58 protein-coding genes and 2 tRNA genes (2 of these 60 cut by a window edge) are annotated in these 55,013 nt (G+C 69.9%); 27 read left to right on the top strand and 33 right to left on the bottom strand.

Annotated elements, in window-relative coordinates; all coding sequences use genetic code 11:
* Positions 1–755: the 5' portion of a DUF445 domain-containing protein gene (locus G3I78_RS38445; RefSeq protein ID WP_164433507.1), read on the bottom strand. 613 nt of this gene lie to the left of the window's left edge; the window shows 755 of its 1,368 coding nt (coding positions 1–755); its start codon is at positions 753–755; its stop codon lies off the left edge, out of view.
* A gap of 194 nt (positions 756–949) precedes the next feature.
* Here G3I78_RS38445 and G3I78_RS38440 point away from each other — a divergent pair, with 194 nt between their 5' ends.
* Complete coding sequence (locus tag G3I78_RS38440) at positions 950–2,284, top strand: SGNH/GDSL hydrolase family protein (protein WP_164433505.1); 1,335 nt, start codon at positions 950–952, stop codon at positions 2,282–2,284.
* A 132-nt stretch (positions 2,285–2,416) separates the two neighbouring features.
* Here the strand turns inward: G3I78_RS38440 and G3I78_RS38435 are convergent, their stop codons facing one another.
* The 4 genes from G3I78_RS38435 to G3I78_RS38420 form a co-directional block, all read right to left on the bottom strand.
* The gene (locus G3I78_RS38435) at positions 2,417–3,187 is read right to left on the bottom strand and encodes a DUF1707 domain-containing protein (protein WP_164433503.1); all 771 of its coding nucleotides are present in this window, start codon (positions 3,185–3,187) and stop codon (positions 2,417–2,419) included.
* A 32-nt stretch (positions 3,188–3,219) separates the two neighbouring features.
* A complete protein-coding gene (locus G3I78_RS38430; protein ID WP_203616073.1) occupies positions 3,220–4,236 on the bottom strand; it encodes an ABC transporter ATP-binding protein in 1,017 nt (338 codons plus the stop codon).
* Between the two features lie 2 nt (positions 4,237–4,238).
* A complete protein-coding gene (locus tag G3I78_RS38425; RefSeq protein WP_164433539.1) occupies positions 4,239–5,003 on the bottom strand; it encodes an ABC transporter permease in 765 nt (254 codons plus the stop codon).
* A gap of 61 nt (positions 5,004–5,064) precedes the next feature.
* Complete coding sequence (locus G3I78_RS38420) at positions 5,065–5,865, bottom strand: ABC-2 family transporter protein (RefSeq protein ID WP_164433537.1); 801 nt, start codon at positions 5,863–5,865, stop codon at positions 5,065–5,067.
* Between the two features lie 203 nt (positions 5,866–6,068).
* Between G3I78_RS38420 and G3I78_RS38415 the strand changes: the two genes are divergently transcribed.
* Positions 6,069–8,486 (top strand): transglycosylase domain-containing protein, encoded by a 2,418-nt coding sequence (locus G3I78_RS38415; RefSeq protein WP_164433501.1) that lies wholly within the window; start codon positions 6,069–6,071, stop codon positions 8,484–8,486.
* Between the two features lie 7 nt (positions 8,487–8,493).
* On the opposite strand, the gene G3I78_RS38410 is transcribed toward G3I78_RS38415, so the two are convergent.
* The 3 genes from G3I78_RS38410 to G3I78_RS38400 all read right to left on the bottom strand — a co-directional run bounded on the left by G3I78_RS38410 (position 8,494) and on the right by G3I78_RS38400 (position 9,707).
* On the bottom strand, positions 8,494–8,814 hold the full coding sequence (locus G3I78_RS38410) for an SMR family transporter (RefSeq protein ID WP_164433500.1): 321 nt from the start codon (positions 8,812–8,814) through the stop codon (positions 8,494–8,496).
* 167 nt (positions 8,815–8,981) lie between these two features.
* Positions 8,982–9,332 carry a co-chaperone GroES gene (locus G3I78_RS38405; protein WP_164433498.1) on the bottom strand — a complete coding sequence of 117 codons (351 nt, stop codon included), beginning with the start codon at positions 9,330–9,332 and terminating at the stop codon, positions 8,982–8,984.
* A gap of 45 nt (positions 9,333–9,377) precedes the next feature.
* Entirely contained in the window at positions 9,378–9,707 is a 330-nt protein-coding gene (locus G3I78_RS38400) for a DUF3618 domain-containing protein (protein ID WP_164433496.1), read from the bottom strand.
* Positions 9,708–9,803: 96 nt separating this feature from the next.
* On the opposite strand from G3I78_RS38400, the gene bcp reads away from it, so the two are divergent.
* Together bcp and G3I78_RS38390 are read left to right on the top strand one after the other, a co-directional pair.
* Entirely contained in the window at positions 9,804–10,271 is a 468-nt protein-coding gene (gene bcp, locus G3I78_RS38395) for a thioredoxin-dependent thiol peroxidase (RefSeq protein WP_164433493.1), read from the top strand.
* Between the two features lie 59 nt (positions 10,272–10,330).
* Positions 10,331–10,417: transfer RNA gene (locus tag G3I78_RS38390), tRNA-Leu, on the top strand.
* Positions 10,418–10,421: 4 nt separating this feature from the next.
* Here G3I78_RS38390 and rdgB read toward each other — a convergent pair.
* The 4 genes from rdgB to G3I78_RS38370 form a co-directional block, all read right to left on the bottom strand.
* Positions 10,422–11,024, bottom strand: a complete 603-nt coding sequence (rdgB, locus tag G3I78_RS38385) for an RdgB/HAM1 family non-canonical purine NTP pyrophosphatase (protein ID WP_164433491.1) — start codon at positions 11,022–11,024, stop codon at positions 10,422–10,424.
* Positions 11,025–11,035: 11 nt separating this feature from the next.
* Complete coding sequence (locus G3I78_RS38380) at positions 11,036–11,443, bottom strand: hypothetical protein (protein WP_164433489.1); 408 nt, start codon at positions 11,441–11,443, stop codon at positions 11,036–11,038.
* Positions 11,444–11,590: 147 nt separating this feature from the next.
* Complete coding sequence (gene rph / locus G3I78_RS38375; protein WP_164433487.1) at positions 11,591–12,328, bottom strand: ribonuclease PH; 738 nt, start codon at positions 12,326–12,328, stop codon at positions 11,591–11,593.
* A gap of 123 nt (positions 12,329–12,451) precedes the next feature.
* Positions 12,452–12,685 carry a PTS glucose/sucrose transporter subunit IIB gene (locus G3I78_RS38370; protein ID WP_164433485.1) on the bottom strand — a complete coding sequence of 78 codons (234 nt, stop codon included), beginning with the start codon at positions 12,683–12,685 and terminating at the stop codon, positions 12,452–12,454.
* Between the two features lie 127 nt (positions 12,686–12,812).
* Between G3I78_RS38370 and G3I78_RS38365 the strand changes: the two genes are divergently transcribed.
* A complete protein-coding gene (locus tag G3I78_RS38365) occupies positions 12,813–14,105 on the top strand; it encodes a PTS transporter subunit EIIC (protein WP_164433483.1) in 1,293 nt (430 codons plus the stop codon).
* A 103-nt stretch (positions 14,106–14,208) separates the two neighbouring features.
* Positions 14,209–15,462, top strand: coding sequence for a PTS transporter subunit EIIC (locus G3I78_RS38360; protein ID WP_164433481.1), 1,254 nt, complete (start codon positions 14,209–14,211; stop codon positions 15,460–15,462).
* Between the two features lie 75 nt (positions 15,463–15,537).
* On the opposite strand, the gene G3I78_RS38355 is transcribed toward G3I78_RS38360, so the two are convergent.
* Positions 15,538–16,290, bottom strand: coding sequence for an MBL fold metallo-hydrolase (locus G3I78_RS38355; protein WP_164433479.1), 753 nt, complete (start codon positions 16,288–16,290; stop codon positions 15,538–15,540).
* Positions 16,291–16,524: 234 nt separating this feature from the next.
* Here G3I78_RS38355 and G3I78_RS38350 point away from each other — a divergent pair, with 234 nt between their 5' ends.
* Positions 16,525–16,977 carry a type II toxin-antitoxin system PemK/MazF family toxin gene (locus G3I78_RS38350; RefSeq protein WP_164433477.1) on the top strand — a complete coding sequence of 151 codons (453 nt, stop codon included), beginning with the start codon at positions 16,525–16,527 and terminating at the stop codon, positions 16,975–16,977.
* A gap of 4 nt (positions 16,978–16,981) precedes the next feature.
* Here G3I78_RS38350 and G3I78_RS38345 read toward each other — a convergent pair whose 3' ends face one another.
* The 7 genes from G3I78_RS38345 to clpS form a co-directional block, all read right to left on the bottom strand.
* Entirely contained in the window at positions 16,982–17,932 is a 951-nt protein-coding gene (locus tag G3I78_RS38345; protein WP_164433475.1) for a cysteine synthase, read from the bottom strand.
* Between the two features lie 6 nt (positions 17,933–17,938).
* Positions 17,939–18,217, bottom strand: coding sequence for a MoaD/ThiS family protein (locus tag G3I78_RS38340; protein WP_062031359.1), 279 nt, complete (start codon positions 18,215–18,217; stop codon positions 17,939–17,941).
* Between the two features lie 88 nt (positions 18,218–18,305).
* On the bottom strand, positions 18,306–18,401 hold the full coding sequence (locus G3I78_RS53320; protein WP_343243959.1) for a putative leader peptide: 96 nt from the start codon (positions 18,399–18,401) through the stop codon (positions 18,306–18,308).
* A 79-nt stretch (positions 18,402–18,480) separates the two neighbouring features.
* A complete protein-coding gene (locus G3I78_RS38335) occupies positions 18,481–18,903 on the bottom strand; it encodes a M67 family metallopeptidase (RefSeq protein WP_164433472.1) in 423 nt (140 codons plus the stop codon).
* Positions 18,904–19,033: 130 nt separating this feature from the next.
* Complete coding sequence (locus G3I78_RS38330; RefSeq protein ID WP_164433470.1) at positions 19,034–20,473, bottom strand: amino acid permease; 1,440 nt, start codon at positions 20,471–20,473, stop codon at positions 19,034–19,036.
* Positions 20,474–20,798: 325 nt separating this feature from the next.
* Positions 20,799–21,401, bottom strand: coding sequence for a DUF2017 domain-containing protein (locus tag G3I78_RS38325; RefSeq protein ID WP_164433468.1), 603 nt, complete (start codon positions 21,399–21,401; stop codon positions 20,799–20,801).
* A gap of 12 nt (positions 21,402–21,413) precedes the next feature.
* Entirely contained in the window at positions 21,414–21,731 is a 318-nt protein-coding gene (gene clpS / locus G3I78_RS38320; protein WP_164433466.1) for an ATP-dependent Clp protease adapter ClpS, read from the bottom strand.
* Between the two features lie 58 nt (positions 21,732–21,789).
* Between clpS and G3I78_RS38315 the strand changes: the two genes are divergently transcribed.
* Both G3I78_RS38315 and G3I78_RS38310 read left to right on the top strand, forming a co-directional pair.
* On the top strand, positions 21,790–23,136 hold the full coding sequence (locus G3I78_RS38315) for a nicotinate phosphoribosyltransferase (RefSeq protein WP_164433464.1): 1,347 nt from the start codon (positions 21,790–21,792) through the stop codon (positions 23,134–23,136).
* A 75-nt stretch (positions 23,137–23,211) separates the two neighbouring features.
* Positions 23,212–23,799, top strand: a complete 588-nt coding sequence (locus G3I78_RS38310; protein ID WP_164433456.1) for an isochorismatase family protein — start codon at positions 23,212–23,214, stop codon at positions 23,797–23,799.
* 46 nt (positions 23,800–23,845) lie between these two features.
* Here the strand turns inward: G3I78_RS38310 and G3I78_RS38305 are convergent, their stop codons facing one another.
* Complete coding sequence (locus G3I78_RS38305) at positions 23,846–24,190, bottom strand: hypothetical protein (protein WP_164433454.1); 345 nt, start codon at positions 24,188–24,190, stop codon at positions 23,846–23,848.
* Between the two features lie 131 nt (positions 24,191–24,321).
* Positions 24,322–26,661, bottom strand: coding sequence for an immune inhibitor A domain-containing protein (locus tag G3I78_RS38300; protein WP_164433452.1), 2,340 nt, complete (start codon positions 26,659–26,661; stop codon positions 24,322–24,324).
* 334 nt (positions 26,662–26,995) lie between these two features.
* Between G3I78_RS38300 and G3I78_RS38295 the strand changes: the two genes are divergently transcribed.
* Positions 26,996–27,256: a hypothetical protein gene (locus G3I78_RS38295; protein ID WP_164433450.1), complete on the top strand. Its 261-nt coding sequence runs from the start codon at positions 26,996–26,998 to the stop codon at positions 27,254–27,256.
* A 79-nt stretch (positions 27,257–27,335) separates the two neighbouring features.
* On the opposite strand, the gene G3I78_RS38290 is transcribed toward G3I78_RS38295, so the two are convergent.
* Together G3I78_RS38290 and G3I78_RS38285 are read right to left on the bottom strand one after the other, a co-directional pair.
* On the bottom strand, positions 27,336–27,965 hold the full coding sequence (locus G3I78_RS38290) for an RDD family protein (RefSeq protein ID WP_164433448.1): 630 nt from the start codon (positions 27,963–27,965) through the stop codon (positions 27,336–27,338).
* Positions 27,966–28,054: 89 nt separating this feature from the next.
* Complete coding sequence (locus tag G3I78_RS38285) at positions 28,055–29,791, bottom strand: RDD family protein (protein WP_164433446.1); 1,737 nt, start codon at positions 29,789–29,791, stop codon at positions 28,055–28,057.
* 262 nt (positions 29,792–30,053) lie between these two features.
* Here G3I78_RS38285 and G3I78_RS38280 point away from each other — a divergent pair, with 262 nt between their 5' ends.
* Positions 30,054–30,530: an SsgA family sporulation/cell division regulator gene (locus G3I78_RS38280; RefSeq protein WP_164433535.1), complete on the top strand. Its 477-nt coding sequence runs from the start codon at positions 30,054–30,056 to the stop codon at positions 30,528–30,530.
* Positions 30,531–30,564: 34 nt separating this feature from the next.
* Here the strand turns inward: G3I78_RS38280 and G3I78_RS38275 are convergent, their stop codons facing one another.
* Positions 30,565–31,980, bottom strand: a complete 1,416-nt coding sequence (locus G3I78_RS38275; RefSeq protein WP_164433444.1) for an FAD-linked oxidase C-terminal domain-containing protein — start codon at positions 31,978–31,980, stop codon at positions 30,565–30,567.
* A gap of 92 nt (positions 31,981–32,072) precedes the next feature.
* Between G3I78_RS38275 and G3I78_RS38270 the strand changes: the two genes are divergently transcribed.
* On the top strand, positions 32,073–33,500 hold the full coding sequence (locus G3I78_RS38270) for a tetratricopeptide repeat protein (RefSeq protein WP_164433442.1): 1,428 nt from the start codon (positions 32,073–32,075) through the stop codon (positions 33,498–33,500).
* Between the two features lie 50 nt (positions 33,501–33,550).
* Here the strand turns inward: G3I78_RS38270 and hppD are convergent, their stop codons facing one another.
* Complete coding sequence (gene hppD / locus G3I78_RS38265; RefSeq protein ID WP_164433439.1) at positions 33,551–34,696, bottom strand: 4-hydroxyphenylpyruvate dioxygenase; 1,146 nt, start codon at positions 34,694–34,696, stop codon at positions 33,551–33,553.
* Between the two features lie 127 nt (positions 34,697–34,823).
* Here hppD and G3I78_RS38260 point away from each other — a divergent pair, with 127 nt between their 5' ends.
* The 7 genes from G3I78_RS38260 to G3I78_RS38230 all read left to right on the top strand — a co-directional run bounded on the left by G3I78_RS38260 (position 34,824) and on the right by G3I78_RS38230 (position 39,930).
* Positions 34,824–35,300 carry an Lrp/AsnC family transcriptional regulator gene (locus tag G3I78_RS38260; protein ID WP_164433437.1) on the top strand — a complete coding sequence of 159 codons (477 nt, stop codon included), beginning with the start codon at positions 34,824–34,826 and terminating at the stop codon, positions 35,298–35,300.
* A 21-nt stretch (positions 35,301–35,321) separates the two neighbouring features.
* Positions 35,322–35,969: an ABC transporter permease gene (locus G3I78_RS38255; RefSeq protein ID WP_164433436.1), complete on the top strand. Its 648-nt coding sequence runs from the start codon at positions 35,322–35,324 to the stop codon at positions 35,967–35,969.
* Complete coding sequence (locus G3I78_RS38250; RefSeq protein ID WP_164433434.1) at positions 35,962–37,206, top strand: betaine/proline/choline family ABC transporter ATP-binding protein; 1,245 nt, start codon at positions 35,962–35,964, stop codon at positions 37,204–37,206. Before G3I78_RS38255 ends, G3I78_RS38250 begins: the two co-directional genes overlap by 8 nt.
* Entirely contained in the window at positions 37,203–38,006 is an 804-nt protein-coding gene (locus G3I78_RS38245; RefSeq protein ID WP_164433432.1) for an ABC transporter permease, read from the top strand. The genes G3I78_RS38250 and G3I78_RS38245 overlap by 4 nt, the downstream gene beginning before the upstream one ends.
* 209 nt (positions 38,007–38,215) lie before the next feature.
* Positions 38,216–39,097, top strand: coding sequence for a glycine betaine ABC transporter substrate-binding protein (locus tag G3I78_RS38240; protein ID WP_239158313.1), 882 nt, complete (start codon positions 38,216–38,218; stop codon positions 39,095–39,097).
* Between the two features lie 60 nt (positions 39,098–39,157).
* A complete protein-coding gene (locus G3I78_RS38235; RefSeq protein ID WP_164433428.1) occupies positions 39,158–39,730 on the top strand; it encodes a helix-turn-helix domain-containing protein in 573 nt (190 codons plus the stop codon).
* 11 nt (positions 39,731–39,741) lie between these two features.
* Positions 39,742–39,930: a hypothetical protein gene (locus G3I78_RS38230; protein ID WP_164433426.1), complete on the top strand. Its 189-nt coding sequence runs from the start codon at positions 39,742–39,744 to the stop codon at positions 39,928–39,930.
* Here the strand turns inward: G3I78_RS38230 and G3I78_RS38225 are convergent.
* The 3 genes from G3I78_RS38225 to G3I78_RS38215 are packed head-to-tail and all read right to left on the bottom strand — an operon-like array spanning position 39,927 to position 42,628.
* A complete protein-coding gene (locus G3I78_RS38225; protein WP_164433424.1) occupies positions 39,927–40,718 on the bottom strand; it encodes a S16 family serine protease in 792 nt (263 codons plus the stop codon). The two genes, G3I78_RS38230 and G3I78_RS38225, sit on opposite strands and share 4 nt — an antisense overlap.
* 42 nt (positions 40,719–40,760) lie before the next feature.
* Positions 40,761–41,870, bottom strand: a complete 1,110-nt coding sequence (menC, locus tag G3I78_RS38220) for an o-succinylbenzoate synthase (protein ID WP_164433422.1) — start codon at positions 41,868–41,870, stop codon at positions 40,761–40,763.
* A complete protein-coding gene (locus G3I78_RS38215) occupies positions 41,867–42,628 on the bottom strand; it encodes a chorismate synthase (protein WP_164433420.1) in 762 nt (253 codons plus the stop codon). The genes menC and G3I78_RS38215 overlap by 4 nt, the downstream gene beginning before the upstream one ends.
* Positions 42,629–42,731: 103 nt before the next feature.
* Between G3I78_RS38215 and G3I78_RS38210 the strand changes: the two genes are divergently transcribed.
* A complete protein-coding gene (locus tag G3I78_RS38210; protein WP_164433418.1) occupies positions 42,732–44,279 on the top strand; it encodes a helix-turn-helix domain-containing protein in 1,548 nt (515 codons plus the stop codon).
* Here G3I78_RS38210 and G3I78_RS38205 read toward each other — a convergent pair.
* The gene (locus tag G3I78_RS38205; protein WP_164433416.1) at positions 44,260–45,705 is read right to left on the bottom strand and encodes an amino acid permease; all 1,446 of its coding nucleotides are present in this window, start codon (positions 45,703–45,705) and stop codon (positions 44,260–44,262) included. The two genes, G3I78_RS38210 and G3I78_RS38205, sit on opposite strands and share 20 nt — an antisense overlap.
* Before the next feature lie 206 nt (positions 45,706–45,911).
* On the opposite strand from G3I78_RS38205, the gene G3I78_RS38200 reads away from it, so the two are divergent.
* The 6 genes from G3I78_RS38200 (at position 45,912) to G3I78_RS38175 (ending at position 51,740) form a co-directional block, all read left to right on the top strand.
* Positions 45,912–47,360, top strand: a complete 1,449-nt coding sequence (locus G3I78_RS38200) for an MFS transporter (protein WP_164433414.1) — start codon at positions 45,912–45,914, stop codon at positions 47,358–47,360.
* A gap of 18 nt (positions 47,361–47,378) precedes the next feature.
* Positions 47,379–47,579, top strand: coding sequence for a hypothetical protein (locus G3I78_RS52395; protein ID WP_239158312.1), 201 nt, complete (start codon positions 47,379–47,381; stop codon positions 47,577–47,579).
* 131 nt (positions 47,580–47,710) lie between these two features.
* Entirely contained in the window at positions 47,711–49,501 is a 1,791-nt protein-coding gene (locus G3I78_RS38190; RefSeq protein WP_164433412.1) for a DEAD/DEAH box helicase, read from the top strand.
* 478 nt (positions 49,502–49,979) lie between these two features.
* A complete protein-coding gene (locus tag G3I78_RS38185; RefSeq protein WP_164433410.1) occupies positions 49,980–50,621 on the top strand; it encodes a helix-turn-helix domain-containing protein in 642 nt (213 codons plus the stop codon).
* Positions 50,622–50,814: 193 nt separating this feature from the next.
* Positions 50,815–50,886, top strand: a tRNA-Cys gene (locus tag G3I78_RS38180).
* A 146-nt stretch (positions 50,887–51,032) separates the two neighbouring features.
* A complete protein-coding gene (locus G3I78_RS38175) occupies positions 51,033–51,740 on the top strand; it encodes a TIGR02391 family protein (protein WP_343243958.1) in 708 nt (235 codons plus the stop codon).
* An 8-nt stretch (positions 51,741–51,748) separates the two neighbouring features.
* Here the strand turns inward: G3I78_RS38175 and G3I78_RS38170 are convergent.
* From G3I78_RS38170 to G3I78_RS38160, 3 genes are all read right to left on the bottom strand, one after another.
* Positions 51,749–52,557 (bottom strand): IS5 family transposase gene (locus G3I78_RS38170; protein WP_164433408.1). Its coding sequence is split into 2 segments (ribosomal slippage): positions 51,749–52,207 and positions 52,210–52,557, totalling 807 coding nucleotides; the frame shifts between segments, so codons are not numbered across the junction.
* A 763-nt stretch (positions 52,558–53,320) separates the two neighbouring features.
* Positions 53,321–53,707: a hypothetical protein gene (locus G3I78_RS38165; protein ID WP_164433406.1), complete on the bottom strand. Its 387-nt coding sequence runs from the start codon at positions 53,705–53,707 to the stop codon at positions 53,321–53,323.
* Positions 53,704–54,189 carry a hypothetical protein gene (locus G3I78_RS38160; protein ID WP_164433404.1) on the bottom strand — a complete coding sequence of 162 codons (486 nt, stop codon included), beginning with the start codon at positions 54,187–54,189 and terminating at the stop codon, positions 53,704–53,706. Before G3I78_RS38160 ends, G3I78_RS38165 begins: the two co-directional genes overlap by 4 nt.
* Before the next feature lie 728 nt (positions 54,190–54,917).
* On the opposite strand from G3I78_RS38160, the gene G3I78_RS38155 reads away from it, so the two are divergent.
* A protein-coding gene (locus G3I78_RS38155; protein ID WP_203616068.1) for a LysE family translocator crosses the window boundary here: on the top strand, positions 54,918–55,013 show its start. Its footprint extends 552 nt past the window's final position; the window shows 96 of its 648 coding nt (coding positions 1–96); it begins with the start codon at positions 54,918–54,920; its stop codon lies beyond the right edge, outside the window.

Genomic DNA, 55,013 nt, shown 5'->3' with positions numbered 1-55,013 from the left:
GCGTCCATGACCTGCGCGTCGTGGAGCACCAGCCAGTCGTGGGCCCGCGCGACCACCAGGTCCACGACCCTGCGGTGGCCGCCGTCGCCGACGACCTTCTCCAGCATCTTCCCGATGCCGGGCGCGATCTCCTGGGCGTCGGCCCGCCGGGTGATCGCCTCGCCGACCACGGCCTGGACGTCGGAGTCCCGCAGCACGGTCAGGGCGCCCCGGAGCGCGGCCGACAGCTCGGCGGTCACCCGGTCGGCGTGCTCGGGCTCGGCCAGCCAGGCCCCGAGCCGGCTCCCGATCCCCACGGCACGCAGCCGCTGCCGTACGACGTCCTCGGAGAGGAAGTTCTCGCCGACGAACTCTCCCAGGGACACCCCCAGCTGGTCCTTCTTGGTGGGGATGATCGCGGTGTGCGGGATGGGCAGGCCGAGCGGGTGCCGGAAGAGGGCGGTGACCGCGAACCAGTCGGCCATGGCACCGACCATGCCGGCCTCGGCGGCCGCCGCCACATAGCCGGCCCAGGCCCCCGCACCCTCGTGGGAGGCCCACTTCGCCAGCACGTACACCAGCGCCACGAAGAGCAGCAGCCCGGTCGCGGTGAGTTTCATACGGCGGACACCGCGCTGTTTCTCCAGGTCCGCCTCGCTGAAGGTCGTCATCGCGCGTACGGCCGAAGCGGGGACGGCACGGTTCGCCGCCCCGGTCGTACGGGCATGCTGCTCTACGTCAGAAGGTCCCGTTTCCTCTGGTTTCGTGCGTTCCATCCGCTCCACCCGTTCGGTGATCCCTCACACATTGTCCCTTCCTGACCGACTCCCGGAACGGAACAAGAGTTCCCGGCGTCTGACCGGACGGGGGAACCGGAGGGGGTCTGGTCACTTGTCCGGGTCCGATGCCTCATGATGAGTTCATCAGATCGGAGCCCCGGGCTCCCATCTCCTGAGGAGAACAGCACCACATGACACGGCGTCATGGTTACGCCCTGCTCGCCGCGATCGTCGCCGTGATCGTGGCCATGTCCACCGCCATCTATGTCGGAGTGGCGGCCGACGCAGGCACCAAGGACCGGACCTCGCTGTCCGGCTCACGGCCCTCGCGCCCCTCCGCCGCACCCGCCTCCGCCGGGCTCTGGGTGGGCGCCTGGTCCGCCTCCCCGGTCGGCGCCGAGCCCGGCACCCAGACCGAGGGCATGGCGGGCCGCTCCGTCCGCAACGTCGTCCACACCAGTGTCGGCGGTACGAGTGCCCGTATCACGCTGTCCAATCTCTACGGCCGGAGCGCGCTGACCATCACCCACGCCTCCATCGCGCTGGCCGCCGGCAGGGAGACCGCCGCGGCCACCACGGGCACCATGCGGCGGCTCACCTTCGCCGGCAACACCACGGTGATCATCGCGGCCGGGGCGCAGGTGCTCAGCGACGCCGTCGCGCTGGCCGTCCCGGCGGGCGGTGACGTCCTGGTCACCACCTACTCCCCGACCCTGTCCGGTCCGGTCACCTACCACCCGACGGCCCGGCAGACGTCGTACGCCGCCGAGGGCGACCTCACCGAGGACCTGACCGGCACCGGGTACACCGAGCAGGTGGACAGCTGGCGGTATCTGACCGCGCTGGACGTGCTCGGTGACGAGGCGTACGGCACGGTGGTCGCGTTCGGCGACTCGCTCACGGACGGGAAGAACTCGACGGCCAACGCGAACAACCGCTGGCCGGACTATCTGAACCGGCGTCTGCGCACGGCTCTCGCCGACGGGCAGCACCTGCCCCGCTACAGCGTCGTCAATGCGGGCATCGGCGGCAACCAGGTCCTCGCGGACGCCCGCGGGCGCCCCCTGGAGAACCAGGCCGGCATCCGCCGCTTCACCCGTGACGTGCTCGAACGCCCCAACGTCAAGGTCGTCGTGATCGACCTCGGCGTCAACGACATCCTCCGCAACCCGGGCCTCGCCGACCCGCACAAGATCGTCGCCGGGCTCCGTGACCTGGTCCGCCAGGCGCACGCCCACGGCATCAAGGTCGTCGGCGCGACCCTCATGCCCTTCGGCGACCGCCCGACCTGGACCGCGGCCCGCGAGAACGTCCGCGAGACCATCAACGCGGAGATCAGGTCGGGCAAGGTCTACGACGCGGTGGTCGACTTCGACAAGGCGGTACGGGATCCGTACGACCCGCGGCGGCTGCGGTCGCTGTACGACTCGGGGGACCGGCTGCATCCGAACGACCGGGGTTATGAGCGGATGGCCGACACGTTCGCCCTTCGGGATCTGACGGGGTCGGTGGCGGCCCGGCTGTAGGTGCCGGCCGGTGAGGGCTGGTCGCGCAGCTCCCCGCGCCCCCAAAAGCAGTGGGTGCGGCTCGGGATGACCGTGCGACCAGCCACCACGCACCCGCACCATCACCCGCACCCGCACCCGCCGACGAACCCCTCAGTCCTCCCCCCGTCGGCGACGCTCCCGGTGCCCCTCCAGCATCCTGCGATGCGCCTCGTACGCATCGTCCCGGATCGACTCCTTCAGCTCCCGAACGGCCTCGCGCCGCTCCAGCCGCTGCTGCCGCCGCTCCTCCCGGAGCCGCTGCCGGGCCGCCTTGGTCAGCTTGCGCTCGACCCCCACGCCACCCCAGAACGCGAATCCGGTGACGACGACCCGGGGCGCCCCGGGATCCCCCTGCACACCCTCCTCGCGGTGGTCGAAGCCGCCCATGATCCCGATGCCGCGGACCACGACCTCGACGCCCGGCGGAACGATCACCTGCACCCCGCCCATGATCGCGACGCAGTTGATCTCGACCTCGCCGTCGGCGAAGTTCGCGTCGCGCAGGTCGATCTCCCCGCCGCCCCAGAAGGCGAAGCAGTTGAACCGCCTGGGCACGGTCCACCGCCCCCGGCGCTGGAACCCGGACATGATGGCGACGGCCCAGGTCGAGGAGCCCTCGCCGCCGACGATCCGGGACGGCCAACTCCCGTCCTGCTCGGGCCTCTTCACCATGTCGACCTTGGGCGCGACCACCTGTCCGACCGGCAGGTCCCGGGTGATCGGCGTGAGCTCGCCGTACGTCCGGGCCCGGTACGTCGCCTCCAGCCGCTCCTCGAACTCCTCCATGTCGAGCCGCCCCTCGGCGAGGGCGTCCCGCAAAACCTCGGCGACTCGCTCGCGATCGGCGTCGGAAGCCCTGAGTTCTGGAAGCTCGTCGGTCATGCCGTCAGCCTACGAGTTCCCTCACCGCACGGCTACGAGACCGATCGCTCGGGCGGAGGTGTGGGGGTGCCCCCCATGGAATACAGCATCTTCGCGATCACCGCCTCGATGTCCGGCTCCCGCACCGAGAGGTCCACCAGCGGGTACTCCGCCGCCACCCGGGCCACCAGCGCCGCCGCCGACTCGGAGGCCGGGAAGGAGAGCCACTGCCGGGGTCCCTCCACCTTCACCACCCGCGCCGGCGCCGCCTCGATCGGCGGCAGCTCCCGCTCCAGGTCCACGACGAGCGTGCGCTCGCTCTCGCCCACCTCGTGCAGGCCGGTGAGGGGACCGTCGTACATCAGGCGCCCGTGGTCGATGACCATCACACGGGAGCAGAGCTGCTCGATGTCCTGGAGGTCGTGGGTGGTGAGCAGGACCGTGGTGCCGCGCTCGGTGTTCAACTCCCGCAGGAATCCCCGCACCTTGGCCTTGGAGATGACGTCGAGCCCGATCGTCGGCTCGTCCAGGTACAGCACCTCGGGGTCGTGCAGCAGGGCCGCCGCGATGTCGCCGCGCATCCGCTGGCCGAGCGAGAGCTGGCGTACCGGGACGTCCAACAGGGCGTTCAGTTCGAGGAGTTCGACACAGCGGTCGAGGTTCTCGCGGTAACGGGCGTCCGGGATGCGGTACATGCGGTGCATCAGCTTGTAGGAGTCGATCAGCGGGAGGTCCCACCACAGGGTGGTCCGCTGGCCGAAGACGACCCCGATCCGGTGCGCCAGCCGGGTGCGTTCGCGGGACGGGTCGATGCCGGCCACCCGCAGCCGGCCGCCGGACGGGGTCAGGATGCCGGTCAGCATCTTGATGGTGGTCGACTTGCCGGCGCCGTTCGGGCCGATGTACCCGACCATCTCGCCGCGCGCCACGGTGAAGGAGATCGAGTCGACCGCCCGCACCTGGCGCCGCTCGCGTTTCAGGAAGCCGGTCTTCTTGCGCACGTCGAAGACCTTCTCGACGTGGTCGAGTTCAATGAAGGCGTCCGCCGCCGAGCCCATGGCCACGTCCATCGCTAACTCCCCGTACTCCGATATGAACCGAGACCCGCCCGCCAGGCCAGCCCGGCCAGCACACTGCACGCCAGCGCCACCAGCGGCGGCGCGAAGGCCGCCCAGTCGGGCAGCGCCAGCGGGTACGGCCGCCCCAGCACATAGGAGGCGGGCACCCAGTTGACGAAGGCGAGCGGGAGCATGAAGGTCACGCCCCGCACGAAGTCCTTCCCGAACACCGTCGGCGGGTACTGGAGCAGGGTCGTACCGCCGTAGGTGAACGCGTTCTGGACCTCGCTCGCGTCCTGCGCGTAGATCTGGAAGGCCGCGCCCGCCACGAACAGCGCGCTGAAGATCACCGCGCCGCTGACCACCATGACCGGCACCAGCAGCACCTTCGCCGCGCTCCACTCCACGTGGACCGCCGTCAGCGCCCAGCCCAGCACCACCGCGCCCTGGAGGATCCGGCCGAGGCGGCGCAGCGCGAAGCGGTCCGCGCCGATCTGCGCGAGCACCGGCGCGGGCCGCACCAGCAGGATGTCGAAGGAGCCGTCGCGGATCCGGGCGCCCAGCACGTCCATCGAGCCGAGCACCAGGTCGGCGAGGCCGAAGGCGGTCACCGAGAGGCCGTAGAGGAAGGCGATCTCGGGCAGTGTCCAGCCGCCCAGCGAGTCGACCTGCGCGAACATCAGCAGGATCGAGGCGAAGTCCATGGCGGTCACCACCAAGTTGCCGACCGCCGTGAAGACGAAGGAGGTGCGGTAGGCCATGGAGGACCGGATCCACATCCCGGCGATCAGCAGATAGGCCCGCAGGCCCTCCCGCGCCCTGGACGTGCCGGCGAAGGTCTCAGCCACCCTGCACCACCACCCGCCGGGTCGCCGCCCGCTGAAGCAGCCGCCCGGCCGCCAGCAGCGCCACCGCCCACACCGCCTGGAAGGCGAACGCCCCGAGCGGGTCGGTCTCCCCCATCAGCACGTCCGCCGGCATCTGGATCAGCGCCGCCCACGGCAGCACCCGCACGATCTCGCCGAACTCACCGGGGAAGGCGTTCAGCGGCAGGACCATGCCCGAGAAGAAGACCCCCGTGATCATCAGGGTCTGGGCGACGCCCTGGCTGTCCATGAGCCAGAACGCGCTCAGCGCGCCCAGGTAGCGGATCCCGAAGCTGACCGTCATCGCGAGGAACAGCGCGACCAGCAGGGCCGCCCAGGAGGTGACGTCCGTGGGCAGCGCCATCGGGAAGAAGAGCGCGCCGAACACGAAGGGGATCACCCCGCGTCCCAGCATCTGGAACATCGAGCGCCCCAAGTCGTGGGAAAGCCACCACAGTTGAAGGTCGACCGGCCGGTACAGGTCGACCGCGATCTCGCCCGTGCGGATCCGGTCCATCAGGTCCTTCTCGGCGCCGCCGCCCTGGATCGCCAGCGTCGCGTAGAGGCACTGCCCCAGCCACACGTAAGTCACCGCCTGCGCCTGGTCGTAGCCCCCGAGATGGGGCTTCTCGTCCCACAGCGCCAGATACGTGTAGACGAGGATCACACCGAAAGCGGTGTTGGTGAACACCCCTGCGAGCGTCGCCGCCCGGTAGGTCGCGTACCGTCTGAATCCCCCCGCCGCGACGGCCGCGTACAACCGCCCGGAACCCACATCCACAGCCCTCCTCGGCCCGCCGACACCGAAGCGCAGGAGCCTAGTGCGCAGGTGACGAGGCGGGCCACCCATTTTCCTGGGCGAGACGCGCGCCATATCCGGGAACGGAACGCATGGTGCGAGAGTCTTCAACAGGGGGCGCAGAAGGCGTACGAGGTCGTACGGGAACGTACGACGCGAAACAGGAGTCCGTGCACGAGATGAGCGACCAGCCGCAACAGCCGACCGAGGGCTGGGCACCGAGAGACCCGCAGGCGGCTGAAGAGCCCGGCGGTGAGAAGGCCAAGAAGCCCAAGCGGCCGAAGCGCACGGGCTGGCGACGGCTGATCCCGACCTGGCGCATGGTGCTGGGCACCTTCGTCCTCGGCGTGCTCCTCCTGGCCGGCCTGTTCTACCTCGGCTACTCCATGGTCAAGATCCCGCCGGCCAACGCCCTCGCCACCAAGCAGTCCAACGTCTACCTCTACGCCGACGGCAGCCAGCTCGCCCGCGACGGCGAGGTCAACCGCGAGAACACCACCCTCGCGCAGATCTCCAAGGACGCGCAGCACGCCATCCTGGCCGCCGAGGACCGCGACTTCTACACCGAGTCCGCGGTCGACCCCAAGGCCATGCTCCGCGCCGCCTGGAACACCGCCACCGGCAAGGGCAAGCAGTCCGGCTCCACCATCACCCAGCAGTACGTGAAGAACTACTACCTGGCCCAGGAGCAGACGGTCACCCGCAAGGCCAAGGAGTTCTTCATCTCGATCAAGCTGGACCGCGAGAAGTCCAAGGACGAGATCCTGGAGGGCTACCTCAACACCAGCTACTTCGGCCGCAACGCCTACGGCATCCAGGCCGCCGCCCAGGCCTACTACGGCAAGGACGCCATCGACCTCGACCCGGCCCGCGCCGCCTATCTCGCCGCACTGGTCAACGCGCCGAGCGAGTACGACGTCGTCGCGCACCCCGAGAACAAGGCGGCCGCCGAGGCCCGCTGGAACTACGTCCTGGACGGCATGGTCAAGAAGGGCTGGCTGGCCGAGTCGGCGCGCACCGGCCTGAAGTTCCCGATGCCGAAGGAACAGACCGTCTCCACCGGCCTGTCCGGGCAGCGCGGCTACATCGTGCAGGCGATCAAGGACTACCTGACCACCAACAAGATCGTCACCACGGACGAGTTGGAGGCCGGCGGCTACCGGATCACCACCACCCTGGACAAGAGCAAGCAGGACGCCTTCGTGAAGGCCGTCGACGACCAGGTGATGAAGAAGCTCGACAAGAAGAACAACAAGGCCGACAACTACGTCCGCGCGGGCGGCGCTTCGGTCGACCCGAAGACCGGCAAGGTCGTCGCGATGTACGGCGGCATCGACTACGTCAAGCAGTACACGAACGGCGCGACCCGCGGCGACTTCCAGGTCGGCTCCATCTTCAAGTCCCTCGTCTTCGCCGCCGCCGTCCAGAACCACTCCGAGACCCAGGACGGCCAGCTCATCACCCCGAACACCTACTACGACGGCACCAACAAGCGCCCGGTCGTGGGGTGGAGCGGCGGCACCTACGCCCCGGAGAACGAGGACCAGGGCTCCTACGGCGAGATCACCGTCCGCGAGGCCACCGACAAGTCCGTCAACTCGGTGTACGCGCAGATGGCCGTCGACGTCGGCTCCGACAAGGTCAAGCAGACCGCGATCGACATGGGCATCCCGGCCGACACCCCCGACCTCACGGCGTCCCCCTCGATCGCGCTCGGCGTGAACACCGCGAGCGTGCTCGACATGGCGGAGGCCTACGCCACGCTCGCGAACCACGGCAAGCACGGCACGTACACGATGATCGACAAGATCACCAAGGACGGCACGGAGAACGTCGAGCTGCCCGCGCAGAAGACCACCCAGGCCATCAGCCGCGAGGCCGCCGACACCACCACCTCGATCCTGCAGAGCGTCGTCGACAACGGCACCGCCACCGCGGCCCAGGGCGCCGACCGGCCCGCCGCGGGCAAGACCGGCACCGCCGAGGAGGACACCGCGGCCTGGTTCGCGGGCTACACCCCCGAACTCGCCACGGTCGTCTCCGTGATGGGCCAGGACCCGGTGACCGCCGCGCACAAGTCGCTGTACGGCGCGTTGGGCCTGGAGCGCGTCAACGGCGGTGGCCCGCCGGCCGAGATCTGGGCGCAGTACACCAAGGCCGCGCTCAAGGGGAAGCCGGTCTCCGACTTCGACCTCGAACTCCAGGCGGGCGCCGAGAACCAGGCCCCGAGCAGCCAGGCCCCCACCGACCCGACCACGGGCGGCCAGGACGACGGCGGCACCACGGGCGACACCACCGGCGGCCAGGACACCCAGGGCCAGACGCAGGGCCAGACCCAGGGCCAGAACAACGGCGGCACGACGGGTGACGCCACCGGCGGCACCACCACGACGGGCGGCACCACCGGCGGCACCACGACGACCGGCGGCACCACCGACGGCGGCACCACGACCGGCGGCACCACCGGGGACACCTCGACCGGCGGCACCACCGACGGCGGTACGACGGGTGACGCCACCGGCGGCGGTACGACGGACGGCTCGACCGGAGGAACGACAGCGGGCGGCGGCCCGGTGACGACGTCCCGGCGGGAATGACCCGCGCTCAGTGACCCGAGGTCGCCTTCAGCCCCACCACGGCGACCAGCAGCAGGCACACGAAGAAGATCCGGGCGGCGGTGACGGGCTCACCCAGCACCACCATGCCGAGCACCGCCGCCCCGGCCGCACCGATCCCGACCCAGACGCCGTAGGCGGTCCCGATGGGGAGGTCCTTGGCGGCGTACGACAGCAGGAGCATGCTGGCGACGATGCCCGCGCCGGTGAACAGGCTGGGCACGAGGCGGGTGAAACCGTCGGTGTACTTCATCCCGATCGACCAGCCGACCTCCAGCAGACCGGCGACGACGAGCAGAACCCAGGCCATGACAGGCACCTCCGAGACACGATCTCTGACAGGGGTGCGTCGTCTTTCCTGTACCTCTACGTCGATCCCGGTACGGCGCGTCTCGTCGGGCGGACACCTTCAAAGCTAGCAAAGGAACGACAAAAGGGGCTGGTGACCATGGTCACCAGCCCCTTTGTACCGCCGTTTCAGAGGTACAGGCCGGTCGAGTCCTCGGAGCCCTCGAACCGGTCCGCCGCCACGGCATGCAGATCACGCTCGCGCATGAGCACGTACCCGACACCCCGCACCTCGACCTCGGCGCGGTCCTCGGGGTCGTACAGCACCCGGTCGCCCGGCTCCACGGTCCGTACGTTCTGACCCACCGCGACGACCGCGGCCCAGGCCAGCCGACGCCCGACCGCCGCGGTGGCCGGGATCAGGATGCCCCCGCCCGACCGCCGCTCGCCCTCACCGTTCTCCTGCCGCACGAGTACGCGGTCGTGCAGCATCCGGATGGGCAGCTTGTCGTGCTGGGTGTCGTTTCTGTTGGCGCTCACGGCACTGAACCTACCTGCCTCCGGGGCGCGTGTGCGCCGCCGGGGTCAGCCCTTCCGGCGCCGGGTGCCCAGGGCGAGCAGCCCCACGAGCCCCACGGCGACGAGGGCGACGGGCACGATGCGCTCCAGGCGGGGAGCGCCCTCCTCGTCCACGAAGCGGCCCTTCACATCGGTGACGGCCCGGTTGACGCCGACGTACGCCCGGCCGAGCGTGTGGTCGATGTTGGAGACGACCTTCGCCTTGGCGTCGCCGACGATCGTCTTCGGGTGCACCCGCACCCCGATCTCGTCGAGCGTCTCGGCCAGCACCTCGCGGCGGCGCTTGATGTCCGCCTCGATCTGCGCCGGGGTTCTGATGTCCGACGTGTCCGCCACGGCAGGCCTCCGAAGTCGCTTTCTCGTTGTCGTCCTGGACAGTCTGTCAGTTCCGCCCGCGACCGCACTGTCAGGACCCCCGGTTACGCTGGCCCAATGAGCGAGCGACTCCAGCCCGGGGACGTGGCCCCCGCCTTCACCCTGCCCGACGCCGACGGCCACGACGTCTCCCTGTCGGACCACAAAGGCCGCAAGGTCATCGTCTACTTCTACCCGGCCGCCCTGACCCCCGGCTGCACGAAGCAGGCCTGCGACTTCACCGACAACCTGGAGGTCCTGGCCGGCGCGGGCTACGACGTCATCGGCATCTCCCCCGACGCCCCGGAGAAACTGGCCAAGTTCCGCGACAAGGAATCCCTGAGGATCACCCTGCTGGCCGACCCGGAAAAGACGGTCACCGAGTCCTACGCGGCCTACGGCGAGAAGAAGAACTACGGCAAGACCTACCTGGGCGTCATCCGCTCCACGATCATCGTGGACGAGGAGGGCAAGGTGGAACGGGCGCTGTACAACGTGCGGGCCACGGGGCACGTGGCGAAGCTCCTGAAGGACCTGTCGATCTGACGGACATATCGGGGACCGTAGGAGTGGCACTGCCCGGTAACATGACCGGGCAGTGCCAGGCGGCCGTGGTGGAATTGGCAGTCACGCTGGGTTTAGGTCCCAGTGGGGTAACTCCCGTGAGGGTTCGAGTCCCTCCGGCCGCACCAGAGATCAGCCCAACAGCTCCCGCACCACCGGCACCAACCCCCGGAACGCCTTCCCCCGGTGGCTGATCGCGTTCTTCTCGGCTGCCGACAGCTCCGCGCAGGTCCGGCTCTCGCCGTCCGGTTGGAGGATCGGGTCGTAGCCGAAGCCGTTCGTGCCGGACGGGGTGTGGCGGAGGGTGCCTCGGAGTTGGCCCTCGACGACTCGTTCCGTGCCGTCCGGGAGGGCCAGGGCCGCCGCGCAGGCGAAGTGGGCGGCGCGGTGCTCGTCCGCGATGTCGGATAGCTGGGCCAGGAGGAGGTTCAGGTTGGCCTTGTCGTCTCCGTGCCGTCCCGACCAGCGGGCCGAGAAGATGCCCGGGGCGCCGTTCAGGACGTCGACGCAGAGGCCGGAGTCGTCGGCGACCGCGGGCAGGCCCGTTGCCTGGGCCAGGGCGTGGGCCTTGAGCAGGGCGTTCTCGGCGAAGGTGATGCCGGTTTCCTTGACGTCCGGGATCTCCGGGTACGCGTCCGCGCCGACGAGGTCGAAGGGGAGACCTGCGTCGGCGAGGATCGCGTGGAGTTCGGTGATTTTGCCGGCGTTGCGGGTGGCGAGGATCAGGCGGGTCATGCCCACCAGTATTACGGCGTGCAGACCTTGGTGAGTTCGCCGGCCGCGTCGGTGACGGGGCTGAGGTCCGGGGTCTCGTCGCCGTTCTTCACGGACGTACGGACGTTGGCCACCGCCGCGTTCAGGTCGTCGACCGCCTTGTTGACGTCGGTGTTGTCGGTCTTGTCACCGATCTCGTCGAGGTTCTGGTCGATCGAGGCGAGGGCGTCGTCGATCTGCGTCGGGTCGTTGGACGCGTTCTCCACGGCCTGCTGGAGGTCGGTGACGCTGTCGGCGACGGCCTCGGCGGTCTGGACGCAGTCCAGCGCCTTGCTGACGGCGTCGCAGCCGGTGGTGAGGCCGACCGTCAGTCCTACGGCGGCCACCGCGGCGGCGATGGTGGCGATACGGCGACTACGGCGGCGTCGGCTCGCGGCCATGGATGTGTTCCCTCCCTTGGGCAGGCCTCGGGAGGCCCCCGTTTGCTTGGCCGGGCGCCCGTTGTGCACAGCGGGCGCCCGTATCCCTGAAGACGCCGGGGCGGTCGGTCGGGTTGCCCCCACCGGCCACCGTTCTTGGCGTTCCCTTTACCTTTCGAGGACCGTATCAAGCGCCTTGCTCTGGAGGACAGCGAGTTCGGAGCAGCCCAGGACGGCCAGGTCGAGGAGGGAGTTGAGCTCGTCGCGGGCGAACGGCTCGGCCTCGGCGGTGCCCTGGACCTCGACGAAGCGGCCGTCGCCGGTGCAGACGACGTTCATGTCGGTGTCGGCGCGCACGTCCTCCTCGTAGCAGAGGTCGAGCAGCGGGACTCCGCCGACGATGCCGACGGAGACCGCGCTCACGGTTCCCGTCAGCGGCTGGCGGCCGGCCCTGATCAGCTTCTTGCTCTGGGCCCAGGAGACGGCGTCGGCGAGGGCGACGTACGCGCCGGTGATGGCGGCCGTGCGGGTGCCGCCGTCGGCCTGGAGCACGTCGCAGTCGAGGACGATGGTGTTCTCGCCGAGTGCCTTGTAGTCGATGACCGCGCGCAGGGAGCGGCCGATGAGCCGGCTGATCTCGTGCGTGCGGCCGCCGATCTTGCCCCGGACGGACTCGCGGTCGCCGCGGGTGTTGGTGGCGCGGGGCAGCATCGAGTACTCGGCGGTGACCCAGCCCTCGCCGCTGCCCTTGCGCCAGCGGGGGACGCCTTCGGTGACCGAGGCGGTGCAGAAGACCTTCGTGTCGCCGAAGGAGACGAGGACGGAGCCCTCGGCGTGCTTGCTCCAGCCGCGTTCGATGGTGACCGGGCGGAGTTGTTCGGGGGTGCGGCCGTCGATTCGAGACATGGCGCTGAGCCTATCGGCCTCCCGGGTGACGGCTCGGCCCGCTCGGCTCACCTCACGCCTCGACGCTCACCTCACGTCTCGACGCCCACCTCACGCCCCGCCGCCCGGATCACACCCCGCCGCTCACATCATGTCCTCGATCTCCGCGGCGATCGGGTCGGCGTCGGTGCCGATGACGACCTGGATCGCGGTGCCCATCTTGACGACGCCGTGGGCGCCGGCGGCCTTGAGGGCGGCCTCGTCGACCTTGCTCGCGTCGAGGACCTCGGTGCGCAGGCGGGTGATGCAGCCCTCGACCTCTTCGATGTTCTCGATGCCGCCGAGTCCCGCGACGATCTTCTCTGCCTTGCTGGCCATTTCGGTCTCCTCACGCACAGTTGGCCCAACTTCGCGAGCGATTGCGGCGTTCGTACCGAAAGATGACGTCACAGCAACCACATCGTCCGTGACTGGTCTACACCACCTGACAGGCGGTCGCCAACTGATGAGTTCGGAAACCGAGATCTCACCCGCACGCCGGCGCCGGCAGGCCGCGTTCCAGGGGCTTCAGAAGATGGGCCGCAGTCTTCAGCTGCCCATCGCCGTACTGCCCGCCGCGGGCATCCTCAACCGGCTCGGCCAGCCGGACGTGTTCGGGGACGACGGTCTGGGGTGGACGAACGTCTCCAAGGTGATGATGGGCGCGGGCGGGGCGCTGCTGGACGGTTCGCTGGGGTTGCCGCTGCTGTTCTGCGTGGGTGTGGCCATCGGGATGGCGAAGAAGTCCGACGGTTCCACGGCGCTGGCGGCGGTGGCCGGATTCCTCGTCTACTTCTCGGTGTTGAAGCAGTTCCCTGAGGACTGTCCGAGCGGGGCGAAGGCCGTGCAGGGGATCGGGTGCCAGGCGACGGTCGACCACACGGTGGTGGCGTTCACGTACCAGAATCCCGGGGTGTTCGGCGGGATCGTGATGGGCCTGCTGACGGCGTTCTTCTGGCAGCGGTACCACCGCACCAAGCTGGTGGACTGGCTCGGTTTCTTCAACGGCCGCCGGCTCGTGCCGATCATCATGGCGTTCGTGGCCATCGCGTTCGCGGCGCTGTGCCTGTGGGTGTGGCCGCCGATCGGTGACGGTCTGGAGAACTTCAGCGACTGGCTGAAGGACGCGGGGGCGTGGGGCGCGGGGCTGTTCGGTGTCGCGAACCGGGCGCTGCTCGTGATCGGGCTGCACCAGTTCCTGAACGTGCCCATCTGGTTCCAGTTCGGGACGTACACCAAGCCGGACGGTTCGCAGGTGCACGGTGACATCAACATGTTCCTGGCCGGTGACCCCAGCGCCGGGCAGTTCACGTCCGGGTTCTTCCCGATCATGATGTTCGCGCTCCCTGCGGCGGCGCTGGCGATCACGCACTGCGCGAAGCCGGAGCGGCGCAAAGAGGTCGGGGGCCTGATGCTCTCGGTCGCGCTGACCTCGTTCGTGACGGGGATCACCGAGCCGATCGAGTACTCGTTCCTGTTCATCGCGCCGCTGCTGTACGCGGTGCACGCGGTGCTGACGGGCGTGTCGATGGCGGTCACGTGGGGGCTCGGGGTACACGACGGCTTCAGCTTCTCGGCCGGGCTGATCGACTACATCATCAACTGGAACCTGGCGACGAAGCCGTGGGCGATCATCCCGATCGGGCTGTGTTTCGCGGCCGTCTACTACGTGATCTTCCGTTTCGCGATCACCAGATTCGACCTGAAGACCCCCGGGCGGGAGCCCGAGGAGGAGGTCGAGGACGTCACCAAGGTGTAGTCCTCCGGTTGCGGAACTGACGGGTTCCTTATAACGGCTCCATCGTGTACAACAGGTCTACACCACTGAGTGGTGTAGACCACCACCCGATGGAGGAAGCGTCATGAGCACCGCCACCGCGCCCTCGGCGGCGCCCACGAAGAAGTGGGGATCAGGCCTTTTGCAGGGCCTGCAGAAGGTAGGCCGCAGCCTGCAGCTCCCGATCGCCGTACTGCCGGCGGCGGGCATCCTGCTGCGTCTCGGTCAGGACGACGTGTTCGGGAAGGACGGCCTCGGCTGGAACAAGGTCGCGGCCGTGTTCATGACCGCCGGTGACGCTGTCTTCTCCAACCTGCCACTGCTGTTCTGCGTCGGTATCGCGATCGGTTTCGCCAAGAAGTCCGACGGGTCGACGGCGCTGGCGGCGCTGGTGGGTTTCCTGGTCTACAAGAACGTGCTGACCGCGTTCCCGATCACCGACGCAAAGATCACCAAGGGTGCTGACGTCGCCGCCACCTACAACGACCCCAAGGTGCTCGGCGGCATCATCATGGGCCTCATAGCCGCCGTCACCTGGCAGCGCTTCCACCGCACCAAGCTCCCCGACTGGCTGGGGTTCTTCAACGGCCGCCGCCTGGTGCCGATCCTGATGGCCTTCATCGGCACCGCCGTCGGTGTCTTCTTCGGCCTGGTCTGGGAGCCCATCGGTGACGTGATCACCAGCTTCGGCGAGTGGATGACCGGCCTCGGCGCCGTCGGCGCGGCGATCTTCGGTGCCATCAACCGCGCCCTGCTCCCGGTCGGCATGCACCAGTTCGTCAACACGGTGGCCTGGCAGGAGATCGGCACCTTCAAGGACTCCTCCGGAACCGTCTGGCACGGCGACCTGCCCCGCTTCTTCCACGGTGACCCGACCGCGGGTCAGTTCATGACCGGCTTCTTCCCGATCATGATGTTCGCGCTCCCGGCGGCCGCCCTGGCCATCACGCACACCGCCCGTCCCGAGCGCCGCAAGGCCGTCGGCGGCATGATGATGTCGCTCGCCCTGACCTCGTTCGTCACGGGGATCACCGAGCCGATCGAGTTCTCCTTCATGTTCATCGCCCCCGTGCTGTACGTCATCCACGCGGTCCTGACCGCCGTGTCCATGGCCGTCACCTGGGCACTGGGCGTCCACCACGGCTTCAGCTTCTCGGCCGGTGCGATCGACTACTTCCTCAACTGGGGCCTGGCCACCAAGCCCTGGCTGATCATCCCCATCGGCCTGGTGTTCGCGGCGATCTACTACTCCGTCTTCCGCTTCGCCATCATCAAGTGGAACCTCCCCACCCCCGGCCGCGAACCCGAGGAAGAGGTCGAGGACCTCACCAAGGCGTAGTCACGGCCGTACCACGCACGCGAAGGCCCCCGGAGTCCTGAACCTCTCCGGGGGCCTTCGCGTATGCGGGGGGGGCTAGATGTCGTACGACAGTCTCGGTGCCGCCAATGACACCGGGCCGTCGAACACCGCGCGCGCGTCGGCGAGGTTGACCTGGGGGTCGGTCCACGGGGGGATGTGGGTGAGGACCAAGCGGCGGGCGCCTGCCCTGGTCGCCGTCTCACCCGCCTCGCGGCCGTTGAGGTGCAGGTCGGGGATGTTCTCCTTGCCGTGCGTGAAGGCCGCCTCGCACAAGAACAGGTCGGTGTCGCGGGCGAGTTCGGTCAGCGCCCCGCTCACTCCGGTGTCGCCGGAGTACGTCAGCGACTTCCCGCCGTGCTCGACGCGGATGCCGTACGCCTCCACCGGGTGCGCCACGCGTTCGGTGTGGACCGTGAACGGGCCGACGTCGAAGGTGGACGGCTTGACCGTGTGGAAGTCGAAGACCTCGCTCATCGAGGAGGCGGTGGGGGTGTCGGCGTAGGCCGTGGTGAGGCGGTGTTCGGTGCCTTCGGGGCCGTAGACCGGGATGGGGTCGCAGCGGCCGCCGTCGTGGCGGTAGTAGCGCGCGACGAAATACGCGCACATGTCGATGCAGTGGTCGGCGTGCAGATGGCTGAGGAAGATCGCGTCGAGGTCGTAGAGACCGCAGTGGCGCTGCAACTCGCCCAGGGCACCGTTGCCCATGTCGAGTAGCAGCCGGAAGCCGTCGGCCTCTACGAGGTAGCTCGAGCAGGCCGATTCCGCGGACGGGAACGACCCCGAGCAGCCGACGACGGTGAGCTTCATGAAGCAGAAACCTCCGCTGGCGGGAATTGACAATTGAGTGCGTCGGGGGTCGTGCGGTTTGTCGAGCGTAAGGCGCAAAACCTCCGGTCGCTCCTCCGCCAAGGGCTGTTGTGGGCGAACTCACCTGTGGTGTCACCGGTTCGGCTGGACCGGGGGCGTGTGGGGCAAGAGAGGGGTCGCGCGGGTTTTACAGAGGGCGCGCGGGGCTGATCGCGCGCCGGTAACGTCGTCCTCATGGACACGTCCTGGTGGCTCGCGCTCGCGGCGGTGGTGCTGCTCGCGCTGGTCGCCACGCTCGTGGACGGGTGGGGACGGGGGCACCGGCCCAGGGGGCGCGCGGACCGGACGACCCGGCCGGCGGGGCGGACCACGGGGCTGCGGCCGCGGCCCGCCGAGATCTGGTGGGCGACCGTGCCGTACGAGGACGGGCCGGGCGGCAAGGACCGGCCCTGTCTGGTGCTCGCGGTGCGCGGCCGGAGGGCCACCGTCGCGAAGATCACCAGCAAGTACCACGACGAGCGGGCCGGGGTGATCCCGCTGCCGCCGGGCTCGGTGGGCGACGCGCAGGGGCGCGCGAGCTTCCTGGAGACGGACGAGCTGCGCGAGGTGCCGGTGGGGGACTTCCGCCGCAAGGCGGGCGTGGTGGACCCGGTCCTGTGGGACCAGGTCCGTCACCTGGCGAGGTAGAACCTCAGGCCCAGAGCTGGCCCTGAAGGGTCTCGATGGCTTCCTCCGTGGTCGCCGCCGTGTAGACGCCGGTCGAGAGGTACTTCCAGCCGCCGTCCGCCACCACGAAGACGATGTCGGCGGACTCCCCCGCCTTGACCGCCTTGTTGCCGACGCCGATCGCCGCGTGCAGGGCCGCGCCGGTGGAGACGCCCGCGAAGATGCCCTCCTGCTGGAGGAGCTCACGGGTGCGGGTGACCGCGTCGGCCGAGCCGACCGAGAAGCGGGTGGTGAGGACGGAGGCGTCGTACAGCTCCGGTACGAAGCCCTCGTCGAGGTTGCGCAGGCCGTAGACGAGGTCGTCGTAGCGCGGTTCCGCGGCGACGATCTTCACGTCCGGCTTCTGCTCGCGCAGGTAGCGGCCGACGCCCATCAGGGTGCCGGTGGTGCCGAGGCCCGCGACGAAGTGGGTGACCGAGGGGAGGTCGGCGAGGATCTCCGGGCCGGTCGTGGCGTAGTGGGCGCCCGCGTTGTCCGGGTTGCCGTACTGGTAGAGCATCACCCAGTCGGGGTGCTCGGCGGACAGCTCCTTGGCGACCCGTACGGCGGTGTTGGAGCCGCCCGCGGCCGGGGACGGGATGATCTCGGCGCCCCACATGCCGAGCAGGTCCCGGCGCTCCTGCGAGGTGTTCTCGGGCATCACGCAGACCATGCGGTAGCCCTTGAGCTTCGCGGCCATGGCGAGCGAGATGCCGGTGTTGCCGGAGGTCGGCTCCAGGATGGTGCAGCCCGGGGTGAGACGGCCGTCCTTCTCCGCCTGCTCGATCATGTGCAGGGCGGGGCGGTCCTTGACCGAGCCGGTGGGGTTGCGGTCCTCCAGCTTGGCCCAGATGCGGACGTCGGCGGACGGCGACAGCCGCGGCAGGCGCACCAAGGGGGTGTTGCCCACCGCGGCCAGCGGGGAGTCGTAGCGCATCGACGATCAGGCCATGCCGCCGGCCACGGCCGGCAGGATCGTGACGTTGTCGCCGTCGGTGAGCTTGGTGTTGATGCCGTCGAGGAAGCGGACGTCCTCGTCGTTCAGGTACACGTTGACGAACCGGCGCAGCTCACCGCCGTCCACGATGCGGGCCTGGACGCCCGCGTGCCGGGTCTCGAGGTCGGCGAAGAGCTCGGCGAGCGTGGTCCCGTTGCCCTCCACCGCCTTCTGGCCGTCGGTGTAGGTGCGGAGGATGGTCGGGATGCGGACCTCGATGGCCATGGTTGCGGGCTCCTGTCGGGAAGTGTTCTGGTCGGTGGGCGCACGACGACGCGCGCCGCGGCTCACGGCCGTACGGCGGCAGGGAACGTCAACAGATGGCGCTGTTCAGCCTGCACAGGTCGACGTGCAGCCGCGCCACGAGCAGCACGCTCGGCGCCTCGATGCTCACGTCGTTCAGAACCATGGGCTCATCGTATCGATTCCCGGTCAGGGTCCCGGAGTGTGATCTCGCATGCTGGATGAATTCTGACCGAATTGCGAGATCAGTACGCCTCTACGACCGTGACCTCCTCCTCCGTGACCTCGCCTTCCACGATCCGGTACGAGCGGAACTGGAAGTCGCCGAGGCCGTCGGTGTCCGCGGTGGAGACGAGGACGTAGTGGGCGCCGGGCTCGTTGGCGTAGGAGATGTCCGTGCGGGAGGGGTAGGCCTCGGTCGCGGTGTGGGAGTGGTAGATCACCACCGGCTCCTCGTCGCGGTCGTCCATCTCGCGGTAGAGCTTGAGCAGGTCACCGGAGTCGAACTCGTAGAAGGTCGGGGACATCGCCGCGTTGAGCATCGGGATGAGGCGCTCCGGGAGGTCCGAGCCGGCCGGGCCCGCGACGACTCCGCACGCCTCGTCGGGATGGTCCTTGCGCGCGTGCGCGACGATCTGGTCGACGAGGGCCTGGGTGATGGTCAGCATGCGGAAAAGGATAAGCAGAGGGCTGCCCCGTACCGAGGAACGGTACGAAGCAGCCCACATGCCGGACGACTCCTCAGGGGCGCGGGGAGCTGCGCGATCAGCCCCCACCGGCCCGCGGCCGGACGACGACCTATCCGACCTTCTCGAACTCCGGCTCCGGCCGGTCCGTGATCCCCGGGTTCCGGGACTTCAGGACGGCCCAGCCCACCCCGAGAGCCGCCGCCCAGCCCGCCATCACGTACAGACAGACACGGGAGTCGGCGTCGTACGCGATGAGGCCCGTCACGAAGAGCAGGAACACGATCGCGATGTACGAGCAGACCGAGCCGCCCGGCGCCGGGAAGGAGGAGGCGGGCAGGCGGCCCGCGACCACCGCGCGGCGGTAGAGGACGTGGCTGATCAGGATCATCAGCCAGGTCCAGATGCCCGCCGCGGTGGCGACCGAGGTGACGTATCCGAAGGCCTTCTCGGGGACGACGTAGTTCAGGATCACGCCGATACCCATGAACACGACCGAGACGGTGATGCCGAACGCGGGCGCCTTGGTGGCGGACAGCCGCTTGAACACGGCCGGGGCCTCGCCGCTGTCGGCCAGGTTCCGCAGCATGCGGCCGGTGGAGTACATGCCGGAGTTGCAGGAGGACAGGGCCGCGGTGAGGACGACGAAGTTGACGATGCCGGCGCCGGCCGGGATGCCGATCTTCGCGAAGGCCTCGACGAACGGCGAGACGCCCGGGGCGAACTCGGTCCACTTCACGACGCAGAGGATGACGGTGAGCGCACCGACGTAGAAGAGGGCGATCCGCCACGGCAGGGTGTTGATGGCCTTGGGGAGGGTCTTCTCCGGGTCCTCCGACTCGCCCGCGGTGACGCCGACCAGCTCGACGGCGAGGTAGGCGAACATGACGCCCTGGAGGGTCATCAGGGACGAGCCGACGCCCTTGGGGAAGAAGCCGTCGAAGGCCCACAGGTTGGAAACCGCGGCGGTGTCGCCGGCCGAGCTGAAGCCGAAGGTGAGCACGCCGAGGCCGATGACGATCATGCCGATCAGGGCGGTGACCTTGACCATCGAGAACCAGAACTCGAGCTCGCCGAAGACCTTCACCGAGATCAGGTTGACCCCGAAGAGGATCACCAGGAAGACCAGGGCGGTAACCCATTGCGGCACGGCCGGGAACCAGTAGTTGACGTAGATCGCGGCGGCCGTGAGTTCGGCCATGCCGGTGACGACCCACATCAGCCAGTACGTCCAGCCGGTGAAGTAGCCGAAGAACGGGCCGAGGAACTCGCGGGAGTACTCGGCGAAGGAGCCCGAGACCGGGCGGTAGAGCAGGAGCTCGCCGAGCGCCCGCATGATGAAGAAGATGATCACGCCCGCGAGGGCGTACATGAAGATGAGGCTGGGGCCGGCCTTGGCGATGTTCGCCCCGGCTCCCAGGAAGAGGCCGACGCCGATGGCGCCGCCGATCGCGATCATCTGGACCTGGCGGCTGCCGAGCCCGCGCTCGTATCCCTCTTCCGACTGGTTCGGGGCGGTCCCCGAGCCTTCTTCGACCTGAGCGGAGGTCATATCCGTGATGCGCCTTTCTCCATACCGAACCGGGCCTCTCGTCGGCCTCGGACCGGATCTCGATCCCCCCGGACTGAATGGAGCGAAGTGCCTGGCCGGCGATGACCGGCTCGGTGGCGCACCCGGGCGAACATGCGGGTGGTGTTCGCCGGGCGGTCGTGAAGATCTATCACGGCCGTAATGATGATCACCCGGGCGGCATGTGGCGCAGACCACAGGAAGAAGCGGACAAAGGGGCTCCGGGGCGAGCGAATGCCGTCAGCGCGGTGACGTGATCGTTATCCGGATTTGAGCGTCCTCTGAGCGAACACAGAACCGTCACATCTCACGGCATAAGCGTCGAGACGAGGGTCTCCTGGAGGCCGCCGAGCCAGAGATACGCCATCACCATCGGCTTGCGCGGGTCCTCGTCCGGGAGCCGGTAGAGGAGGTCGGTGTCCTCCTCGTCGGCGATGTCGAGCCGGGAGCCGATGGCGAGCCGCAGGTCGTTGAGCGCGCCCAGCCACTGCCGGGACTCCTCGGTCGACAGCTTGAGCACCGCCCCGCCCTCACCGGCGGAGTTCAGCGCGTCCAGGGTGCGGATCACCGCGAGGGCGGTCTCCCGCTTGCCGGCCCGCAGGTCGTTCTCGGTGTAGCGGCGGAACTCCGAGGAGTACGCCCGCTGCTCCTCGGCCTCCTTGGCCTGCGGGGTGCCCTCGGGGTCGCTGTAGGCGTCCGGGAACAGCCTCTTCAGCACCGGATCGGACGGCGGCTCGCTCGGCCCCTCCGCGAAGAGCTCGGCGAGCGGGTCGTCCGGCGCGTCCTCGGCGGGCCCGGGCCCGATGAGCTCCAGCAGCTGGACGGCCAGCGACCGGATGATGGAGATCTCGACATCGTCGAGCGCGACGGCCGCGCCGCCGCCGGGGATCGGTTCGAAGATTCCTGGCATGGAGGGGATTCGCTACTTCCGGTCCTGTTGGAGGGTGGCCCACAGGCCGTAGCCGTGCATGGCCTGGACGTCGCGTTCCATCTCCTCGCGGCTGCCGCTGGAGACGACCGCCCGGCCCTTGTGGTGGACGTCCATCATCAGCTTGGTGGCCTTGTCCTTCGGGTAGCCGAAGTACGTCTGGAAGACGTAGGTCACGTAGCTCATGAGGTTGACCGGGTCGTTGTGGACGATGGTGACCCAGGGGACGTCCGGCTCGGGGACGGCGAAGACCTCTTCCGCCGACTCGGTGCGTTCGATCTCTACGGGAGCGGGTGACGTCACACGGCCCATGCTGCCACGCACCCCACAAATCGTCACACTGACGCGAACTGGGGTAGCATCCGTTGTTATGAACACAGCGGACCTTGGGCTGCCGGTGGACGTTCCCTCGACGGCGCTCTTCACGGACCAGTACGAGCTCACGATGCTGCAGGCCGCCCTGAAGGCGGGTACCGCCGAGCGGCGCAGCGTGTTCGAGGTCTTCACCCGGCGGCTGCCGGAGGGGCGGCGCTACGGCGTCGTCGCGGGCACCGGCCGGGTGCTGGACGCGGTGGAGAACTTCCGCTTCGACGCGGACGTCCTCGGCTTCCTGCGGGAGCGGAACATCGTGGACGAGGAGACCCTCGACTGGCTCGCGACCTATCGCTTCAGCGGTGACATCTGGGGCTACCCCGAGGGCGAGGTGTACTTCCCGGGCTCGCCGGTCATGCGCGTGGAGGGCTCCTTCGCCGAGTGCGTGCTGCTGGAGACCGTGATCCTCTCGATCCTCAACCACGACTCCGCGATAGCCGCGGCCGCCTCCCGGATGTCCTCGGCCGCCGGGGACCGGCCCCTGATCGAGATGGGCGCCCGCCGCACCCACGAGCTGTCCGCCGTGGCCGCCGCCCGCGCCGCCTACGTCGGCGGTTTCGCCACCACCTCCGACCTCGCCGCCGGCTTCCGCTACGGCATCCCCACGGTCGGCACCTCCGCCCACGCCTTCACCCTCCTCCACGACCACGAGCGCGACGCCTTCCAGGCCCAGGTCGACTCGCTGGGCCGGAACACCACCCTGCTGGTCGACACGTACGACGTCGCCGAGGCCGTCCGTACGGCCGTGGAGGTGGCCGGGCCCGAGCTGGGCGCGGTGCGCATCGACTCCGGTGACCTGCTGCTGGTCGCCCACCGGGTCCGCCAGCAGCTGGACGAGCTGGGCGCGAAGCGGACCCGGATCATCGTCACCTCCGACCTCGACGAGTACGCCATCGCCTCGCTGGCCGCGGCCCCGGTGGACGCGTACGGCGTCGGCACCCAGCTGGTGACCGGGTCCGGGCATCCCACCTGCTCGATGGTCTACAAGCTGGTCGCGCGCGCCGAGTCCGCCGACCCGAAGGCCCCGCTGGTGCCGGTGGCGAAGAAGTCGTCCGGCGGCAAGAGCTCGGTCGGTGGCCGCAAGTGGGCCGCGCGGCGGCTGGACGCCGAGGGGATCGCGGAGGCCGAGGTGGTCGGCACCGGCGTGGTGCCGCCCGCGCTCGCGGACCGGCAGCTCCTCGTCGAGCTGGTCAAGGGCGGCGAGGTCGTCGCACGCGAGCCGCTGGACGTCGTACGCGACCGGCATACGGCCGCGCGGGCCAACCTGCCGTTGTCGGCGACGCAGTTGTCGCGCGGGGAGCCGGTCCTTCCGACGGAGTATGTGCAGGGGCGCTCGGGTAGCTAATGCGGGTGCGCCCTCCCGCAGTGCCGCCGAAGTCTCTAGGCTCGTAAGTTCACCTCATAGTCGAAGGACACCCACATGCGCCGCGCCTTGATCGTCGTTGACGTGCAGAACGACTTCTGCGAAGGGGGCAGCCTCGCGGTGGCGGGGGGTGCCGATGTGGCCGCCGCCGTCACCGAGCTGATCGGGCAGGCGGCGGGCTCCGGCTACCAGCATGTGGTGGCCACCCGGGACCACCACATCGCGCCCGGCGGGCACTTCGCCGACAACCCCGACTTCGTGCACTCCTGGCCCGCGCACTGCGTCGCCGGGACCGAGGGCGTGGGGTTCCATCCGAACTTCGCGCCGGCCGTGGCGTCGGGGGCCATCGACGCGGTCTTCGACAAGGGGGCGTACGCGGCCGCCTACAGCGGGTTCGAGGGGGCCGACGAGAACGGCGTCACGCTGGCCGACTGGCTGCGCACGCGGGACGTCTCCGAGGTGGACGTGGTCGGGATCGCCACGGACCACTGCGTACGGGCCACCGCGCTGGACGCGGCCCGCGAGGGCTTCCGCACCCAGGTCCTCCTCGACCTCACCGCGGGCGTCGCCGAGGAGACGACCGAGCGGGCGATCGAGGAGATGCGGGACGCGGGCGTGGAACTCTCGGGCAAGCCGGTCGTCTAGGGGCCGTGACGGCGGAAGAATCCTCCGCCGCGGAGAGATCCGAGATCTACGCCGGTGCCGCCGGCCTCCTCAGCAGTGACCTGATCGGGTGCCACAGCTCCGTGGCCGGCTCCGGGCCGGGCGCGACAGCGTTGTCAGGTGCCGTACGCCATATCAGCCCGTCCGGATGGTGGAGTACGGCCGTGATCTCGTCCGGCGTCGGGGGCTCGGCGTTGCCCCGCAGGTAGACCGCGCGCAGACCGAGGTTGCGCAGCCTGGTCAGGGCGCGCGCCCGGTTCTGGGCGTGGACGAGAACCCGCACGCTGCCGCAGCCCGCGGCGGGCGGCCGGGGCAGGTGCAGCGCCACCACGACCGTGCCGTTCGGCAGCTTGCAGAAACCTCCTGCGGCCATGCGGTCACACCCCCGTGTGCGTCGGTGTCGATGTCGGTGTCAATAACGAAGCCACAGCACGCACCTAAACACGATCGGCGGCAACCCGCCAGGGGTTGCCGCCGATACGCTTCTGACCTGCTCTTTTACTTTTACTTGACCGAAGGTCCGACCTTGAGCGTGATCGTCGAGCCGCTCAGGGGCTCGTTGACGATCGCGATCCGCGTGTTGGTGTCAGTGATCTTGACACCCGCGAGCGGGTTGCTCGGGTCGTAGTACGCCGACCGTCCGTCGTCGAAGACCGGGACGCCCGGCTTGCCCTTGATCCGCGTCGCCACGTCGTTCTTGTGGAGCGTGATCGAGTCCGTCGGGTACCAGCTGAACGTGGAGTCGTAGGCCTGGATGCGGTTGCGCATCAGCGTGCCGTCGGACCACTTGAGGGCGGTCGGGTGCGAGTCGACCGGCAGGATCAGGCCCTCGCCGGGGTGTTCGCTGGTGTTGTCGTCCAGCTGGGAGGCATCCCACTTCCAGATCAACAGGCCGTTCTGGTAGGCGTAGTGCTCCACCCAGCCCGGACGGGTCGTGGAGAAGCCGTAGTTGTAGGGACCGACCTTCAACACCTTGTCGTACGACACGTATTGGCGGTTCTCGGCGAGGTAGTACTGCGGGTAGTCGCCGGTGAAGGAGGCGCCGATGCGGCGGAAGCCCTTGGTGGCCCAAGCGGCGTCCAGGGACTCGGCGTTGTCGGAGAAGAGGGGCGCGCCGTCGGCGGTCACCGTGATCTCGTCGGCGGTGAAGCCCTTGAGGACCGTGCCGCCGTCGGTCTGGTAGCGGAAGCGCAGGCTGATCTTCTGGCCCGCGTAGGCGTCGAGCGAGTAGGTCAGCTTCTGCGGGGCGTCGACCGAGCCGGTGAGCGCGGGCTTGCCGCTGCCGTCGCGCGCAATGGCGGTGCCGTCGGCCGAAACGCCGTCGACGGGTGTCCAGTTGGCGCCGTCGGTGGAGACCTCCGTGTAGAGGTAGTCGTAGTTCCTCTCTATGTCCCACCAGGCGTCGAGAGTCAGTGAGGCCGCAGACCTGCCGGTCAGGTCGACCGGGCGGGTCAGCGTGTTGCGGAGGTCGTTGCCGCGTCCGCTCCACCACTGGGTGGCACCCTGCGCCGGAGCCACCACATCGAGGGTGGCCGTCTTGTCGGGCAGCTGCACGACGAGCGCCTGCGGGTTCTTGGTGTTGTACTCCGCGACACCCAGCTTGTGGGTGGAGCGCTTGCCCGCCTTGGCCACGTCGTAGTCGAGCCAGCCCAGTTGGAGCTTGTCCCACGCGTTCATGTCGCCGGGCAGGTCGCCGATGGAGTCCTTGCCGGTGCCGAGCCAGGAGCCGGAGGACATCAGCGTCCAGAAGCCGGTGGAGTTCTCGCCGCCGCCGGAGGTGTCGTACTCGTCGGGCAGGCCGAGGTCGTGGCCGTACTCGTGGGCGAAGACGCCGAGTCCGCCGTTCTCCGGCTGGATGGTGTAGTCGCCGACCCAGACGCCGGTGTCGCCGATCTGGGTGCCGCCGAGCTTGTTCCCGGAGGGGCCGGTGGCGCCGACGTCGGTGCCGAACGCGTACCAGCGGTGCGCCCAGATGGCGTCCGCGCCCTGGGCGCCGCCGCCCGCGGACTCGTCCTCGCCGGCGTGCACGATCTGGAAGTGGTCGATGTAGCCGTCGGGCTCGTTGAAGTCGCCGTCGCCGTCGAAGTCGTAGCGGTCCCACTGGTCGAACTCGGCCAGTTCCGCGGCGATCTCGGCGGCGGTGTCCCCGGCGGCCTCGCGCTCGGCGACCCAGGCGTCGACGCCGTCCTGGACCGCGTACCAGGCGCCGGTCGCGGCGTCGTTGGAGCCGTAACGGGCCTCGTTGTAGGGGACCTTGACCCAGTCGGTGACCTCGCCCTCGACCGAGTAGCGGCCCGAGGACTGCTTCTCGTAGTAGGACTTGACCGAGGCGTTGCCGTCGCCGAAGTACAGGTCCTGGAAGTGGGCCTGGTTGTAGTCGGCCTGCCAGGCGGTGCTGTTGTTCACCTTGCGGTCCGGCTTGGCGATCTGGTTGTGCAGCGGGCCGGCCGTGCCGCCGTAGCGCGGGTCGACCTGGTCGCCGAACTCCACCAGGATCGTGAAGATCCGGTCGGTCTTCTCCCGGCCGAGTTCGACGTACTTGCTGTCACCCTTGCGGCTCTTGAGCTCGACCACCTTGGAGCCGTCACGGTTCCGCACCGTGGCGGCGCCGGATATGACCTGGTCGAGCGCCTCCTGGCGCTGCGCCTGAAGGGTCTTGGTCAGCGGGCCGTCGAAGTCGTGCTCCCGGGCCTTCGCCGGCTGCGGGTCCTGCCGGTCCACCGCGGGGGTCTCCGCGGACCTGTCGGCGGCCTGCGCCACGGCGAACGTCGAGAACGTGGCCGAGGCCGCGGCGAGGGCCACGATGGTCGCCGCCGTTCTGAACGTCCAGGGTCTGTCTGTCACTCGAGCCACTCCCCTTTAGTCAAGTGCCGGTATTTGACTAAAGGTTGAGGAGAAAAGACAGACCTTGACTTGGACCCGACAAGTGCATTATTGGGAGCCGGTGTTCGCATTGCGGACACCTGACCGCAACGGAACGGGCGCGCACAGCAGTCCACTTGCTGGACCCCATGACTCCGTGCGCCCCCCGTGCTCCGGCACTGTTCGTTAGGTCACGCTTACTGTTCGTTCCACTCGGGCACACAGGCGATTAGAGTCGATTGGCGGAACGCCCGGATGTCGGCGGAATGCCAGGCCGACACCCCCCGTGGACCCCAATTTCCGAGGACCGATTGCCATGCCTCGTCCGACCGCCGCACAGCTCGCCTACGGTTCGATCACCGTCATCTTCTCGACGCTCGCCATGCTGCTGCTGTCACAGACGAGTTCGACCGTGGGGACCGCGGTCATCGCCGTCTCGGCGCTCGCGCTCGGCCTGTTGGTCGCCATGACGGTGCCGCAGCCCAAGCCCCGCGTGGTGGCCCTGCGCAAGCCCACCCAGCGGACAGCGGAGGAGCCCGTGCCGGCCGTGGCCACGGGCTCCAAGACTGCTGCCTGAACAGTGCGTTCGTGAGCCGTGTGCTCCGGGCCGGCCCGATTGACCTCGGGCCGGCCCGGAGCACACGGCTCGTGGTGTGTCAGCCGGTGCTCACCACCACCGTCTTCGCCGCCTTGTCGTGCAGGCCCTGCTTGTAGGGCTTGTCGAAGAAGCTCCAGCCGCCCGAGATGGCGGTCCAGATGCAGGCGCAGCAGAAGGCGAACGGAATCCACAGGACGGCCGCACGGATCAGGTTGGTCTGCGCGGAGGGCGTGGAGCCGTTGTCGAGGTTCGCCACCCGCATGCCGAGCCACTTCTTGCCGAGCGTCTGCCCGGACCGGGTGATCAGGACGGTGTCGTAGGCCATGTAGAGCACCGCGGCGAGCGCGGACTGGGCGAGCGACTTGCCGTACTGCACGTTGTCGCCGTCGACGTTGTACTCGCTCACCCCGAAGCCCCAGGTGATGAGCCAGACGACGATCCCGACCAGGATCAGGTCGATGATCCTGGCCAGCGTGCGCTTGCCGCTGGAGGCCAGCGGCGGCATGCCGGCCAGCGGGTCGGCGGGGCCGCCGCCGTACGGGTCGCCGCCGCCGTAGGGACTTCCGCCGTACGACGGCGGCGGCGTGCTGTACGGCGATCCCGAGCCCTCGCCAGGCGGGGGCTGCTTCCTGAACGGGTCGTCATCCGGCGGCTGCTGGCCGGAGCCGGGAGGCGGTTCGCTGGTCATGGCCCGAGTCGACCGCGAACCCCCCGGCTCCGCATCCGGCGAGCGGCCGTCCGGAGTACCGATTCGTGTACGCCGTTCGTGGTAGCCGGTCAGCCCGCGACGAACGTATGGGCCGCCTTGTCGTGCCAGCACTGGTGCCACGGCTTGTCGAACAGGCACCACGCGACGCCCACGAGGCCGATCCCGAGCAGGCCCGGGACGCTGTAGACGAGCCAGCGGCGCAGGGCCGCGCCGAACGCCGGGGGCTCGTGGCCCTCGATGTCCCGCACCTCCAGGCCGAGCAGCTTCTTGCCGAGGGTGCGGCCCCACTTGGCGGTGGGCAGCGCCTCGTAGAGGGTGCCGGCGACGAGGAGCACGGCGACCACGATCGCGAGGTACACCGAGGTGGTGCCGTCCAGCAGCCAGACCGTGACGGTCTCGCCGGAGAGCTTGGCCTCGTCGATCTTGGCGCTGATGTGGTCGGCGGCCTCGGCACCGAGCGGGACGGCCGCGACGGCGGTCACCGCGCCGACGACCAGGGTGTCCAGCAGCCGGGCGGCCAGCCGCTTGCCGAGGCTCGCGGGCCTCGCGGCGGCCTGTCGCCGGGCGGCCGCCTGGAAGATGTCCTCGACCGGCGGCTTCCAGGGAGCGGGCTGCTCCTCGTCGGGACCGGCGAGCCGGTGCACCTGCTGCGCCCAGGAGGGCTGACCGCCGCCGTGCCCGGTGCTCATGGGGGTGGAGGAGAGCTGCGGGCCGCTCTGCTGCGGGAGGCCCTGCGCTACCACGCCCGGCTGCCCGGCGCCCTGCGGCTGCCCTTGCTGGGGCACGCCCGGAGGGGCCGTCTGCGGGCCCGCGGCGGGGGCGGACTGCTGGGAGCCGGAGAGGGCGGTGGCGGCGCCGGAGGCGGGACCCTGGGGGCCCGCGGCACCGGTGGCCGCGGCCCGCTCGGCGGCGGCCTTCCCGGCACCGAAGCCGGGGCCCTGCGGACCGGCGGGGGCCACGGCGGACTGGGCACCGGCACCACCAGGAGCACCGGGACCACCCGGAACACCGGCACCACCGTGCCCACCGGCACCGCCCGCGACCGCTCCCGGCAGCGGCGCGCCGCCGCCCTGACCGCCGCCCTGTGCGGTCGGACCGGAATACGCCGGTCCGGGCGTGCTTCCGCTCTGCGCCCCGGGACCCTCGTTCTGCTGCGCCGTGCGCGGGGAGAGCGCGCGGAACTTCATGGTGCCGTCGTCGCCCGGCTGCTGCGCGGCGCCCGCGGTGGGCCTGCGGAAGACCCGCGTGCCGCCGTCCTCGTCCGGCTCGACGGGCGGGATCGTCGCCGAGCCGTCGGTGCGGGCGGCCTGGCCGGCCGGCTGGGCCGGGGCGGCACCGGCGACCCTCGGGTCGGCGCCCTGCGGAGCGCCCTGCTGCGGTACGCCGTGCCCGGCGCCCTGCGCCGGTCCGTTCCCCTCCGGCGCCCCCCACGAGACGCGCCGGTCCTGGTCGCCCCCGAAGCCCGACTGCCGGGCCCGGTCCGCGGTCCAGGCGGCCGCCGGTTCGGGACGGTTGCCGTGCTGGGCCTCGGGGTGACCGGGACCCGCGACCGGGTCCTCGTCGAAGAAGTGCGGGCCGGTCTCCTCGACCGGGGACGCGGCCGGGCCCTGGGCCTGGGCCTGCGACTGGGCGGAGCCGGGCCCCGGCGGTGGTACGAGCGGCTCGCCGTCCGCGGGGGCGGGACGGCTGGTGCCCGGTACCCACGAGGCACCGTTCCAGTAACGGACATATCCAGGAATGGACGGGTCCGGGTAATACCCTTCGCGGGGCCTGTCGTCACCGGGTGCCGGGGTTGGGGCGCTCATGTCCGTCGTCCCGTATCTGCTCGGGGGTCAATAGAGGGGGCTCCACATCTATCAGACCGGCGCAAGACCCACCGCCAGTCCCACCGGACCCACCCCTTTTGCGCACGACCCGACCCCGGCCGTGGTAGCGGCCGGGCCCGCCCGGGACACCGGCGGAAAAAAGTTCGCCGAACCCGCGTAATGCTTCGGCCCCCTCCCCGCTCTCCACTCGTACGGGCCCACCGCGGGCCCGTACGAGAACCGAGGAGAGGACATGAACGCCATGCATCACACCGTGGTGGAGCGCGAACTGGAGCTGAAACTCATCCTGTCGCCGGAGCGCAGCATCCCGGTGCCGGCCCGGCTCGGCTACCGCAGCGACGACCCCTTCGCCGTCCACGTCACCTTCCACATCGGCTCCGACCACCCCGTGCACTGGACCTTCGCCCGCGAACTCCTCGTGGAGGGGGTGTTCCGGCCGTGCGGGCACGGGGACGTGCGGGTGTGGCCGACGAAGGTCGCGGGCCGCAGCGTCGTGCTGATGGCGCTGAGCTCGCCCGACGGGGACGCCCTCCTGGAGGCCCCGGCCGCGCAGGTGTCGGCCTGGCTGGAGCGGACCCTGAGGGCGGTCCCCCCGGGCTCTGAGGCGGAGCAGCTCGGTATCGACGACGGCCTCGCCGAGCTGCTGGCGCCCACCCCGGCCGACGACCTCTGGCTGCGCGACCCGTGGCCGGGCGACGAGTCGACGGACGGGGAGTGAGCCCTCGCGGGGACCGGGGTCTCGGGGACCGGGGTCAGAACAGCTTGCCCGGGTTCAGGATGCCCAGCGGGTCGAAGACGCCCTTCACGGCCCGCTGCATCTCCACCCCCACCGGCCCGATCTCGCGGGCCAGCCACTCCTTCTTCAGTACGCCCACCCCGTGCTCCCCGGTGATGGTGCCGCCGAGCTCCAGGCCGAGCGCCATGATCTCGTCGAAGGACTCGCGGGCGCGCCGGGACTCGTCGGGGTCCTGGGCGTCGAAGCAGACCGTGGGGTGGGTGTTGCCGTCACCCGCGTGGGCGACGACACCGATGGTCAGTCCGTGTTTGCCGGCGATCCGCTCGGTCCCTTCGAGGAGTTCGGCGAGCCGGGAGCGGGGCACGCACACGTCGTCGATCATCGTGGTGCCCTTGACGGCCTCCAGCGCGGTGAGCGACAACCGGCGGGCCTGGAGCAGGAGTTCGGACTCGGCGAAGTCGTCGGCCGGGACCACCTGGGTGGCGCCCGCCGCCTCGCACAGCGCGCCGACGGCGGCGAGGTCGGCGGCCGGGTCCGCGGTGTCGAAGGCGGCGAGCAGCAGCGCCTCGGTGGTCTCGGGGAGTCCCATGTGCGCCAGGTCGTTGACGGCCTTGACGGTCGTACGGTCCATCAGTTCGAGGAGGGACGGCACGTGCCCGCCCTCCATGATCCGGCACACCGCGTCGCAGGCGTCGGCCCCGGACGCGAACTCGGCGGCCAGCACCAGCTGTTCGGGCGGCTGCGGCCGCAGCGCCAGGGTCGCCCGTACGACGATCCCGAGCGAGCCCTCGGAGCCGACGAAGAGGCGGGTCAGGTCGTATCCGGCGACCCCCTTGGCGGTACGGCGGCCCGTGGACATCAGCCTTCCGTCGGCGAGGACGACGTCCAGGCCGAGGACGTACTCCGCCGTCACCCCGTACTTCACACAGCACAGCCCGCCGGACGCGGTGCCGATGTTGCCGCCGATCGTGCACATCTCCCAGCTGGAGGGGTCCGGCGGGTAGTAGAGGCCGAGTTCGTTGACCGCGCGGGACAGGGTCGCGTTGACGACGCCCGGTTCGACGACGGCGACGCGGTCGACCGGGTTGATCTCCAGGATGCGGTCCATCTTGGTCAGGGACAGCACGATGCAGCCGTCGGAGGCGTTGGCCGCGCCCGACAGGCCCGTGCGGGCGCCCTGCGGGACGACCGGGACGCGCAGTCCGGTGGCGACGCGCATGACGTGCTGGACCTGCTCGACCGTGCGGGGCAGGACGACCACGGCGGGGTCGCCGGCCGGGCAGAAGCTGGCCATGTCGTTGGCGTAGGAGGCCGTGACGTCCGGGTCGACGAGGACGGTCTCGGCGGGCAGGCCGCTCAGCAGACGGTCGACGAGGTTGCCGGTGACTGCTGTGTCTTCATCGCGACGCGCTTCGATACGGCTCATGATCACAGCGTCGCACCGGGGGCCATCGGTGTGAACCCCACCTGCGGCAGCTGCCGCGTGCCGGGGTGTGGTCGTCGTATGGACGCACAGTGAGCGCCATGGAGAACCCACAGGAGGAGCGGCCCTCCCGGCTGTCCGGGCGTCTGGTGATCGCCGCGGTCGCGGGCTGCGCGGTGCTCGGTACGGTGCTGATGCTGCTGCCCCAGGAGCGGGCGGCGACCCGTGCTCCGGCGCCGGCTCCCGGGGCCCAGGCGCTGACGGCGGTGACCGCCGGGGTGCCGGCCGCGCTGCCCGATCTGGCGGTGCTGATCGGTGAGCGCGAGGGCCGGGTGCGCCGGCATCCCGGGGACGCGGTGTCGTGGGCGGTGCTGGGGACGGCGTACGTCGAGCAGGGGCGGCGGACGGCCGACGCGGCGTTCTATCCGAGGGCCGACCACGCGCTGCGGACCTCCCTGAAGGTACGGCGGACCGCGGAGGCCCTCGGCGGTCTGGCCGCCCTCGCCAACGCGCGGCGGGACTTCCGGGCGGCGCGGACCTGGGGCGAGGCCGCGCGGAAGCTGGAGCCGAAGCGGTGGACGACGTATCCGCAGCTGATCGACGCGTACACCGGCCTCGGCGACTACAAGGCGGCCCGTACGGCGCTGGAGCGGCTGACGGAGCTGCGCTCGGGGCCCGCGGTGATGGCGCGGGCGGCCGGTGTCTACCGGGACCGGGGCTGGCGCGAGGACGCGGCGGCCCAGCTCTCCGACGCGGCGGCCAGGACGGAGGCGCCGGCCGAGCGGGCCGCGTATCTGGAGCGGGCCGGGCAGCTCGCCTGGGAGCGCGGGGACCGCGAGGACGCGCTGCGGCACTTCCAGGAGGCGGTCCGTCTCGACCCCGACCAGCGGGCCGCGCAGGCCGGTCAGGGCCGGGTGCTGGCCTCGCTGGGCCGGACGACGGAGGCCCTGAACGCGTACCGGATGGCGCTCGCCAAGCAGCCGCTGCCCCAATACGCCCTGGAGCTGGGCGAGTTGTACCAGTCGCTCGGCCTCGGTCAGGCGGCCCGGGTGCAGTACGACCTGCTGCGGGCGCGGGTGAGCGGCGCGGCTGCGGGCGGGGCCGACGAGGAGCTGGTGCTCGGGCAGTTCGAGGCGGACCACGGTGAACCCGCCTCCGCCGTACGGCGGTTGCGGGCCGAGTGGCGGCGCCAGCCGGGGATCGCCGTCGCGGACGCGCTGGGCTGGGCGCTGCACCGGGCGGGCCGGGACGAGGAGGCCCTGCGGTACGCCCGGATCGCGACGGACAAGGTGCACGGCGGCGGGGTGCGCAGCGCGCTGTACACCTACCACCTGGCCATGACCGAACGGGACTTGGGGCACTTCGCCCCCGCGCGCCGCCACCTCCAGGAGGCGTTCGCCGTCAACCCGTACTTCTCCCCCCTGGGCGCGCCCGCGGCCCGGGAGGCCCTGACCGCGCTGGGCGACGTGCCGGACGAGGAGCTGCCGGCGATGGACGCGAAGGCGGTGGCGCCGAGGACGTACCGGTGACGTCCTGCACACCCGGCTGACGCCGTGGAGTCGGCCTCCGGACGAGCGGGCTAGAGGTTGCCCCTCTTCTCCTGCTCCCTCTCGATGGCCTCGAACAGTGCCTTGAAGTTGCCCTTGCCGAAGCCCATCGAGCCGTGGCGTTCGATGATCTCGAAGAAGACGGTCGGCTTGTCCTGGACCGGCTTGGTGAAGATCTGGAGCAGGTAGCCGTCCTCGTCGCGGTCGGCGAGGATCTTCAGCTCCCGGAGGGTGTCGACCGGTACGCGGGTGTCGCCGACCCACTCGCCGAGCGTGTCGTAGTAGGAGTCGGGGGTGTTGAGGAACTCGACCCCGGCCGCGCGCATGGTCCGTACGGTCTGCACGATGTCGTTGGTGTTGAGCGCGATGTGCTGGACGCCGGCGCCGCCGTAGAACTCCAGGTACTCGTCGATCTGGGACTTCTTCTTGGCGATGGCCGGCTCGTTGATCGGGAACTTGACCTTCAGCGTCCCGTCGGCGACGACCTTCGACATCAGCGCGCTGTACTCGGTGGCGATGTCGTCGCCCACGAACTCCTTCATGTTCGTGAAGCCCATGACCTCGTTGTAGAAGCCGACCCACTCGTTCATCCGGCCGAGCTCGACGTTGCCGACGCAGTGGTCGACGGCCTGGAAGGTGCGGTGGGCGGGCGGCTCGACCATCGGGGCGGCCTCGGCGAAGCCCGGGAGGTAGGGGCCGTCGTAGCCGGTGCGCTCGACCAGGGTGTGGCGGGTCTCGCCGTAGGTGGCGATCGCGGCGAGGACGACCGTGCCGTGCCCGTCCTTCAGCTCGTACGGCTCGGCGACCGAGCGGGCCCCGTGTTCGAGGGCGTAGGCGTGGGCGCGGCGGGCGTCCGGGACCTCGATGGCGAGGTCGATCACACCGTCGCCGTGCTCGGCCACGTGCTGGGCGAGGAAGTGGCCCCAGGGGGTGACGGGCTTGATGACGGAGGTGAACACGAACCGGGCGGAGCCGTTGGTGAGCACGTAGGACGCGGTCTCGCGGCTGCCGTTCTCCGGTCCGGAGTACGCCGTGAGCCGCATGCCGAAGGCCGTCGAGTAGTAGTGGGCCGCCTGCTTGGCGTTGCCGACGGCGAAGACGACCGCGTCCATTCCCTTGACCGGGAAGGGATCGGCCTGCCGGGCGGTGTCGGGAGTGTGGTGAGTGGTCTGCGTCATGCGGGAAGCGTGGTCCCGGTATGGCAAGGTGCGCAATAGTTCCCGTTATCGCTGGACAATGTGTTCAGCCGTACGGCCGTCTCGGCGGCCTATCTGTACAGGATGACCACCTCTCCGGGAGGCTGCCGTGGGGATCGACGAGCTGGACGGGCGGATCATCGTGCTCCTCGCGCGGGAGCCGCGGATCGGGGTGCTTGAGATGTCCCGGCGGCTGGGGGTGGCCCGCGGGACCGCGCAGGCGCGGCTGGACCGGCTTCAGTCGAACGGAGTCATCCGGGGATTCGGTCCGCAGGTCGATCCGGCGGCGCTCGGCTACCCGGTGACCGCGTTCGCCACGCTCCAGATCCGGCAGGGGCAAGGCCCCGACGTACGGGCGCACTTGGCGACCGTGCCCGAGGTCCTGGAGCTGCACACCACCACCGGCAGCGGGGACATGCTGTGCAGGCTGGTGGCGCGCTCCAACGCCGATCTCCAACGTGTGATCGACCGGGTTGTCGGTTTCGATGGGATCGTCCGGGCCTCCACCGCGATCGTCATGGAGAACCCCGTTCCGCTGCGGATCATCCCGCTGGTGGAGCAGGCGGCGGAGGACTCGGCGCACTGACCGCGACCTGAGGTGAGCCGTGTGAACTTCTGGGAGTACCTCGGCAACCGCCATCAGCAGCTGCTCTCGGACGCCTACCAGCACGCGAGCGCCGTCTTCCAGTGCATGGTCGTGGCGACGGCGATCGGGGTGCTGATCGGGGTCGCGACCTACCGGAGCGAATGGGCGGGCAACCTCGCCACGACGGCCACCTCGACCATCCTGACCATCCCGTCGCTGGCCATGATCGGCCTGCTCATCCCGGTCGTGGGGCTCGGCGTGCCGCCCACGGTGATCGCCCTGACGCTGTACGGCCTGCTGCCGATCGTGCGCAACGCGATCGTGGGGCTGCGCGGGGTCGACCCGTCGCTGGTGGACGCGGCCAAGGGGATCGGGATGTCCCGGGTGATGCGCCTGGTGCGGGTCGAGCTGCCGCTCGCGTGGCCGCCGATCCTGACCGGCATCCGGGTCTCGACGCAGATGCTGATGGGCATCGCGGCGATCGCCGCCTATGCCTCCGGGCCCGGGCTCGGCAACGAGATCTTCCGCGGTATCGCCTCCCTGGGCAGCAAGAACGCGCTCAACCAGGTGCTCGCGGGCACGCTCGGGATCATCGTCCTCGCCCTGCTCTTCGACGCCGCCTACGTCCTGATCGGACGGCTGACCATTCCGAGGGGGATCCGTGTCTGAGGCCACTGGCACCTCAGGTGCATCCATTGAGCTGGAGAACCTGACCAAGCGGTACCCGGGCAATCCTCAACCCTCCGTCGACAACGTCACCATGGAGATCAAGGCGGGCGAGATCGTCATCTTCGTCGGGCCGTCCGGGTGCGGTAAGTCGACGACGCTCAAGATGATCAACAGGTTGATCGAGCCGTCGGGTGGTCGCATCCGGATCAACGGTGAGGACGTGACCGACATTGATCCGGTCAAGCTGCGCCGCAAGGTGGGCTATGCGATCCAGTCGGCCGGGCTCTTCCCGCACATGACGGTCGCGCAGAACATCGCGCTGGTGCCGAAGATGATCGGCTGGGGCAAGGCCCGCATCCGGGACCGGGTGGAGGAGCTGCTCGACCTGGTCGGCCTCGACCCGGGCGAGTTCCACGGCCGCTATCCGCGTCAGCTGTCGGGCGGCCAGCAGCAACGCGTCGGGGTGGCCCGGGCGTTGGCCGCCGATCCCCCCGTCCTCCTGATGGACGAGCCGTTCGGCGCGGTCGACCCGATCACCCGGGACCATCTCCAGGACGAGCTGATCCGGCTCCAGCACGAGCTGCACAAGACGATCGTCTTCGTCACCCACGACTTCGACGAGGCGATCAAGCTGGGCGACCGGATCGCGGTACTGCGGGAGCGCTCGCACATCGCCCAGTTCGACACCCCCGAGGCGATCCTGACCAACCCGGCCGACGACTTCGTGTCCGGGTTCGTCGGCGCCGGGGCGGCGCTGAAGCGGCTGAACCTCACCCGGGTGCGGGACGTGGAGATCACCGACTATCCGACGGTGACCGTCGACGACCCCCTCCAGGAGATCTTCAACCGGCTCCGGGCGAGCGGGACCAACGAGATCCTGCTGCTCGACAAGCGGGGACGGCCGTACAAGTGGCTCCGGCGCGGCGACATGATGCGCGCCAAGGGGTCGCTGGCCCGGGCCGGGACGCTGGTCCACGACACGGTGACCAGGGACGCGACGCTGCGGGACGCGCTGGAGGCGGTGCTCACCGACAACGCCGGGCGGGTCGCGGTGACCGGGCGGCGCGGGGAGTACACGGGTGTCGTCGACATGGAGACGCTCATGAACTCCGTGCACGAGCTGCTGGAGGCCGACCGTCTCGACGCGATGGAGCACCAGCACGAGCTCCAGGAGACGCGGACCGCCCAGACGCACGCCGAGCAGGAGGGCGGCGACGGAGGGGAGCGGAAGGCGTGACGACCACCGAGACCCCGGAGCTGGAGGAGACCGCGGCCCCTCGCCCACCGGGCCCGCCCAAGCAACGCCTGACCTGGCAGAAGCTGACCTTCCTTCCGGCGTTCCTGGTGGCGGTGCTGCTGGCGACCTGGCTGTGGTTCCAGCAGGCCGACCTGGACTCGATCTCGGAGAACGCGCTGTCGAACGGGCAGGTGTCGAAGGCGCTGTGGCAACACGTGAAGCTGACCGTCATCTCGACGTTCTTCGTGCTGATCATCGCCATCCCGCTGGGGATCGTGCTGACCCGCCGGGCCTTCCGCAGGGCGAGCCCGGTGGCGATGGCGGTCGCCAACATGGGCCAGGCGACCCCGGCGATCGGCCTGCTGGCCCTGCTCGTGATCTGGCTGGGCACGGGCACGAAGGCGGCGCTGATCGGCATCATCGTCTACGCCGTCCTGCCGGTCCTCTCCAACACGATCGCCGGGCTCAAGGCCAACGACCCGACCCTGCTGGAGGCGGCCCGCGGTATCGGCATGTCCGCCCTGGGCGTCCTCTCCCGGGTCGAACTCCCGCTGGCCGTACCGCTGATCCTCGCGGGGGTGCGTACGGCCCTGGTCCTCAACGTCGGTACGGCGACCCTGGCGACCTTCGGCGGGGGCGGCGGGCTCGGCGTCCTGATCACGACCGGCATCACCAACCAGCGGATGCCGGTGCTGATGCTGGGCTCGATCCTCACGGTGTCGCTGGCGCTGCTGGTCGACTGGCTGGCCTCGCTCGCCGAACTGCTGCTCAGGCCGCGGGGGTTGGAGGTGGGGACGTGAGGCGACGCTGTCCTGCGCCGGCCGGTTCGCCGGTCCGACCCCCCTCCTGCGGGCCCGCCGCCGGCTCCCCCACGCCCGACGACCTGGGGCGCGAGCCCGTATCGGGCAGCCGCCCGGCCGTTGGAGGCGACAAGGTGAGACGGACATGTCCGGCACTCGCCCTCACTCTGGTTCTCCTGTCAGGCTGCGGGCTGACCAGCGGCTCCCCGATGGTGGACGACGTGAGGCCGGGTTCGATCGGGCGGGGTGAACCCCTGAAGGGCGCCGATCTCACGGTCACGTCCAAGGAGTTCACCGAGCAGCTGATCCTCGGGGCGATCATGGGGATCGCGTTCGAGGCGGCCGGGGCGGACGTCCTCGACCGCACCGGGATCCAGGGGTCGATCGGGGCGCGGGAGGCGGTCAAGTCCGGGGACGCGGACGGGATGTACGAGTACACGGGCACGGCGTGGATCACCTACCAGGGCAACAGCGAGCCCGTCACCGATCCGCAGCGGCAGTGGGAGGCGGTGCGGAAGGCCGACCTGGCGAACGGGCTGACCTGGCTGCCGAAGGCCCCGCTGAACAACACCTACGCCCTGGCGATGAACCAGGCCGGGTTCCGCAAGTACGGCACGCGGACGCTGTCGGAGGTGGCCGCGCTGGCCGCGAAGGACTCCGGTGCGGTGACGCTGTGCGTGGAGAGCGAGTTCGCCAACCGCGCGGACGGACTGCCGGGCCTGGAGAAGGCGTACGGCATGGACGTCCCGGCGAAGAACATCACCCAGATGGACACCGGGATCATCTACACCCAGGTGGCGAAGGGCAGTTGCCGCTACGGGGAGGTCTTCACGACCGACGGCCGCATCAAGTCCATGAACCTGGCGGTGATGCGGGACGACCGCAAGTTCTTCCCCAACTACAACGCGGCCCCGGAGATCAACTCCAAGTCCCTGAAGAAGTGGCCGGCCATCGCGGAGGTCCTGGACCCGGTGACGAAGCGGCTGAACAACACGGTGGCTCAGGAGCTGAACGCGAAGGTGGACGTCGCCGGGGAGGATCCGCATCAGGTGGCGCTGGACTGGATGAAGGCGGAGGGGTTCGTGAAGTAGGGGCGGGGACTTCCAAAGAACCTGTTGCAAAGAAATCTTTGCATAGATACCTTTGTACGCATGCCGGAAGAACGCAAGGTCAGGAAACTCGACGCGCGATCCCTGCGCGGACTCGCCCACCCCCTGCGGATGCAGCTGCTGGACGCACTGCGGCGGCACGGCCCGGCCACGGCGTCGATGCTCGCCGAGCGGCTCAATGAGTCCAGTGGCGCGACCAGTTACCACCTCCGCCAGCTCGCCTCGCACGGCTTCGTCGAGGACGCGCCGGAGCGGGGCAAGGGACGGGAGCGCTGGTGGCAGGCCGCCGACCAGGGAGTGTCCTTCGACAGCACCGAGTTCGACAGCGCGGGACCGGAAGTGCGCGGGATGGCCGACTTCTTCCTCCAGGAGGTCGCCACAAGCCACGCCCGCGAGCTGTCCGGCTGGCTCAGCACCCGGGACCACTGGTCCGCCGAGTGGACCCGCGGCTCCGACATGAGCGACATGACGCTCCGGCTCACCCCTGAACAGGCCACCGAACTGGTCCACGAGATGCACGCCCTGATCGACGACTACCGAAGCCGCGAGACGGACGCACCGGACACCGAGCAAGTACGCATCCACACGCACCTGTTCCCCCTCGCCAAGGACTGAGAGGCCCCGCCATGCACCCCGAGACCCACCTCGCCCTGCACCACGCCCGCGCCGCCGACCTCCGGGCCGAAGCGGACGCGTACCGGCTCGCCGCCGAGGCCAGGCAGCCGTACGACATCCGGGCGCGGCTCGGCTGGACCCTGATAGAGATGGGGCTGCGGCTGACCACCCCGAGGGCGGTCCTCGCGCACCAGCACTAGCAGGCGGGTACTGACCCCTTGCCGTTCTCCAGGGACCTCAAGGAAGCCACCGCCCCCTTCAGGGACGTCACCGGGATCAGCCGCAGGCCCTTCGGCAGTTCCGCCTTCGCGTCGGCGCACTCGTCCTTGGGGACCAGGAACACCGTCGCCCCGTCCCGCTTCGCGGCCTGCGTCTTGAGGGCCACGCCGCCCACCGCCCCGACGGTCCCGTCGGAGTCGATCGTCCCGGTGCCGGCGATCGTGCGGCCCCCGGTCAGATCGCCCCCGGCACCGTCGCCGTCGAGCTTGTCGATGACGCCCAGGGAGAAGAGCAGCCCCGCGCTCGGCCCGCCGACGTCCGCGAGCTTCAGCGTGACCTTGATGTTCTTGTCGCTCAGCTTCAGATAGCCGAGCGCGGCCTCGGTCGCCGCGTCCTGGGACTCGGTCATCTGCTCGGTGTTGTGCCGCTCGATCTCCTTGACGCTCTGCCCGCTCGGGTAGACGGCGTCCCGGGGCATCACGGCACGGTCCGTGCGGAACCAGCTGTCGAAGACGTCACCGAGGGAGACGTGCGCGTCCGGCCCGGTCGCCTCGATGGTCGTCATCCGCAGCTGCCCGCTGGTCCTGCGCACCTCCGCGCCGGAGACCGTGATCACCGGTGTGCCCTTGTTGTCGCCGAGGACGTTCGCCGTCATCCCGGGCTGCGCCAGCGAGAACGGCAGCGGCGCGAAGAGGGCCGTGGCGACCAGCGCCACGACGGGCAGGGCACAGACGGCGACGGCCTGGGGGCGCGTGAGGCGAGAGAGCACGGGATCAATCTAACGCGGCGGTCACTTCCGGCCACGAGCCGGTCAGCCCCGGTACAGATCCCGTCGCGCGCGCGTGAAGCGCCGCAGGACGTCCGGCAGCGGTACGACACCGATCCCCGGCGTCCGCGGAACCGGCAGGTGACCGTCGTCCAGGACGAACGGCTCGGTGATGTCCTCGGCGAAGTAGCGGGAGGACGCCGAGGTGTCCCCCGGCAGCGTGAAGCCGGGCAGCGCGGCGAGGGCGAGGTTCGGGGCGCGGCCGATTCCGGTCTCCAGCATGCCGCCGCACCACACCGGCACGCCGTGCGCGTGGGCCACGTCGTGGATGCGGCGGGCCTCCAGATAGCCGCCCACGCGCGCGGGCTTCACGTTCACGACCCGGCACGCGTCCATGGCGATCGCGGAGGCGGTGTCCCGGGCGCTGTGCAGGGACTCGTCGAGGCAGACCCGGGTGGCGATACGGCTCTGGAGGCGGGCGTGGCCGTACAGGTCGTCCTCCTCCAGCGGCTCCTCGATCAGCAGCAGCCCGAACTCGTCGAGCCGCCGCAGGTGTTCGGCGTCCGCGAGCGTGTACGCCGTGTTCGCGTCGACCTGGAGGGGCAGTTCGGCGCCGAAGCGCTCGCGCACGGCCCGGACCGGCTCGACGTCCCAGCCCGGCTCGATCTTCAGCTTGATCCGCACGTACCCCTCGTCGAGGTAGCGCGCGACATCGTCCAGCAGCTCCGCGACCGACCCCTTGATGCCGACCGACACCCCGGCCGGCACCCGGTCGCGCACCGCGCCCAGGTACACCGCCAGCGGCATGCCGTACGACCGCAGCTCGGCGTCGAGGACCGCCGTCTCCAGGGCCGCCTTCGCCAGCTCGTGCCCCTTGATCCCGGCGACCGCGGGTCCCACCAGGGCCGCTTCCGAGGACGGCAGCGCGGCCACCCTCGGCACCAGGAAGTCCCGCAGCACGATCTCCGCGCCCGCCACGAACTCCGAGCAGTACAGCGGCTGCGGATCGGCGGCGAACTCCGACCAGCCCTCGCCGGTGTCGGTGACGACGCGCAGCAGGAAGGTGTCCTTCGTCGTCATCGTCCCGAAGGACGTCCGGAACGGGCTGACCAGCGGGATCTCCACATGGACGACCTCCACGCACTCCAGTTTCATACCGCGGCCTCCCTCGTGAGCGTGTACCAGCCGTCCCGGGACATCCCGGTCGCCCTGAACCCCTGCCCGAACGCCTCCGTGAACACCTCGCGCACCGCCCGCCGCCAGCGCAGCGCCAGCACCGGATCGGCCGCCCGCAGCTTGACGACGTCGTCCGGGACCCGGCACCAGACCCGCAGACCGGCCAGGTCACGGCGGGCCAGCGGCTCCCCGTCGGGCGCGCGGTGCGTGGCGGGCGCGCCCTCCCGGTCACCGAGGTCGTACGACTGTCCCGGCGCCGCGAGATCCCAGGTCACCGTCAGCCGGTCGCTCTCGTCGCCGTCGTTCACGCCGTCCGCCATGGGGCCGTAGAAGTCGACGAGGTACTCGGTGCCGGCCGCGCCCAGTTTGGCCAGGTTGAAGCGGGCGTTGCGGCCGATCAGCGGGTCGAAGGTCCAGCGCATGGTGCGGGCGCCGAGCCCGAGCGCCCACGCCCGCTGGGCCTGCTTGACCACCTGGCCGAGCCCGCGGTCCGCGGCGGCGACCAGCGAGTACGTCTCCTGGGCCGCGGGCGCCCCGAACACCGCGACGGCGGCCCCGGCCAGCCGCTCCCCCTCATAGGCGGCGTGCACCGCGCCGCCCGCGTGGACCAGGCTGTGCAGCACCTCGGCCGGATACGGCGGGGCCGTGCGCGGGGTCCGCCACACCTCGCTGAAGTACGCGCTGACGGCGTCCAGGCCGGCGACGTCGTGGACGGTACGGATGCTCACTCCGGTCATGTGCCGAGTCTCGGAGCCGGCCGGCCGCCCCGGGTTGTGCGGCCGTACAACTCCTGCGTACGTTCCTTTGGAGATCGGCCAAAACTCCTGAGGGGGGGCACCCATGGACGCCTGCACCCTCGGCGACCTCCTCGACGTCGTCGGCGGCACCTCCGTACGGCTGCACACCGCCCCCGCCGGGCTCGGCGCCCAGGTCACCGAGGCGCTGCTGTACGACGCCCACGCCCCGCTCCCCCGGGTGCCGGGCGCGCTGCTGCTGGCGGTGGGGGTGCGGGCGGCGGCGGCCGGGCCGCTGGTGGGGGCCGTCGCGGAGGCGGGGATGACCGGGGTCGTGGTGCGCGGTCCTGACGGGCCGGTGGCCGAGGCGGAGGCGTACGGGGTGGCGCTGCTGTCCGTCGCCGAGGACACCGCCTGGCACCAGGCGCATCTGCTGCTGGCCTCGGCGATCGGCGCCCGCCCGGTGCCGTCGGCGGGCGGCCACGGCGACCTCTTCGCGCTCGCCGACGCGATCGCCGCGGCGACCGGCGGGGCCACCGCGGTGGAGGACCCGCGCCAGCGCATCCTCGCCTACTCGACCGTCCCCGGCCAGCCGGTCGACGAGGACCGCCGGCAGGGCATCCTGGGCCTGCGGGTACCGGTCAGCGCCGCCAACTCCGAGCAGTACCGGGCCCTGTTCGCGGCCGGCGGCCCGCTGCGGCTGCCCGCGCTGCGGGACGGCGACCTGGCACGCCTCGCGGTGGCCGTCCGGGCCGGCGGCGAGACCCTCGGCTCGGTGTGGGTCGTGGACGACGGCACGCTCGCGGCGGACGCCGAACAGACCCTCGTCCAGGGGGCGTCGACGGCGGCGCTGCTGCTCCTGCGGGCGCGCGCGGCACAGGAGTTGGCCCGGCACCAGAACAGCGATCTGCTGCGGCGGCTGCTGGACGGGACGGCGGACACCGCGACCGCCGCCGCCCGGCTGGGGGTCGAGGGACCGGTGCGGGTGGCCGCCTTCGTCCTCGACTCAGCGAGCCTCCCGGACGCCGAACAGACGGGGCTGCGGCTGCTGGACGTCGTACGGCTGCAGTGCGAGGCGCGTTACGGGCGGCACGCGTGTGTGCTGGTCGACGGGGTGGTGTACGCGCTGCTGGCGGGATCGGGGGCCCGGCACCGGCAGTTGGCGCAGGACATCGTGGCGCGGGCCGGGCAGGCGCTCCGGGTGCCGGTGCGGGCGGGCCTCGGCGAACTGGTCGCGGGTCCCGGGGAGGTCGCCGGGTCGCGGGCGGACGCCGATCTGGTGCTGCGGGTGCTGGGCCCCGCGCTGCCCGTGGCCACGGTCGACGAGGTCCGGCCGCGGGTCACGCTGTTGCGCCTCGCCGAAGTGCTGGGCGAGCGGCGGGAGTTGAGCGCGGGCGGCTGGCGGCGGGTGCTGGCGTACGACGGTGAGCACGGCACCGACTACGCGCGCACGCTGGTGAGTTGGCTCGACTCGGGGTGCGACATGGCGGAGGCGGCGAAGCGGCTCGCGGTGCATCCGAACACCTGCCGCTACCGGCTGAAGCAGGTGCGGCGGCACGCCGGGATCGACCTGGACGATCCCGACGAACGGCTGGTGCTGTGGCTCCAGTTGAGGGTGCTGGCGGGGATCGGGCCTACGGCAGCCGCTGGTTGAGCTTCGAGTGCCGGACGCCGTAGAGGCCGTAGACGACGAGCCCGACCGCCATCCAGGTACCGAACGCGATCCAGGTGTCGGCGCCGAGGCTGGACAGCATGTAGGCGCAGAAGCCGACGCCGAGCAGCGGGAACCACGGGGAGAAGGGGACGCGGAAGGAGCGGGGGGCGTCCGGGTCGCGCCGCCGCAGCAGGATCACGGCCAGGTTGACCAGCATGAACGCGAACAGGGTGCCGATGCTGGTGGCGTCCGCGAGGCTGCCCAGCGGGACGAGGGCGGCGAGGACCGCGATGAAGCCGGACACGATGACGGTGTTGGCGCGCGGCACTCCGGTGCGCGGGTGCACCTTGGCGAACAGCGGCGGGACCAGGCCGTCCCTGGCCATCGCGAAGAGGATGCGGATCTGGCCGTACTGCACGGTGAGCACGACGCTGGTGGTGGCGACGACCGCCCCCACGGACAGCAGGATCGGCCACAGGCTGCCGCCGCCGACGCTCTGCACCAGCACCTCGCTCAGCGTGGCCTCCGTCCCCTCGAACCTCCGCCACGGCATCGCGCCGAGCGCGGCGACCGCGACGAGCACGTACAGCGCGGTGACCAGGAGCAGCGAGATCACGATCGCCCGGGGCAGGTCCCGCTGCGGATCACGGGCCTCCTCCCCCGCGGTCGAGGCGGCGTCGAACCCGATGTAGGAGAAGAACAGCGAGGCCGCGCCCGCGCTCATGCCCGCGGCGCCGAGCGGGAACAGCGGCTGGAAGTTCCCGGCGTGGAAGGCAGTGAAGGCGACCGCGCAGAACAGCACGAGCGCGGCGATCTTCACGGAGACCATGACGGCGTTGGCGACCGCGCTCTCCTTCGCGCCGCGCAGCAGCACGACCATCGCCAGGACGACGATGAGGGCGGCCGGGATGTTGAGGGTGCCGCCGAGGCCGGGCGGTGCGCTGAGGGACTCGGGAAGGGTGACGCCGACGGTCAGTTCGAGCAGTTCGTTGACGTACTGCCCCCAGCCGACGGCGACGGCGGCGACCGAGACGCCGTACTCGAGGATCAGACACCATCCGCAGACCCAGGCCACCAACTCCCCGAGCGTGGCGTACGCGTAGCTGTACGACGACCCCGATCCCGGGATCATCCCGGCGAGTTCGGCGTACGACAGCGCGGAGAACAGGGCGGTGACCCCGGCCAGCACGAACGACACGACGATCGCCGGCCCGGCCTCGGGAACGGCCTCCCCGAGCACGACGAAGATCCCGGTACCGAGGGTGGCGCCGACGCTGAGCAGCGTGAGCTGTGTGACGCCCATGGTCCGCTTCAGCGGGCTGGCGGAGGCTTCGTCGACCAGCGTGCGGACGCCTTGCCGACGGGTCAACTTGCGGGTGACGCCTGGTTGTTGCCCACGGGGGCGTCGGGTACCGACGGTGTCCACGCTGCGGCTCCCCTCCGGGGTTTCGGTGGTTGGCCCTGATGATGCGGAGCGGCGGGGGCGGGCGGGTGAGGGGATCGGCCAGGGGGCGGCGGGCCGGTTTGGCGGAACGGCCAAAGCGCACGGTGGCGGTCGTACGACCAAGGTCGCAGGGGATGCGGTCCTCCCGACAGGGGTCAAACCGGGCTGCGGCCCTTACTGTGGCGGGCATGACCGTGCTGAAGCCGGGTGATGCCGGTGTCGTCGACGAGAGCGAGGGCCCTTCCGAGGGGTCCGGGGAAGGAGTGCTGGGGCGCTCCTACCGGGCGTTGAGCATCGGGATCGTGTCCGTGGTCGTGCTCATCGCCTTCGAGGCGACGGCGGTCGGAACCGCGATGCCGGTGGCGGCACGGGAGTTGGACGGGATCGCGCTCTACGGCTTCGCGTTCTCCGGGTACTTCACCACCAGTCTGTTCGGGATGGTGCTGAGCGGGCAGTGGTCGGACCGGCGGGGTCCGGTCGGGGCGCTGAGCGCGGGGATCGCCGGGTTCGGGGCCGGGCTGCTGCTGTCCGGGACCGCCGGGGCGATGTGGCTGTTCATCCTGGGGCGGGCCGTGCAGGGGTTCGGGGGCGGGCTGGTCATCGTCGCCCTGTACGTCGTCGTCGGGCGGGCCTATCCCGAGCGGCTCCGGCCCGCGATCATGGCGGCGTTCGCGGCCGGGTGGGTCGTGCCGTCGATCGTGGGGCCGCTCGCCGCCGGGGCGGTGACCGAGCATCTCGGGTGGCGGTGGGTGTTCGTCGGGATTCCGGTGCTGGTCGTCTTCCCGCTGGCGCTCGCGCTGCCTCAGATACGGCGGCGGGCCTCCGGGCCGGTCGACGGCACCGACACGCCGGCCGCCTTCGACCGGCGGCGCATCCGGCTCGCCCTCGGCATCTCCCTCGGCGCCGGCCTCCTCCAGTACGCCGCCCAGGACCTGCGCCCCCTCTCCCTCCTCCCCGGTGTCGCGGGCGTCGCGCTCCTCGTGCCCGCCGTGCTCGGACTGCTGCCGCGCGGGACGTACCGGGCCGCACGCGGACTGCCGTCCGTCGTGCTGCTGCGCGGGGTCGCCGCGGGGTCCTTCGTCGCCGCCGAGTCCTTCGTGCCGTTGATGCTGGTCACCCAGCGGGGGCTGTCGCCGACGCTGGCCGGGTTCTCGCTCGCGGCGGGCGGCGGCACGTGGGCGCTGGGGTCGTGGGTGCAGGCCAGGGCGCGGGTGGAGCCCTACCGGGAACGGCTGATGACCCTCGGCATGGTGCTGGTCGCCGCCGCCATCGCCACCGCGCCGAGTGTGCTGATCCACTCCGTGCCGGTCTGGACCGTCGCCGTCGCCTGGGGGTTCGGGTGCTTCGGCATGGGCCTGGTGATCTCCTCCACCAGCGTGCTGCTGCTCCACCTCTCCGCCCCCGAGGAGGCCGGCACCAACTCCGCCGCCCTCCAGATCTCCGACGGCCTCTCGAACGCCGTCCTCCTGGCGGCGGGCGGAGCGGCCTTCGCGGCGCTGGGCGGGGGCGCGGTGAGCCATACGGCCACCCAGGCGTCCGGTGCACAGCATCCGGCGGCCTTCGCGGTCGTGTTCCTGCCGATGGCCGGGGTGGCTCTGGCGGGGGCTTGGGTGACTACTCGGTTGCGGGTGCGGTGAGTGGTGGGGGGGTGGGCAGTGGGGGGTGGCCGTGGGGGGTGGCCGTGGGGGGAGTCGGGCGTCTCCGGTGCGCTGCGCGAGCCGTTCGGCATACGGCGATGCCGGCCCTGGCCTCTCGCCGGTGTCGACCAGGACACGGCGTACGCGCTGGTCATCGATGTGGCGGCCGGGGCGCAGACGGACGTACGACGGATCGCGGGGCGGCTGCGACGGCTGTGACCTCGGTCCCACCCGTGGGCGACCCGGCCCCGTCCGCGCGTTGACATCGGCGGGCCGCCGGTAAGGTGACCCGGTCGTCATACACAGCCGAAGACACCACCGCCGAGCCGCTCGACCCCCTTACGGAGACCGTGACTACCACCGCCGCCTCCAGCCATCACCTTTCTCCCGCCTTCCCCGGCCGCGCCCCCTGGGGCACCGCCAACAAGCTGCGTGCCTGGCAGGAAGGGGCGATGGAGAAGTACGTCCAGGAGCAGCCGCGAGACTTCCTGGCCGTCGCGACACCCGGCGCGGGGAAGACGACCTTCGCCCTCACCCTCGCCTCCTGGCTGCTGCACCACCATGTCGTGCAGCAGGTGACAGTCGTCGCGCCGACCGAGCATCTGAAGAAGCAGTGGGCCGAGGCGGCGGCGCGGATAGGGATCAAGCTGGACCCGGAGTACAGCGCGGGGCCGCTCGGCAAGGACTACCAGGGCGTCGCGGTCACCTACGCGGGGGTCGGCGTACGGCCCATGCTGCACCGCAACCGCGTCGAGCAGCGCAAGACCCTGGTGATCCTCGACGAGATCCACCACGCCGGTGACTCGAAGTCGTGGGGCGAGGCGTGTCTGGAGGCGTTCGAGCCCGCCACGCGCAGGCTCGCGCTCACCGGTACGCCCTTCCGGTCCGACACCAACCCCATCCCGTTCGTGACGTACGAGGAGGGCAACGACGGCATCCGCCGCTCGGCCGCCGACTACACCTACGGCTACGGCAACGCGCTCGCCGACCACGTCGTCCGGCCCGTCATCTTCCTGTCGTACAGCGGGCAGATGCGGTGGCGGACCAAGGCCGGGGACGAGATCGCCGCCCGGCTCGGCGAGCCGATGACCAAGGACGCGATCAGCCAGGCGTGGCGTACGGCGCTGGACCCGCGCGGCGAGTGGATGCCGAGCGTGCTGCGCGCCGCCGACCAGCGGCTGACCGAGGTCCGCAAGGCGATCCCGGACGCCGGTGCCCTCGTCATCGCCTCCGACCAGGACTCCGCGCGCGCCTACGCCAAGCTGATCCGCGAGATCACGGGCGCCAAGGCGACCCTGGTCCTGTCCGACGAGGCCGCCGCGTCCAAGCGGATCGACGACTTCAGCGCGGGCAACGACCGGTGGATGGTCGCGGTGCGGATGGTGTCGGAGGGCGTCGACGTCCCCCGGCTCGCGGTCGGCGTGTACGCGACCACCATCTCCACGCCCCTCTTCTTCGCCCAGGCCGTGGGCCGTTTCGTACGGTCCCGGCGGCGCGGCGAGACCGCGTCCGTGTTCCTCCCCACCGTCCCCGACCTCCTCACCTTCGCCAACGAGATGGAGGTGGAACGGGACCACGCCCTCGACAAGCCGAAGAAGGAGGGCGAGGAGGACCCGTACGCCGAGTCCGAGAAGGAGATGGAGGAGGCGAACAGGGAGGAGGACGAGGACACCGGCGAGCAGGAGCAGTTCTCCTTCGAGGCGCTGGAGTCCGAGGCGGTCTTCGACCGGGTCCTGTACGACGGTGCCGAGTTCGGCATGCAGGCGCACCCGGGGAGCGAGGAGGAGCAGGACTACCTCGGTATCCCGGGCCTCCTCGAACCGGACCAGGTCCAGCTGCTCCTCCAGAAGCGTCAGGCCCGGCAGATCGCGCACAGCCGCAAGAAGCCGGACTCCGAGGCGGACCTCCTGGAACTGCCCGCCGAGCGCCGGCCCGTCGTCTCCCACAAGGAGATGATGGAACTGCGCAAGCAGCTCAACACGATGGTGAGCGCGTACGTCCACCAGAGCGGCAAGCCGCACGGGGTGATCCACACCGAGCTGCGGCGGGTCTGCGGGGGGCCGCCGAGCGCCGAGGCGACGGCGGGGCAGCTGCGGCAGCGGATCGCGAAGGTCCAGGAGTGGGCTACTCGGATGAAGTGACGGGTGCGTGCGGTGGGCGGGGGCGGGTCGGGTGTGCCAGGCGGGTCGGGTGTCTCGGCGTACGAGCCAGGGGCATACGGGCTGGGCGCGTCTGAGCTAGGCAGGTATGGGCGGCTGGGCGCGTCTGAGCTTGGCAGGTATGGGCGCCTGGGCGGCCGGGTGCGTGTGCGCTGGGTGCGCGCGCTGTGCACGCCCTGTGCCACACGCCGTACGAATCAGGACAAACAGAGGTAGTACGTCCTGGTCACTGCCCGGATTCTGGACGGAGCCTTCCGCTCAGCGAACCGCCTTCGCTACTGTCCCGCTACGCACACGCCCCGTGGCAGCGCCGCCGCGGAGCGCAGCCGTGAAGCGACGCGGTCCGGTACAGGCCGGGCCGCCGGCCGATCGGCGGCCTCTGAAGCGCGTCACTGACGGGACTCGGTGACGCACCGCCGCTCGGAGGTTGCCGACCTCACCACTTGGAGGAGTGGGCGTCGTGACCGCGGAGACCTCTCAGACGCTTGACCGAGGACTGCGTGTCCTCAAGCTCCTGGCCGATACGGACCACGGGCTCACCGTCACCGAGCTATCCAACAAACTGGGCGTGAACCGCACCGTGGTGTACCGGTTGCTGGCCACGCTGGAACAGCACGCACTCGTACGCCGTGATCTGGGCGGCCGTGCCCGGGTGGGACTGGGGGTGCTGCGCCTCGGACGACAGGTCCACCCCCTGGTACGCGAGGCCGCACTGCCCGCACTCCGCTCGCTGGCCGAGGACATCGGCGCCACGGCCCACCTCACCCTGGTCGACGGCTCGGACGCCCTGGCCGTGGCCGTCGTGGAGCCCACCTGGACCGACTACCACGTGGCCTACCGAGCGGGCTTCCGCCACCCCCTGGACCGCGGAGCCGCAGGCCGAGCGATCCTCGCCGCCCGCCAACAGGGATTCGAAGAGCCGGGATACCTGCTGACACACGGCGAACTGGAGGCAGGCGCGAGCGGAGCAGCCGCTCCCCTGCTAGGCGTCACCGGCGTCGAGGGCAGCGTGGGAGTAGTAATGCTGGCCGACGCGGTCCCGGAACGGGTGGGCCCCCGGGTGGTGGACGCGGCACGGGAGGTGGCGGAGGCGTTGCGGTGAGTTGAGGTGGGCGGTGGGTGTGGGTGTGTGTGGGAGGGGGGCTGGGCGGAGGTTCTCACCCAGCCCCTCGCCCGTTCATGAACGCCGTATGGCAGTCCCGTTGCAGCCTCCACGATCCCCTTGAGCATGCTCTCACCCCCGCCATACGGTCATTCCACCGAGTTCGGCAGGAGCCACCGCTCCCCACCGACCCGGCCGTGTGCCCGAGTGGTTCAGGGACTCGCCTGCAAAGCGAGTTACGCGGGTTCGATTCCCGCCACGGCCTCAAGCGCTTGACCAGGCAGGACGAAAGGGCGACACCCTCCGTGGGTGCCGCCCTTTTAGTCGTGCGTCTCAGTTCCCGTCTCAGTTGACCCCCAATGCACGGAAATCCGCTGTGGGCGCGATCCTGAGGACCTCTACTCTTGGTGCGTGGATCGTGACTGGATGCGGCAGCGCCTTGAGGAGTTCGACGAGCTGGCAGCCAAGTATCGGGCTTCCATTCCGCGCGACGGCAAGCGGTCGGGGGATGCGACGCTCCGTGGGGAGCTGCGCACTGCAGAACCAACGCTCAAGAAGATCCTTACCTGCCTTGATCCCCTGTTGGCGACGTTCATCGATGTCGACCGACTGGAGGGGGTAGTGAGGGCTCAGGCCTCCATCAAGCGTGGTTTGGGCATCCTTAATGACATGGACGACTGGGCCACCCGGCTGGCTCCTGACGCCCCGTCCCTTCCAGCCGACCAATTTCACCCCTGGGTGTGGGATGCCGCTCGTACCTTGTGGGAGTCCGAGCACTACCGAGCCGCCGTCCACGCCGCTGCCACGTCGATCAACGCCCACCTTCAGACCAAGCTTGGTCGGCGTGACCTGTCGGATGCCAAGCTCGTTCAGGAAGCCTTCAGCGACAAGGCCCCGGAAACGGGCAAGCCCCGCCTCCGGATACCTGGCGACCAAACGGACCCCGGAGTCCAGACACGGCAGCGCGGCGCCCTGCAACTCGGTCAAGGGGCTTACTTCGCGCTCCGGAACCCTGCCGCCCACGAAACAGGTGACCTGGCAGAGCAAGAGGCTATGGAGCAGTTGGCCACGTTCAGCGTGGTCGCGCGGCTTATCGATCAGTGTCAGGTCGTGGCTTAGACGCCATTTCAGTTGGCGAGTCGGCGGTGGCATATGAGGGTCGCGGCGATGGCGGTGAAGGCGAGGAAGTGTTCAGCCTTTCGCTCGTAGCGGCGGTGGAGGCGTCGGCAACCGGACAGCCAGGACACGGTCCGTTCCACGACCCAGCGATGCCGGCCCAGGTGTCGGGATGACTCGACCCCTTTTCGGGCGAGGCGGTGCCGGATGCCGCGGGACGACAGCCAACGCCGTAGGTGTCGGTAGTCGTAGCCCTTGTCCCCGTGCAGTTTGCCGGGCTTCCGACGCCGGGGGCCGCGGCGTGAACGGATGGGCGGGATGCCGCGGACAAGTGGGATGAGGGCCTGGCTGTCGTGGAGGTTGGCGGCGGAGATGCCGACCGACAGGGGCAGGCCCTGGCGGTCAACGATGAGGTTGATCTTCGAACCCTTCTTGCCACGGTCGGTCGGATTCGGTCCCGTCAACTGCCCCCTTTGAGGGCCCGGACGCTGACGGAGTCGATCGCGCACCGCGACCAGTCCAGCTCGCCCCGGGCTCCGAGTTCGTCCAGGACCAGGCGGTGGAGCTTGGCCCACACACGGGCCTCACTCCATTCGGTGAACCGCCGGAAGGCGGTCACCCCCGACAGCCCGAAGCCCGGTGGCAGTTGGTTCCAGGTACAGCCCGAGGTGGCCACGAAGATGATCGCGGCCAGCACCTCACGCTCTCCTCGGCAACGATGTCCTCCACCCTGCGGGCGTTGCGGTGCCGACGGAACCACCCGTTGGAACAACTCCCACAAGCCCTCGAGCGCCAACCGTTCGACAAGCGCAGCAGCCATCACCCCAGATTGCCGCAAGATCACGCCAACTGAAATGGCGTCTAAGACAGTGGTGGTACTTCGACCTTCTCCACAAGACGGATCGTTTTGGATACATGCACCTTCCGCTTACGGTGCCCGACCTTGACATGAAGTCGCCATGCGTTGGGCGTCATGCCGATGGCCCGCGTCATCAGGTCGGTCACAGGGCAGGACCACTCCACCGGGTCATCTGGTGTCAACCGGTGCTTGGCGGGAAACGCAGGCACGTAGGTTTCACGTGTGTCCTTCCAAGGCTTGTCGTCGTACTGCCAAGAGACATCGAGATGCCCAGTCGCGAGCGATGTACCTGAACGCCCATGGTTCGACGCAACGAAGCGAAGGACATACTCACCGCTGGAATACCGCACGACGAAGCATCTCAACTTCACCCTCGCCCCTCCCCTGTAGTACCCAAGAACCGCGATCAGGAGGCCAAGGAGCCCAACAGCAATCATGTACTCACTGTAGCCGAATGATTTCAAGGGGTCGTCGCCATGCTGGAGTTGAGTAGCTCGCAAGGAACGAGCCCGTCTCAGTTTCCGTCTCGTTCGTAGCCGTACGCGGCCGTTCAAAGCCGTACGCCAACCACTTCGGGGCAGGCATCCGTACGGGTCTGAACACCGCCGAACGAGACCGGATCATGCGCTGACCAGCCCGGACAAACCTGCAAATAGTGTGTGGCCCTTCCGCCACAGACGACACAGTAGGGCCCGTCACCTGGCCAACCTTGCCTGCCCGCGTCTCAGGGCAAAGCTCGTTGAAGATCGGCGAGGACGGTATGTGCCAGTTCGGCCGTCCCACTGGCGGCACCCGTGGCGGCACCTGCTGCTATTGGAGCCAGAACGACTTGGATCCGCCCGAGCAGCCGACGCACACGCCCCACATCCGGCTCAGGCTGCGTTGCCTCCTCCAGTGCAGCTTCCGCGTCCTGACGTACCGCTGTCTCCCCTTCAGGATCAAGCTTGAGGCTCTCCAGTGCTTCCAAGACCGAGTTCACCGACCTGGCAAGACGATCGCTCAGGCCACCGTCAGCTGTCACATATTGCAGCTGTGACACATCCTGATTGCCGATCGCAATCTGACTTCCGTGTATGGACCCGTGAAACTGAGGGCCGCCCGTAGCCGTCATACCGCAGCTCCCGACCCGAGTCCCGGCGAGTGCCCGGGCTTTCGTGGTTCCCATCCCATGTGAGCGCGAATCTGCGTAATGGCCGAGGAGACTCGTGCCATATTGATTGGAGTCTGATTCAGCTCAAGCTGAAGCTCGGCTACTGCCTGACGGATAGCCTGCTGAGCATCGGTGTCCAATCCCAGCTGATCAAGCCGGGACAGCAGGTCACCGAGCGCGAGTAGCAGCTCCTTGCGGCAGAGCGCTTCGGCACTGATGAGCTCCTCATTTGGTGCCCTGACCATGTCCGACGGCAGGGTCCTCCATGCCGGCTCGCTGAGCAAGGGACTTCCACCTAGCGGTGAATCACCCTCCGCTTGTCGAGACAGTTGGGCTGTGCTCGCCTGATGCGACTCGGGCAGTCCTTTCATCATGGTCTGGGTCACTGTGCCACTGTTGATCGCCAACTGACTGTTAGTGATCTCGCCGAGGAAGAACAGCATGTAGTTATCCGGTACAGCGACGCTTGAGAGTTCAGCCGTCGTGGACAACGCATCTGTGCCGAGAGCAGGCTCTGCGATGGGCTGTGAGGTCGTCTGAGCTTCGACGTCCGTCGTCCGCTGCTCCGGCGCGGGAGTCGTAGTCCTCCGCTGCTCCGGCGCGGAAGTCGTAGTCCTCCGCTGCTCCGGCGCGGAAGTCGTAGTCCTCCGCTGCTCCGGCGCGGAAGTCGTAGTCCTCCGCTGCTCCGGCGCGGAAGTCGTAGTCCTCCGCTGCTCCGGCGTAGCCACCTCAGACGACCACCTGGCTGTCTCCGATGTCTTCGACTCTGCTTTGTACACCCCGCTTGCCATGTAACCCCCCATAGGCCTGGCACTCATAGCAAGGTAGCGAACGAAACCTGGCGACCGGTGCCGCGTGGGGCTAGAGCGTCGTCGTTCTCTTATCCGTCTCATTTCCCATCTCGTTCGTCCCCGTGCGTGGTCGTCCGGACCCGTTCAACTAGTCCCAGCGATGGCAGTGTCCGTACGGCGTTGAACACCCGCGGACACATCCGAATCAGGCCCTGACCAGCCCCGACAAACCTGCAAAGCGAGTTACGCGGGTTCGATTCCCGCCACGGCCTCCAGAGATTGACCAAGTGGCCCCACCCAAGGGCCAGTTCAGGTCCCACCCCCAGCCCCCGGACCCCCTCAGGGAATACCGCTGGAAGCCCGAGGCTCCCCGTGCTTGCATGACCCGCATGGTGTCTACCGACCGTTTGCTCGCCTTCGCGGCCATGTCGTTTCTGTTGATCGTGATTCCTGGTCCGAGTGTGCTGTTCGTGATC

Origin of the sequence: Streptomyces sp. SID13726 (genome assembly GCF_010548375.1) — a bacterium.
Taxonomy (GTDB): Bacteria; Actinomycetota; Actinomycetes; order Streptomycetales; family Streptomycetaceae; genus Streptomyces.
Note: the sequence above shows the minus strand (reverse complement) of the source record. Positions and strands in the feature narration are given on the sequence as shown.

Coding starts and splice junctions, on each gene's coding strand:
- hppD (WP_164433439.1), bottom strand. CDS start 34,696: ATGACGCAGACCACTCACCACACTCCCGACACCGCCCGGCAGGCCGAT.
- G3I78_RS38380 (WP_164433489.1), bottom strand. CDS start 11,443: ATGGCCGCGAGCCGACGCCGCCGTAGTCGCCGTATCGCCACCATCGCC.
- menC (WP_164433422.1), bottom strand. CDS start 41,870: ATGAAACTGGAGTGCGTGGAGGTCGTCCATGTGGAGATCCCGCTGGTC.
- G3I78_RS38210 (WP_164433418.1), top strand. CDS start 42,732: ATGGACGCCTGCACCCTCGGCGACCTCCTCGACGTCGTCGGCGGCACC.
- bcp (WP_164433493.1), top strand. CDS start 9,804: ATGAGCGAGCGACTCCAGCCCGGGGACGTGGCCCCCGCCTTCACCCTG.
- G3I78_RS38310 (WP_164433456.1), top strand. CDS start 23,212: ATGCGCCGCGCCTTGATCGTCGTTGACGTGCAGAACGACTTCTGCGAA.
- G3I78_RS38410 (WP_164433500.1), bottom strand. CDS start 8,814: ATGGCCTGGGTTCTGCTCGTCGTCGCCGGTCTGCTGGAGGTCGGCTGG.
- G3I78_RS38365 (WP_164433483.1), top strand. CDS start 12,813: ATGAGTTCGGAAACCGAGATCTCACCCGCACGCCGGCGCCGGCAGGCC.
- G3I78_RS38440 (WP_164433505.1), top strand. CDS start 950: ATGACACGGCGTCATGGTTACGCCCTGCTCGCCGCGATCGTCGCCGTG.
- G3I78_RS38370 (WP_164433485.1), bottom strand. CDS start 12,685: ATGGCCAGCAAGGCAGAGAAGATCGTCGCGGGACTCGGCGGCATCGAG.
- G3I78_RS38240 (WP_239158313.1), top strand. CDS start 38,216: ATGGTGGACGACGTGAGGCCGGGTTCGATCGGGCGGGGTGAACCCCTG.
- G3I78_RS38430 (WP_203616073.1), bottom strand. CDS start 4,236: ATGGACGTGGCCATGGGCTCGGCGGCGGACGCCTTCATTGAACTCGAC.
- G3I78_RS38335 (WP_164433472.1), bottom strand. CDS start 18,903: ATGCTGACCATCACCCAGGCCCTCGTCGACCAGATCGTCGCGCACGCG.
- G3I78_RS38230 (WP_164433426.1), top strand. CDS start 39,742: ATGCACCCCGAGACCCACCTCGCCCTGCACCACGCCCGCGCCGCCGAC.
- G3I78_RS53320 (WP_343243959.1), bottom strand. CDS start 18,401: ATGGTTCTGAACGACGTGAGCATCGAGGCGCCGAGCGTGCTGCTCGTG.
- G3I78_RS38270 (WP_164433442.1), top strand. CDS start 32,073: ATGGAGAACCCACAGGAGGAGCGGCCCTCCCGGCTGTCCGGGCGTCTG.
- G3I78_RS38285 (WP_164433446.1), bottom strand. CDS start 29,791: ATGAGCGCCCCAACCCCGGCACCCGGTGACGACAGGCCCCGCGAAGGG.
- rph (WP_164433487.1), bottom strand. CDS start 12,328: ATGTCTCGAATCGACGGCCGCACCCCCGAACAACTCCGCCCGGTCACC.
- G3I78_RS38215 (WP_164433420.1), bottom strand. CDS start 42,628: ATGACCGGAGTGAGCATCCGTACCGTCCACGACGTCGCCGGCCTGGAC.
- G3I78_RS38435 (WP_164433503.1), bottom strand. CDS start 3,187: ATGACCGACGAGCTTCCAGAACTCAGGGCTTCCGACGCCGATCGCGAG.
- G3I78_RS38360 (WP_164433481.1), top strand. CDS start 14,209: ATGAGCACCGCCACCGCGCCCTCGGCGGCGCCCACGAAGAAGTGGGGA.
- G3I78_RS38165 (WP_164433406.1), bottom strand. CDS start 53,707: ATGACGGCTACGGGCGGCCCTCAGTTTCACGGGTCCATACACGGAAGT.
- G3I78_RS38315 (WP_164433464.1), top strand. CDS start 21,790: ATGAACACAGCGGACCTTGGGCTGCCGGTGGACGTTCCCTCGACGGCG.
- rdgB (WP_164433491.1), bottom strand. CDS start 11,024: ATGACCCGCCTGATCCTCGCCACCCGCAACGCCGGCAAAATCACCGAA.
- G3I78_RS38305 (WP_164433454.1), bottom strand. CDS start 24,190: ATGGCCGCAGGAGGTTTCTGCAAGCTGCCGAACGGCACGGTCGTGGTG.
- G3I78_RS38425 (WP_164433539.1), bottom strand. CDS start 5,003: ATGTGGATCCGGTCCTCCATGGCCTACCGCACCTCCTTCGTCTTCACG.
- G3I78_RS38415 (WP_164433501.1), top strand. CDS start 6,069: ATGAGCGACCAGCCGCAACAGCCGACCGAGGGCTGGGCACCGAGAGAC.
- G3I78_RS38280 (WP_164433535.1), top strand. CDS start 30,054: ATGCATCACACCGTGGTGGAGCGCGAACTGGAGCTGAAACTCATCCTG.
- G3I78_RS38355 (WP_164433479.1), bottom strand. CDS start 16,290: ATGAAGCTCACCGTCGTCGGCTGCTCGGGGTCGTTCCCGTCCGCGGAA.
- G3I78_RS38160 (WP_164433404.1), bottom strand. CDS start 54,189: ATGCTGTTCTTCCTCGGCGAGATCACTAACAGTCAGTTGGCGATCAAC.
- G3I78_RS38345 (WP_164433475.1), bottom strand. CDS start 17,932: ATGCGCTACGACTCCCCGCTGGCCGCGGTGGGCAACACCCCCTTGGTG.
- clpS (WP_164433466.1), bottom strand. CDS start 21,731: ATGGGCCGTGTGACGTCACCCGCTCCCGTAGAGATCGAACGCACCGAG.
- G3I78_RS38290 (WP_164433448.1), bottom strand. CDS start 27,965: ATGACCAGCGAACCGCCTCCCGGCTCCGGCCAGCAGCCGCCGGATGAC.
- G3I78_RS38200 (WP_164433414.1), top strand. CDS start 45,912: ATGACCGTGCTGAAGCCGGGTGATGCCGGTGTCGTCGACGAGAGCGAG.
- G3I78_RS38295 (WP_164433450.1), top strand. CDS start 26,996: ATGCCTCGTCCGACCGCCGCACAGCTCGCCTACGGTTCGATCACCGTC.
- G3I78_RS38235 (WP_164433428.1), top strand. CDS start 39,158: ATGCCGGAAGAACGCAAGGTCAGGAAACTCGACGCGCGATCCCTGCGC.
- G3I78_RS38325 (WP_164433468.1), bottom strand. CDS start 21,401: ATGCCAGGAATCTTCGAACCGATCCCCGGCGGCGGCGCGGCCGTCGCG.
- G3I78_RS38350 (WP_164433477.1), top strand. CDS start 16,525: ATGGACACGTCCTGGTGGCTCGCGCTCGCGGCGGTGGTGCTGCTCGCG.
- G3I78_RS38340 (WP_062031359.1), bottom strand. CDS start 18,217: ATGGCCATCGAGGTCCGCATCCCGACCATCCTCCGCACCTACACCGAC.
- G3I78_RS38330 (WP_164433470.1), bottom strand. CDS start 20,473: ATGACCTCCGCTCAGGTCGAAGAAGGCTCGGGGACCGCCCCGAACCAG.